The sequence below is a fragment of the Burkholderia sp. RF2-non_BP3 genome (assembly GCF_001522185.1).
GTDB lineage: Bacteria > Pseudomonadota > Gammaproteobacteria > Burkholderiales > Burkholderiaceae > Burkholderia > Burkholderia diffusa.
In genome coordinates, this window is record NZ_LOSU01000023.1 from 56,203 (window position 1) to 113,307 (window position 57,105).

Below are 57,105 nucleotides of genomic sequence, written 5' to 3' on the forward strand. Positions count from 1 at the left end.
ACGCGGGCGGCGTCGGCGCGCTGCAGCGATACACGTGGAAAGGCGCGTTGCCGTACCGGCTGACCTTCGACATGCGCGTGCTGCGCGTCGAGCGGCCGCATGTGCTCGAAGGCCGCGCAAGCGGCGCGATCGAAGGCGACGGCCGCTGGTCGTTCGCCGGCGACGGCGCGCGCACCGTCGTGCGCTACGACTGGCACATCCGCACGCGCGAGCGCTGGATGAACTGGCTGGAGCCGATCGCGCGCCCGCTGTTCGCGTGGAATCACGACGTCGTGATGCGCGAAGGCGCGAAAGGCCTCGCGCGGCTGCTCGGCGCGACGGTCGAGACCGACGGCCGGACGTTTCAGCCGGTCGCGGGCTGTCCGGACATGTGACGATCCCGTGGCCGCGGTTTGCGCCATTGGCACGTCCGCGCAGCCTTGTTCATCCGATGCCGAACGACCGCGGGAACTCGGTGCTCGCCCCGTGTCCAATTGGGGCATGGGTCGGGATATCCCGTATCTCGTCCGCGCCCGGCGTGCGGGATCGATGTTTATGTGATTGTTTTTAATGAAATTTTTCAATCAATCCCCGTTTTTCCATCGTTCCGCCCCGCACGAAAAAACCTCCGGCTCCCCTTCTTGAATTTGTCAAAACCCGTCCATATAATTAGCACTCGCTGCACGAGAGTGCTAACAATTCTCTGCCGGGCGACACGCCGGGCAGATTCCCTAAGCGTTCTTCAATCTCAGTCAAGAGAGGAGTGAATATGAACCTTCGTCCTTTGCACGATCGCGTGATCGTCAAGCGCCTGGATCAGGAAACCAAGACCGCCTCGGGCATCGTGATCCCCGACGCAGCAGCTGAGAAGCCGGATCAAGGCGAAGTCCTGGCCATCGGCCCGGGCAAGCGCGACGACAAGGGCGCGCCGATCGCGCTCGACGTGAAGGTCGGCGATCGCGTGCTGTTCGGCAAGTACGCTGGCCAGACCGTCAAGGTCGACGGCCAGGAGCTGCTGGTCATGCGCGAAGAAGACATCATGGCCGTGGTCAACGCCAAGTAAGCGTCCACTGACGGCACATATTCTCAAGAATTCAAGGAGTTAGAAGATGGCAGCTAAAGACGTCGTATTCGGCGATTCCGCCCGTTCGAAGATGGTCGAAGGCGTGAACATTCTCGCCAACGCAGTCAAGGTCACGCTGGGTCCGAAGGGCCGCAACGTCGTGCTCGAGCGCAGCTTCGGCGGCCCGACGGTCACCAAGGACGGTGTGTCGGTCGCGAAGGAAATCGAGCTGAAGGACAAGCTCCAGAACATGGGCGCGCAAATGGTCAAGGAAGTGGCTTCCAAGACCAGCGACAACGCAGGCGACGGCACGACGACGGCTACTGTCCTCGCGCAATCGATCGTCCGCGAAGGCATGAAGTACGTCGCATCGGGCATGAACCCGATGGACCTGAAGCGCGGCATCGACAAGGCAGTCGCAGCGGCTGTCGACGAGCTGAAGAAGATCAGCAAGCCGTGCACGACGAACAAGGAAATCGCACAGGTCGGCTCGATCTCGGCGAACAGCGACACGTCGATCGGCGATCGCATCGCTGAAGCGATGGACAAGGTCGGCAAGGAAGGCGTGATCACCGTCGAAGACGGCAAGTCGCTCGCCGACGAACTCGACGTCGTCGAAGGCATGCAGTTCGACCGCGGCTACCTGTCGCCGTACTTCATCAACAACCCGGACAAGCAAGTCGCCGTCCTCGACAACCCGTTCGTGCTGCTGCACGACAAGAAGGTGTCGAACATCCGTGATCTGCTGCCGGTGCTCGAGCAAGTCGCAAAGGCTGGCCGTCCGCTGCTGATCATCGCGGAAGACGTCGAAGGCGAAGCGCTCGCAACGCTGGTCGTCAACAACATCCGCGGCATCCTGAAGACCGTTGCGGTCAAGGCGCCGGGCTTCGGCGATCGCCGCAAGGCCATGCTGGAAGACATCGCGATCCTGACCGGCGGTCAAGTCGTCGCGGAAGAAACCGGCCTGACGCTCGAGAAGGCAACGCTGGCAGAACTGGGCCAGGCGAAGCGCATCGAAGTGGGCAAGGAAAACACGACGATCATCGACGGCGCAGGCGAAGCCGTGAACATCGAAGCGCGCGTCAAGCAAGTTCGCACGCAAATCGAAGAAGCGACGTCGGACTACGACCGTGAAAAGCTGCAAGAGCGCGTGGCCAAGCTGGCCGGCGGCGTGGCAGTGATCAAGGTCGGTGCTGCGACCGAAGTCGAAATGAAGGAAAAGAAGGCACGTGTCGAAGACGCACTGCACGCAACGCGCGCAGCTGTGGAAGAAGGCATCGTGGCAGGCGGCGGCGTTGCGCTGATCCGCGCTCGCACCGCGATCGCAGGCCTGACCGGCGCGAACGCCGACCAGAACGCCGGCATCAAGATCGTGCTGCGCGCAATGGAAGAGCCGCTGCGCCAGATCGTCACGAACGGTGGCGAAGAAGCCAGCGTCGTGGTGGCGGCAGTTGCTGCAGGCACGGGCAACTATGGCTACAACGCAGCAACGGGCGAGTACGTCGACATGGTTGAAGCCGGCGTCGTCGACCCGACCAAGGTCACGCGCACCGCACTGCAGAACGCAGCTTCGGTTGCAGGCCTGCTGCTGACGACGGACGCAGCTGTCGCAGAACTGCCGAAGGAAGACGCACCGATGCCGGGCGGCATGCCGGGCGGCATGGGCGGCATGGGCATGGACATGTAATCGACTTCGGTCGATGGCGTCCGGAGCGCGCAGCGATGCGCGTTCCAGCCAAAGAAAAAGACCCGCAGCGATGCGGGTCTTTTTTTATGCGCGCGAAAACGGACGGACACGGGACGGACATGCCGCCCCGAAGCGAGCGCAGGGCCGCGCAACGGCGGCGCAGGGCCGCCGCGCGGGCGTCAATGCCGGGCGATTCGCGGCGAGTTTTTGCTGCTTTCCGTCACCGGGCGCCCGCCTTCCTCGTCGTTGCTGCGCGCCCAGAAGAACCGGTCGGGCAGGTACGCGCCCATGCCGGGCCGGAACGCGTCGCGGACGGCCTGGTACAGGTATTCCTGCGCCTCGCGCACCGCTTCGGGCGGCTCCTGGCCGTTCGCGAGCAGTGCCGCGATCGCCGCGCCGAGCGTGTCGGTGATGCCCATCAGCCGGTGCGGCGAGCGATCCCACATGTCTTCGCGAAGCTGGCCTTCCTCGCCGTACAGCGTGTTGACGAGCCGGTGCGAGCCCGTTTCCGACGACAGGATGTATTCGCAGCCCTGTGACAGCAGGTGCGACACGGCCGCGTCGAGATTCGGCGCCTCGGCATCGCCGTCCGGCTGCGCGAGCGCGATCAGCGTCGCGTGGTCGGCGACCAGCAGCGTCGTCTGCGGCGCGAGCAGGTCGGCGATCGATTCGCGCAGGTCGTCGGCGGCGAGCACGTGCTCGTCGTCGAGCGTGAAGTCCGGTGCGAGCACGAGCGGCACGCCGTCGTAGTCGGCGACCACTTCCGCGATCGCGCTCACGACTTCCGCGCGCGTCGCGGCGCCGATCTTGAACGCGGCGACCGGCATGTCCTCGAGGAGCATGCGCGCCTGGGCGGCGACGACATCGGGATCGAGACCGGTCACTTCGTCGCAGGCGGCGGAGTCGCGCACGGTGTAGCCCGTCAGGACGGACACGCCGTGACAGCCCATGCTCGCCAGGGTCATCAGATCGGCTTGGAGGCCGGAGCCGCCGGTGGGATCGGACAGGCCGAAGGTGAGGACGATCGGAGGGGCGTTGCTGGACATGTAAAAATGGGGCAAGAAAAAAACGGGGAAGCGACAGATCTGCGGACGGCGAGGCGAATCGGGCGTTTGGGCCCCGTGTTGCCCGGCAGGCCGCACTTTTCAGCCATTATGCGGCGGAATCCGGCCCGCACGACGGAATTTTTAGCGCAGCGCAACGTAGTCGTCGGACTCCAGTGCGATTGCTAGGCAGTCCGGCCCCGACACGGTACCATCATGGCTCCCGAATTTACCGACTTTTCCCCGACGCGGCTTAAGATGGAATACAAGAGCTGGATGTGCCTGATTTGTGGCTGGATTTATGACGAAGAAGCCGGGCTGCCCGAAGAGGGCATCGCCCCGGGCACGCGCTGGGAAGACGTCCCGATCAACTGGACGTGCCCCGAATGCGGCGCTCGCAAGGAAGACTTCGAGATGGTCCAGATCTGACCGGACCCTTGGCCCACGGACACACCGCTTCGGCCTCGCGGTTGCCCGGCGCTCGCGCGCCGCGGCCGGCGCGAGCGACTTGACGATGACAGGCGATGACAGGCGCGCGTGTCCATGACGTCCGATCCGGCGAACGTTTCCCACCCTGACGCACTGCCCAACCCGCGCGGCGGGGCCGTGCGTGCGGCCGACGCATGGCTCGCGGCGGCCGCCGATGCATTCGAGCAGCGGGACGATGCGGCCGCGCCGCTGTCGGCCGCCGCGGCCGTGCTGGCGGAGGCCGGCTGGCTGCCGGCCGCCCGTTTCGCCGGGCAACTGGCCGCCGCGGTGCCGCTGGTCGCCGCCGAACCGGCTTCCGCTGCCTGGCGTCTCGCGCTGAGCGATTTCCGCGCGGCGGTCGAGCGCCACAATCTGCGCGAGCTGGCCTGCTCGCCCATCCTGTTCGAACATTTTCGGGCGCTGCGTGCGCAAAGCGCTGCCGACCTGCACGCGAGCGTGCCGCTCGACGTGCTGGCGCTCGTCGGGCGCGCGACACCGCCGGCGACGCTGCGCGCGCTGCCCGACGCATTCGCCAGCCGGGCGCGGGCCCGATACGAGCAGGCGCTGCTCGGCGTGCTGCGCGCGCCACACGGCACGCCGGACGCGGCGCTCGACGAACTCGACACGATCCTGACCGCGCTGGCCGACGGCGCGCCGTACGATTTCTGGCGGCTCGCCGCCGCGTGCCTGCGCGCGCTGCGCGCCAGCGCCGCGCCCGAACTGAAGCGTTTCCTCGCACGCACCAACCTGCTGCTCGGCGAGCACGCGCAGGGCAGGCGCAGTGCGCCGCCGGCGCTCGTGCGCGAGACGGTGGCGCTGCTGTGGCGCGATTTCGCGCTGTTCGGCGCAGCCGCGGAAGACGTCGCGCTCGTCGACGTGCTGCACGACTATGGGCTGACCGTGGACTGGCACGTCGCCGGCACGCCCGCGTCCGAGGCGCTGTGGGAGGCCGACGCCGCGCGCGCCGAGCGTGATGCGGTCGCGGCGGCGCCCACCCGCATGCTCGGTGTCGTGACCGTCAACGCCCATGCGTATGAGGATTTCCTGCAGACGGCCGACGCATCGATGGCCGATCTGGCCGTCGATCCGGCAGCGGCCGATGCGGGGGCCGCATGGCGCGCATCCGCGGCCGCCTATCGGGTCGGTACGGCCGCATGCGCGCTCGGGCTCGGTCATGCGGCGCTGCTGGCCGACACGCTCGGGCTGGCATGGCGCCGTGCCGCGCACGGCATGCCGCTCGCCGAAGGCGGGCTCGACGCACACGCCCGCGCGTCCGACATGCTGCGCGCCGCGCTGCTGAAGATCGCCGCGGGGGTGGCGCCGCCGGATCTGACCGCGGCGTCCGGGGCGCTCGGCGCGGCGCTCGGCCGGACCTGATGCGCAACGGGGCGCGACCGCGGCGGCAGCCCTTGTCGCACGGGCCGGCAACACGCTGCCGACAGCACCCGCGCGCGTGTTAGAGTGCCGTGTGATCCGCGCGCGTCGTTGCCAGCGTCGCGCGGCGTTGCTTGTTGATCGCGGCCCGGTCAGGTCGCGGCGTCTTTGCTAAAATTCAAACCATGTCAAAGCCTTCCGATCGCATCAATCTCACCAACCAGTTCCTGATCGCCATGCCGAACATGGCGGATCCGACGTTTTCGGGAACGGTGGTCTATCTTTGCGATCACAGCGAGCGCGGCGCGCTCGGCCTCGTCATCAATCGTCCCACCGACATCGACCTCGAATCGTTGTTCAACCGCATCGACCTGAAGCTCGACATCGAGCCGCTGCTGCACATCCCCGTGTACTTCGGCGGTCCGGTCCAGACCGAGCGCGGCTTCGTGCTGCACGAGCCGGTCGAGGGCGCGAACTACAACTCGTCCATGTCGGTCGAGGGCGGGCTCGAGATGACGACGTCGAAGGATGTGCTCGAGGCGGTCGCGACGGGCACCGGCCCGAAACGCTTCCTGCTGACGCTCGGCCATGCAGGCTGGGGCGCCGGTCAGCTCGAGGAAGAAATTTCCCGCAACGGCTGGCTGACCGTGGCCGCCGATCCCCGCATCGTGTTCGACACGCCGGCCGAGGAGCGCTTCGAAGCCGCGCTTGGCCTGCTCGGCGTCAGCTCGTCGATGCTGTCCGGCGAAGCAGGGCACGCATGAGTGGCGCGAGCGCGCGCGATGCGACGCTCCTGGCGTTCGACTATGGCGAGAAGCGGATCGGCGTCGCGATCGGCAATGCGCTGACGCGCTCGGCCCGCGCCCTCGTCGTGATCCCCAACCTGAACCGCGAGCACCGCTTCAAGGCGGTCGGCGAATTGCTGGCCGAATGGCGGCCGGACGCGCTCGTCGTCGGCCTGCCGATGCATCCGGACGGCACGCCGCACGAGATGACGCAGCAGGCGAAGCGCTTCGGCAACCAGCTGAACGGCCGCTTCGGGCTGCCCGTCACGTGGGTCGACGAACGCTATTCGTCGGTCGAGGCCGAGGCCGGGCTGCGCGAGCGCAACGTGCGCGGGCGCGCACGTGCCGAGATGCTCGACGCCGAGGCCGCGCGCGTGATCCTTCAACAGTATCTCGATCAATTGTCCGACCATGAGCACCATTGACGCCGACGCGCTCTACCGCGTCCTGCTCGACCAGATCCGCGACGCATACGGCACGGCCTTCGCCGAGCCGGGCGGCCCGCGGCTCGCCGGCATTCACAGCGGCGGCGCCTGGCTTGCCGAACGCCTCGCGCGCGATCTCGGCGCGCCGGGGTTCGGCGTCGTGAACGTCGCGCTGCATCGCGACGACTACGCGAAGAAGGGGCTGCACAGCCAGGCGAGCCCGACGTCGCTGCCGTTCGATGTCGACGGCGCGCGCATCGTACTCGTCGACGACGTGCTGTACACCGGCCGCACCGTGCGCGCCGCGCTCAACGAACTGTTCGACTACGGCCGTCCGGCCGCGGTCGAGCTCGCGGTGCTCGCCGATCGCGGCGGCCGCGAGCTGCCGGTTGCAGCGCGCTTCGCGGGCGGCACGCTCGACGTGCCGGCCGATGCGACGCTCGTGCTCGCGCGCGACGAGGCCGCGCAGCTGACGCTGCGCATCGAGGCGCACGGCGCCTGACCGAACCGCGAAACCGTATCCCGGGCCGCCGGTTCGTGCCGCGGCCCGTTTGCATAGTTGGAATCACGCACACCATGACCACCGACACCACTGGCCGCACCGGCAATCCCGCTGCGGCCGCGAGCCCCGAGCGGTTCCGCTACGGTTTCCTGAAGGGCAACCCGCAGCTCACGAAAAACGGCGAGCTGAAACACCTGCTGTCGATCGAGGGGCTGCCGCGCTCGATCGTCAATCACATTCTCGATACGGCCGAGCAGTTCGTCAGCGTGACGGACCGCGAGGTGAAGAAGGTGCCGCTCCTGCGCGGCAAGTCGGTGTTCAACCTGTTCTTCGAGAACTCGACGCGCACGCGCACGACCTTCGAGATCGCCGCGACGCGCCTGTCGGCCGACGTGCTGAACCTGAACATCAACGCGTCGTCGACGAGCAAGGGTGAATCGCTGCTCGACACGATCAACAACCTGTCGGCGATGCATGCCGACCTGTTCGTCGTGCGCCACGCATCGAGCGGCGCGCCGTACCTGATCGCCGAGCACTGCGCGCCGCACGTGCACGTGATCAACGCCGGCGACGGCCGTCATGCGCACCCGACGCAGGGCCTGCTCGACATGTACACGATCCGTCACTACAAGCGCGACTTCACGAAGCTGCGCGTGGCGATCGTCGGCGACATCCTGCATTCGCGCGTCGCGCGCTCGGACATCCACGCGCTCACCACGCTCGGCGTGCCGGAAGTGCGCGCGATCGGCCCGCGCACGCTGCTGCCGGGCGGCCTCGAGCAGATGGGCGTGAAGGTGTTCCACAACCTCGACGAAGGACTGAAGGGCGTCGACGTGATCATCATGCTGCGCCTGCAGAACGAGCGGATGAGCGGCGCGCTGCTGCCGTCCGCGCAGGAATACTTCAAGACCTGGGGCCTGACGCCCGAGCGCCTCGCGCTCGCCGCGCCCGACGCGATCGTGATGCACCCGGGCCCGATGAACCGCGGCGTCGAGATCGACTCGCAGGTCGCCGACGGTCCGCAGTCGGTGATCCTCAACCAGGTCACGTTCGGCATCGCCGTGCGGATGGCGGTGATGGGCATCGTCGCCGGCAACAGCGACTGAGCCCGCCTTCGCGCATCCTTATTCACGCAATCAACGCATTCACAGACAGCGCATGAAGATTCATATCCAAGGCGGCACGCTGATCGACCCGGTCGCCGGCACCGAACGGCAGGCCGACGTATTCGTCGCGGACGGCAAGATCGCCGCGCTCGGCACGGCGCCGGCCGGTTTCAACGCGGAGAAGACGATCGACGCGACGGGCCTGATCGTCGCCCCCGGTCTCGTCGACCTGTGCGCGCGGCTGCGCGAGCCGGGCTACGAGCACAAGGCGACGCTCGCGTCCGAGATGGCCGCGGCCGTCGCCGGCGGCGTCACGACCCTCGTATGCCCGCCGGACACCGACCCCGTGCTCGACGAGCCGGGCCTCGTCGAGATGCTCAAGTTCCGCGCCCGCAACCTCCACCAGGCGAACGTCCATCCGCTCGGCGCGCTCACCGTCGGCCTCAAGGGCGAAGTGATCACCGAGATGGTCGCGCTGACCGAGTCGGGCTGCGTCGGCTTCACGCACGCGAACGTGCCGGTGCGCGACACGCAGGTGCTGCTGCGTGCGCTGCAGTACGCGAGCACTTACGGCTACACGACGTGGCTGCGTCCGCTCGACGCGTTCATCGGCCGTGGCGGTGTCGCCGCGAGCGGCGCGCTCGCGTCGCGGCTCGGGCTGTCCGGCGTGCCGGTCGCGGCCGAGACGATCGCGCTGCACACGATCTTCGAACTGATGCGCGTGACGGGCGCGCGCGTGCACCTCGCGCGCCTGTCGTCGGCGGCCGGCCTCGCGCTCGTGCGTGCGGCGAAGGCCGAGGGGCTGCCCGTGACGTGCGACGTCGGCGTGAACCACCTGCACCTGATCGACGTCGACATCGGCTACTTCGATTCGCAATTCCGGCTCGACCCGCCGCTGCGCGGCGAGCGCGATCGCGAAGCGATCCGCGCGGCGCTCGCCGACGGTACGATCGACGCGATCTGTTCCGATCACACGCCGGTCGATGACGACGAGAAGCTGCTGCCGTTCGCGGAAGCGACGCCGGGCGCGACGGGGCTCGAACTGCTGCTGTCGCTCACGGTGAAGTGGGCCGATGAAACGAACACGCCGCTCGCGCAGGCGCTGCGTCGCATCACGGCGGCGCCGGCCGACGTGCTGCAGTTGCCGGCAGGCCGTCTGGCCGAAGGCAGTGCGGCCGACCTGTGCGTGTTCGACCCGCGCGCGCACTGGCGCGTCGAGCCCCGCGCGCTGAAGAGCCAGGGTCACAACTCGCCGTTCCTCGGCTACGAACTGCCGGCCTGCGTGCGCACGACGCTCGTGGCGGGGCAGGTCGCGTTCGAGCGCCACTGAACCACGCCGGATCCTCGCCATGACCGCTCTTCGCAAGCTGCGTCTCGTCTTTCACCTGTTGCGCGGCATGGCGATCGTCGCGCTGCGCTTTTCGCATGTCACGCCCGCGCGCCGCGCCGAGATGACGCGCCGCTGGTCGCTCAAGATGCTGCGGATCTGCGGGATGCGCCTCGTCGTCCACAACGACGGCGCGCGGCTCGACGCGAGCGCGCTCGTGGTCGGCAATCACGTGTCGTGGCTCGACATCTACGCGATCAACGCGTGGCGGCCGACGCCGTTCGTGTCGAAGGCCGAGGTGCGGCAGTGGCCGGTCGTCGGCTGGCTCGCCGAGAAGCTCGACACCGTGTTCCTGCAGCGCGAGAAGCGTACCGAGGCGATGCGGATCATGCACGAGATGGCCGAGCGCCTGCGCAACGGCGGGCTGATGTGCGTGTTTCCGGAAGGCACGACGTCGGACGGGCAGTCGCTGCTGCCGTTCCATGCGAACCTGTTCCAGGCGTCGGTATCGGCCGGCTGCTCGGTGCAGCCGATCTGCCTGATGTACGAGGACGCGCAGCGGCGGCAGTCGGTCGCGCCGGCGTATACGGGCGAGCTGTCGCTCGGGATGTCGCTCGACATGGTGCTGCGCGGCGGCCCGCTGGTTGCGCACCTGTACGTGTGCGAGCCGATCGCGCCGGGCGGTGACCGCCGCACGACTTCGGCGGCGGCGCGCGACGCGATCGCGGCTGCGCTCGAAGCGATGCAGGCGAAGGTCGGCAAGCCATCGCCCGAGTCGCTGGCCGAGCTCGAGCGGCACGCGTATCCGGCAATTGAAGTCGGCGGCGGTGCGGCAGGCGATGCGGCTGCCGAGGAACCGGTGCCGGGGCGCGAGGGTTGATGCTTCATTCCGCCCGCGCGTCTCGCGTGCGGGCTACTCGCCGCCCGGCGTGCGGCACGCTTCGCACTGCACCTGCGTGACCGTGCGCTGCGCCGGGTCGGCCGTCAGTCGTACGGCCGACAATTGATTTCCCCATACGCACCCCGAATCGAGCGCGACGACGTTGTCGCGCAGCATCAGGCCGAGCGCGGCCCAATGGCCGAATACGACCGTCACGTTTTCCGTGCGGCGGGCCGGTACGTCGAACCACGGCAGGTAGCCGGGCGGTGCGGTGTCGGGGCCGCCGTTCGCCTTGAACTCCATCGCGCCGTCGGGCGTGCAGAACCGCAGGCGCGTGAACGCGTTGAATGCGACGCGCATCCGGTCGCGTTTTTTAAGGTTCGGACTCCATTGGTTCGGCTCGTTGCCGTACAGGCCTTGCAGGGTGTCGCGCCAGTCGGGTGCGCGCAGCGCGCGTTGCAGCTCGTCCGCGAGTTCCAGTGCGAGCGTGGTGTCCCATTGCGGCAACACGCCTGCGTGGACGAGCAGCATGTCGTTTTCGAAATGGGCGAACGGGCGGTGGCGCACCCAGTCGAGCAGTGCGTCGGCGTCGGGCGCGTCGAGGATTTCGCCAATCGTGTCGCCCGGGCGTTCGGTGCGGATGCCGGCTGACACCGCGAGCAGATGGAGGTCGTGGTTGCCGAGCACGACGGTCGCGCGCGGGCCGAGGTCGACCAGCGCGCGCAGCGCGGCGAGGGAGTCGGGCCCGCGGTTGACGATGTCGCCCGCGATCCAGAGCGGGGTGTCGGCGGGGGCTGAAAGCTTTTCGGAGAGCGACTGGAAAGCTGAATGACAGCCTTGGATGTCGCCGATGGCGATGGGGGTAGGCGGCATGAGAGGCAGTTGTTACAGGTTTTGATACCGAATGGAAAAGGCACGACGGCGGAAGCGCGCATATGCACAACATTGTGCCAGTTTAACGTATTGATTTAAAACATCATTTCATTCGTGCTGCCGAGTGCGGATCACTGTTTCAAGTTGTTAGCAGCATGGCTTTTGCGGAGGCTTGCTTCCTATAATTGCCGCTTCCTCGACAAAATTAGCATTTCATGACTTTGACGGTCACGGTGAGAAGTTAGAATTCCCGCCTTGAGCGACGCGTATGTTGATGCCGTCGCTGTTCGAAATGATGGCGGCTCGTGCTTGAGGCCTGCCGCGTATGACTAGAGGGAGCCTCATGATCCTGGTGACGGGTGGCGCGGGTTTTATCGGTGCCAATTTTGTACTCGACTGGCTGCGTCAATCCGACGAGGCCGTGCTTAACGTCGACAAGTTGACCTACGCCGGCAACCGTCGCACGCTGCAGTCGCTGGACGGGAACCCGAAACACGTGTTCGTACGCGCCGACATTTGCGATCGCGCTGCGCTGGATGCGCTGTTCGCGCAACACAAGCCGCGCGCAGTCGTGCATTTCGCTGCGGAAAGCCACGTCGATCGCTCGATTCACGGGCCGGCGGATTTTGTTCAGACAAATGTGGTCGGCACGTTCACGCTGCTTGAAGCCGCCCGGACATACTGGAGCGGCTTGGGCGAAGCAGAGAAATCGGCCTTTCGTTTTCTGCACGTGTCGACGGATGAAGTGTTCGGCTCGTTGTCGGCGACCGATCCGCAGTTCTCGGAAACCACGCCGTATGCACCGAACAGCCCGTATTCGGCAACGAAGGCCGGCTCCGATCATCTCGTGCGCGCCTATCATCATACGTACGGCCTGCCCACGCTCACCACAAACTGCTCGAACAACTACGGCCCGTACCAGTTCCCCGAGAAACTCATTCCGCTGATGATCGCCAACGCGCTCGCCGGCAAGCCGTTGCCCGTGTACGGCGACGGCCAGAACGTGCGCGACTGGTTGTACGTCGGCGACCACTGCAGCGCGATTCGTGAAGTGCTCGCGCGCGGCGTGCCCGGCGAGACGTACAACGTCGGCGGGTGGAACGAGAAGAAGAACCTCGAGGTCGTGCATACGTTGTGCGATTTGCTCGACCAGGCGCGCCCGAAGGCGACCGGTTCGTATCGCGATCTGATCACCTATGTGACGGACCGTCCCGGCCACGATCGCCGTTATGCGATCGATGCGCGCAAGCTCGAGCGCGAACTCGGCTGGAAGCCCGCCGAGACGTTCGAAACCGGTCTCGCGAAGACGGTGCGCTGGTATCTCGACAACCAGGTGTGGGTCGATGAGGTAGCCTCGGGCGAATACCTCAAGTGGGTTGAAACCAACTACGCAGAACGCGCTTGAGGAGTCGATCGATGGCACGTAAGGGCATCATTCTCGCCGGCGGTTCCGGCACACGTCTGTATCCGATCACGCACGTCGTATCGAAGCAGCTCCTGCCGGTGTATGACAAGCCGATGATCTATTACCCGCTATCGACGCTGATGGTCGCGGGGATTCGCGACGTCCTGATCATTTCGACGCCGCAGGACACCCCGCGCTTCGAGTCGATGCTCGGCGACGGCAGTCAGTGGGGCATGAACATCGAGTATGCGGTACAGCCGTCGCCGGACGGTCTTGCGCAGGCGTTCATCATCGGTCGGGATTTCGTCGACAACGATCCGTCGGCGCTCATCCTCGGCGATAACATCTTTTACGGGCACGATCTCGCGAAGCAACTCGAGCGCGCATATGCGGCAGAGGCAGGGGCTACGGTGTTTGCCTATCACGTGCACGATCCCGAGCGTTATGGCGTCGTCGAATTCGATGCGTCGTTCCGTGCATTGTCGATCGAGGAGAAGCCTGTGAAGCCGCGTTCGAACTATGCGGTCACGGGGCTGTATTTCTACGACAACCGCGTGTGCGACATCGCAGCCGACATCAAGCCGTCGGCGCGAGGCGAACTGGAAATCACCGACATCAATTCGCGATATCTCGCGGATGGTGCGCTGAATGTCGAGATCATGGGACGCGGCTATGCATGGCTCGATACGGGTACCCACGATTCGCTGATCGAAGCGGCGAGCTTTATCGCGACGCTGCAGAAGCGGCAGGGCCTGGTCGTAGCGTGCCCAGAAGAGATTGCGTACCGCAGGCACTGGATCGACGCGGAGCAGGTGCTGAAGCTGGCACAGCCGCTGTCGAAGAACGCCTACGGGCAGTACCTCCGGAACCTTCTCACGAATCAGGTCGCATGGCTATCCAAGTAACGGCAACGGCGCTACCCGAAGTCAAGGTCATCGAACCGAAGGTATTCGGCGACGCGCGCGGTTATTTCTACGAGAGTTTCAATGCGCGCGAGTTTGCCGAGCAGGTGGAGCCGGGCATTGTGTTCGTGCAGGACAATCACTCGCGTTCGTCGAAGGGCGTGCTGCGCGGACTGCACTATCAGGTCCGGCATGCACAGGGCAAGCTTGTGCGCGTGGTGGAAGGCGAGGTGTTCGATGTTGCGGTCGACATCCGCAAGCACTCGCCGAATTTCGGCAAATGGGTCGGCCTCGTGCTGTCGGCCGAAAACCACCGGCAGCTGTGGATTCCTCCCGGCTTTGCGCATGGTTTCGTCGTCCTGTCCGATGCCGCGCAGTTTCTGTACAAGACGACCGACTACTGGTTCCCCGAGCATGAGCGATGCATCGTTTGGGACGACCCGGAAATCGGGATCGAGTGGCCGATCGATGCGGCACCGATACTGGCGCCGAAGGATGCGGCCGGCAAGCGTCTGAGCGAGGCCGAAGTCTATGCGTGAGGGCGGCGTGCATCCTGAATCGACGATCCTCGTGACCGGCGTGAACGGCCAGGTCGGATTTGAATTGCTGCGGGCGCTGCAGGGGCTCGGGCGTGTGGTTCCGTGCGACAGATCAATGCTGGACCTGACCGATCTGGATCGTGTGCGTGCGTTTGTCCGAGAGGTGAAACCATCGCTGATCGTGAACCCGGCCGCCTATACGGCGGTGGACAAGGCCGAGACCGACGTTGACGCCGCGCGGCGATTGAATGCAGACGTGCCGCGCGTCTTCGCCGAGGAGATGGCGCGTACCGGCGGCGCGTTGATTCATTATTCGACCGACTACGTGTTCGATGGCACGAAGCCGGGCGCGTATACGGAAACCGACGTGACGAATCCCGTAAACGCTTACGGCGCGACGAAGCTTGAAGGCGAGCAGGCGATCGCGGCAACGGGGTGCGCGCATCTCGTGCTACGGACGAGTTGGGTATATGGTCGCCGCGGCAAGAACTTCCTGCTGACGATGCTGAAGCTCGGCCGCGAGCGGCCGGAACTGCGGGTCGTCGCGGATCAGATCGGCGCGCCGACGTGGGCGCGGACGATCGCCGTGGCTACCTCGCACATCGTCGCGCAGCAAACCGTCGCGGAGGATGTCGCCGCGTGGTGGGCGGCGCGTTCCGGCATCTATCACCTGACTTCGTCCGGCGAGACGTCGTGGCACGGCTTCGCGCAAGCCATTTTGGGCACGGCGATGGGCGAACTCGCGCCGAAGGTATTGCCGATTTCCGCGAGCGAGTATCCGGTTCCGGCGAAGCGGCCCGCGAACTCGCGAATGGCGCTGGAAAAGCTGGCGCAGACGTTCGGCGTGAGGATGCCGGCATGGGACGACGCGCTGCGGCTCTGCCTGGGCGAGTAGGGTGCGTCGGCTATAATTCCGTCCCAACTAAGTTGGCCTAAACGGCTGATATTTTTTGCTGACGGACCGTTGAATCAGACGGCGAAAGGCAGTGAAAGCCTTCCTTTCGCGGTTGAAAAACCAAATCTGGAGTGAAAGTGATATTGATCCCCGTCATCCTGTCTGGTGGCGCAGGCACGCGACTTTGGCCGGTCTCCCGTGAAGGACACCCCAAACCGTTCATGAAGCTTGCGGACGGCGAGAGCCTGCTCTCGAAAACCTATCGCCGGGCGGCAGCCGTGGTCGGCAATGAGGCGGGGGCGCAGCGCCGGGAAATTCTCACGGTCACCAATCGCGACTACTACTTCATGAGCAAGGACGAGTTCGCGGGCGTGAAGCTCGGCGAATCCGTGTCCGGCGCATTCATGCTCGAACCCGCAGGTCGCAACACGGCACCCGCAGTTGCAATGGCTGCCCATCACGTCGCGGAAAAGTACGGGCGCGATGCGCTGATGCTGATTCTCGCGGCCGATCATCTGGTTCAGGATCAACAGGGTTTTTCCGCTGCGGTTGCGAATGCCGTCGAACTGGCGAACCAGGACAAGCTGGTGACGTTCGGCATCGTGCCGACGCGTCCGGACACCGGCTTCGGTTACATCGAGGCAGGGGAGGCGATCGGCGCGGGTCGGGCCGCCCTGCGCTTCGTCGAAAAGCCGGATGCCGACAAGGCGGCCGAATATCTTGCTGCGGGCAACTATCTGTGGAATTCCGGGATGTTCTGCTTCAAGGCAGGCGTCATTCTGGACGAAATGGCCCGCCATGCCCCGGACGTTGCCAAGGCAGCCGAGGCATGCTGGTCGTCGCTGAAGGAGAGCAACGCGTCGGCGCAGATGCTCGAGATTCCTTCGGAGTCTTTCGCGAAAATGCCCGATATCTCGATCGACTACGCGGTAATGGAGCGTTCGACGAACGTGACGGTCGTGCCGTCCAGTTTCGGGTGGAGCGATATCGGCTCGTGGGGTGCGGTCCGCGACCTGGTTTCGCCTGACGCGGACAGTAACCGCGCGATCGGCGACGCGATCTTCATCGACAGCCGGAATACCTATGTGCAGAGCCAGGACCGTGTGGTCGCGGCCGTGGGTGTGGCTGACCTGATGATCATCGATACGCCGGATGCGCTGCTGGTCGCGCATCCCGATTGCGCGCAGGACGTGAAGCAGGTCGTGGCTCGCCTCAAGAAGCAGAATCACGAAGCATACAAGTTGCATCGCACCGTGAGTCGCCCGTGGGGGACTTACACCGTGCTGGAAGAAGGGCCTCGCTTCAAGATCAAGCGCATCGAGGTCAAGCCGGGCGCCAGCCTGAGTCTGCAGATGCATCATCATCGCAGCGAGCACTGGATCGTCGTGTCCGGCATGGCCAAGGTCGTGAACGGGGATCGGGAAATCTTCGTGCGTACCAATGAGTCGACTTACATTCCGGCAGGCCACAAGCATCGGCTCGAGAACCCGGGTGTGCTGGATCTCGTGATGATCGAGGTGCAAAGCGGCGAGTATCTCGGGGAAGACGACATCGTTCGTTTTCAGGACGTTTACGGGCGGGCGTGATGCTAGGGATGTTGAAAGTCCTCTGGGACTATCGCGGTTTCATTCTGGGTAGCGTCAAGCGGGAGTTCCAGTCCAAATACCGCAATTCCCTGCTCGGCGCGGCGTGGACCGTGCTCAACCCGCTTGCGATGATCGTCGTCTATACGGTGATCTTTTCGCGAGTCATGCACGCCCGTTTGCCCGGGGTCGACAGCACATTTGCGTACAGCATCCACTTGTGTGCCGGTGTGTTGCCTTGGGGGATGTTCGTTGAAATCGTCAGCAACGGCCAGAACACTTTCGTCAACAACGCGAACCTCCTCAAGAAGCTGAGTTTTCCGCGACTGTGTCTGCCGATCATTGTCGTGATCAATGCGCTGGTCAATTTCGCGATCGTGTTCGGGCTGTTTACGGTGTTCCTGGTGATTACGGGCAACTTCCCTGGTCTGGCCTATTTCGCCGTCATTCCCGTGCTGACACTGATGACGTTGTTCGCCATCGGACTGGGCATCACGCTCGGGGTGTTGAACGTGTTCTTTCGCGACGTGGGGCAGTTCTTCGGGATCGTGCTGAATTTCTGGTTCTGGCTGACGCCGGTGGTGTACGCAGCCAATATTTTGTCCAAGTCCGCACAAGAGGCTTTGCGCTTCAATCCGATGGCGCCGGTGATCGAAGCCTTCCAGGTGATGATGGTGCAACACGTATGGCCGGACTGGTCGATGCTGCTGTATCCGCTCGTATTGAGCATCGGGCTGTGTCTCGCCGGCTTCAGTTTGTTCCGCAAGCATGCGGGTGAAATGGTGGATGAACTCTGATGGGCACCATTACCGTTACCAATCTTGGCAAGGCGTACAAGCAGTATCCGACGCGGTGGTCGCGTCTTCTCGAGTGGCTGGATCCGCGTCGCAAGCCTCATCACACGCTGCACTGGGTGCAGCGTGACGTCAGTTTCTCGGTTCGCTCCGGCGAGGCGCTGGGTATTGTCGGCATCAACGGTGCCGGCAAAAGCACGCTGTTGAAAATGATCGTCGGCACCACGCAGCCGACCGTCGGCAGCGTGACGCGGACTGGCCAGATTGCCGCATTGCTCGAACTGGGAATGGGCTTCCACCCTGACTTCACCGGGCGCCAGAACGTGATGATGGCGGGGCAACTGCTCGGTTACAGCGTCGAGGAGATTGTCGCGTTGATGCCGGCAATCGAGGCGTTCGCCGAAATCGGCGAATACATCGACCAGCCGGTGCGCGTGTATTCGAGCGGGATGCAGGTGCGTCTCGCGTTCAGTGTCGCGACGGCCCGCCGTCCGGACATCCTGATCGTCGACGAGGCGCTCTCGGTCGGTGACGCCTATTTCCAGCACAAGAGTTTCGATCGCATCCGGGAGTTTCGGAAGCAGGGCACGACGTTGCTTATCGTCGCGCACGACAAGGCCGCGATTCAGGCCATCTGCGATCGCGCAATACTGCTGAATGCCGGGCGGCTGGAGATGGAAGGCACGCCCGAGGCGGTCATGGATTACTACAACGCGATGTTGGCGGACCACCAGGACCAGGACGTTCGTCAGGAAGTGCTCGAGAGCGGCAAGGTCCAGACGATTTCAGGTACGGGCGAAGTCACGATCGACAAGGTCACGCTGCTGAATCGAGATGGCAGGCCGATCGATGTCGCTCAGGTCGGACAGCCGGTGACGTTGCGGATATCCGCCGAATGTCGCGCGTCCGTGCAGGATCTGGTCATGGGCTTCATGATCAAGGACAGGCTGGGGCAGACGGTCTTCGGTACCAACACGCACAATCTCAAGTCCGACATCGGCGATGTAGCCGCGGGCGCGAATGCGACGGTCGATTTTGAGTTCCCCGCGAATATCGGCCCGGGCAGTTATTCGGTTGCCGTGGCGTTGCATACGGGCAGTACGCACATGCAGAACAATTTCGAGTGGAGGGATCACGCCCTCACATTCAATATGGTGAACGGCAACGTGAGCGAATTCGTCGGACTGACTTGGGTGCCGACGCAGGCGAGGGTGGTGTCGTGAGTGACAATTTCTACCGGGCCTTTGAAGAGCGCTATTACGCGCCCCGGGACCTCATCAAAAGCATTCGCAGACAATATCTGCCGTTCGTCGAGCCGCTGGCATCGATTTATCCGGGCGGGTGCACATTCGATCTCGGCTGTGGTCGCGGCGAGTGGCTGGAACTGATGTCCGAACAAGGTTTGACGCCTTTCGGCGTGGACCTGGACGCCGGCATGCTGCAAGCCTGCGAAGAGCGTGGCCTGCCCGCGACGCAGGGCGATGCGGTGGCCTATCTGAAGACGCTGGAATCCGACAGCCAGGTCGTCGTGTCGGCTTTCCACGTTGTCGAGCACATTACCTTCGAGCAGTTGCAGACTGTCGTGTCGGAGGCGTTGCGGGTGTTGCGGCCTGGCGGATTGCTGATCCTCGAGACGCCGAATCCGGAAAATATCGCTGTCGCGACGAACAACTTCCATCTCGATCCGACGCATCAGAAGCCGATTCCGTCGCTGTTGTTGTCTTTCGTGGTCGAGCACGGTGGATTCGAAACGGTGAAGACGCTCCGGTTGCAGGAGTCGCCGGCGTTGCGTAATCCTGATCATGCGGTGTCTCTGCTGGACGTGATACGGGGTGCGAGTCCCGACTACGCCGTCGTCGCTCAGAAGACTGCCGATCCGGAAACCAGGTCGAAGTTCGCACAGGTGTTCGCTGCTGAGTATGGTTTGTCGCTGGAGCAACTGGCGGATCGTTACGATGTACAAACCGAATCCGTGCGGATGCGGATGGAAAAGGCCGAGGCGGGCGTCGAGCGGTTGGACGAACTGGCTCGTGTGATCAGCGGGCAACTGCATCTGACCCAGGAGCGGCTTCAGTCCGTCGAAGCAGATCTTGATGCAGGGCAACGGCAGGTTATCGAAGACCGGCTCAAGCTTGCAGAGGAGCGGTGTCGGCATGCGGAGGAGTTGCGCCAGCATGCGGAGAACCAGCTTGGCGCCGTGGAGGCGCGGGCGCAACAAGCCGAAGCTCAGGCCCGGCATGCAAATGAAGTATTGCATGCCGTGCTGCACAGCACGTCCTGGCGCGTGTCGAAGCCGGTGCGCATGGTCGGCGTGCCGCTGCGCAGGCTGACGTCTGCAATCCGCGAAGGCAGGTTGATGTCAGGGGTCAAGACGCGAATCAAGGGCGTACTCAGAGTCGGAGCGGCTGAACTCGCAAAGCGTCCGGCATTGAAGCGTGCGGCCCTTCGGTTGGTGAGAATGAGTCCGGCCCTGGACCGTCGATTGCGCGCGGTCGTGACACAGTCGGCGAGCGTTGCGGTCAGCTCTCCTCTGTCTCAACGAGCGTTGCCGGAGTCGGTCCGTGAAGTGCTCGACGAGCTCCGGGCTGCCGCGCGCGCGTCCGAATCCCGGTGACGATGCTCGTAATCGAATAGATGGAACTGCTGTGCACGCGAAGAACGGCGTGCCGGCAACAATGCTAAGTGCTGCTTTGGAAAGAATATCCCCCATGCATAAACCCCAGCCCGCTAACGCGATCAGACCTCGAATCCTGGTGGTTGGCGACATCATGCTTGACCGCTACGTCATTGGTGGCGTCTCTCGCATTTCTCCTGAGGCACCGGTTCCGGTTCTGGCTGTCGGTCGCGAAGAGAATCGGCCAGGCGGTGCTGCGAACGTTGCGGCCAACGTCAGTGCCATGGGAGGGGACGCAACATTGCTGGCGGTGGTCGGCCACGACAGCGCGTCAATCGAGCTTCAGAAGTGCTTGCAGGGGTACGGCGTACGGACGATGTTCGTGTCCGACCCAGAGGGCGGCACGACGCAAAAGACCCGCTTGATGGCGGGTGCGCAACAGATCGCGCGCGTCGATCGCGACGTGCGGCCGACGGTGCGGACTCAGGCGCTACTACTCGAAGAGTTCAGGCGAGTCGCGTCCGATCATGACCTGGTCGTGTTTTCCGACTATGCGAAGGGTACGCTGGACCACCTGCCGGAATTTCTCGCGGTGGCAGCGGCTTTGAATGTTCCGACGCTGGTCGATCCGAAGCGGACCGATCCTGCGTTCTATCGTGGTGCAACGTTGCTCAAACCAAACAATTCCGAGTTCATCGGACTGTTCGGCGACTACGCATCCGAGGATGAACTGCTGGAGCGGGCACATCACGCATTGAATGAGCTGGGCTTGCGGCATCTCGTCGTGACCCGCGGCGCGAAGGGCATGGTCTACGTGAGCACGGACGGCCATCAGGGCAGTATCCCCACGCACGCACGTGATGTCTTCGATGTATCGGGAGCCGGGGATACCGTACTCTCGGCACTGGCACTGGCGCTGGCCCGCGGTACTCCGGTATCCGAGGCGGTGCATGTCGCCAATGTGGCAGCAGGCATCGCGGTCTCCCATTCCGGCACTTACGTGGTCTCGGCGGATGAGGTTCGCGATCAACTGTATCCGTCGCGCCAGCGTGCCCTCAAGCTGGTGGATGAGGACACCCTCTGCAAGCTGCTGCAGGCGCATCGGCAACGAGGGGAAGTCGTCGTGTTCACCAACGGCTGCTTCGACACCCTGCACCCTGGCCATATCCGCTTCCTCAACGAAGCGCGTGCGCAGGGCGACATTCTGGTCGTGGGGCTCAATTCCGATGCTTCGGTACGCGCATTGAACGGTTCCGGGCATTCAGTCCATTCCTTTGGCGATCGCGCCGAAGTGCTGGCCGGCTTGGCAGCAGTGGATTATGTGGTGGAGTTCGATGCGCCGACGCCGTTGAAACTGATTGAATCGCTTGAACCCGACGTTCTCGTGAAGGGCGGCGATTACCAAGTGCATGACATCGTGGGTAATGACGTCGTAAGCGCCCGGGGTGGGCGCGTGGCCGCACTCGCATTCCATGATGGCTACCCGACCACGCGCGTCGCTCCGAAGCTCAGCGCGGTGCGTGATCAATGACCGTGCTTGCCGTGGAAATGGAGTGGAGCCCGCGCGGGTTGTGCGAAGCCGGCATGTCGCGATGTGCAGTCCAGGGCTATGACTCCGGTCTGGGCCTGTTTCACCGGTGGCCCGGTTATTCAGATCGTCCGCAGAACGAACTGCTTCGTCACCTGACGGTGCAATGCGGACGGTTCGACGTGATGAGCCGCACGCGTCGAAGAGGCTGGTTGGAGGGCGGTTCAGTGATTGAGCGAAGCTGGAGCAAGGATCAGCGCCGCTGTTACCACTCGACGTTGCCCTTTGGATGCGTCTCTTCCGTCAGCGCGCCCCGACGCGCTGTTGCGCCGGATCGTTCCGGGGTCACGACGGCCTCGTGGGCGTCGGTAGGTCAAGTAAAGTAGGACAACCATGCGAATCGTTATTGACATGCAGGGAGCGCAAACCGAGAGCCGCTTCCGTGGCATCGGACGCTATTCCCTTTCCCTGGCGCTTGCCATTGCACGCAATGCGGGACACCATGAAATCTACCTGGCCCTCAGCGGACTGTTCCCCGAGACCATCGGGCCGATTCGTCAGGCGTTTCGAGGGTTGGTGCCGCAGGAGCGAATTCGCGTCTGGCAGGCGCCGGGGCCGATGCGCTGGGTCGACCCGCAAAATGCGTCGCGTCGTGCCGTCGCCGAACGGGTGCGCGAGGCGTTTCTGGAAACGCTCGATCCCGATATCGTGCTGGTTACCAGTCTGTTCGAGGGATTGGGGGACGATGCGGTCATCAGCATCGGGGCATTGGGCGACCCGCTGCCGACCGCGGTCATACTTTACGACCTGATTCCGCTGATTAACCCGGATGAGCAATACCGGACGAACCCCATTTATCGTGACTACTACGCAGACCGCATTGAAAACCTGAAGCGGGCGCGGCATCTCCTTGCGATTTCGGAGAGTGCCCGGCAGGAGGCGCTGGGTGCGTTGCCTTTTTCGCCCGAGAAAGTGACCAACGTGTCGGGCGCCTGCGACGAGATGTTTACCCGTGTCGTGCCCGATGCAGACCTCTTGGCGACCCTGAAGCAGCGCCTGGGGGTAACCAGGCCTTTCATCATGTACACGGGGGGAGCCGATGCGCGCAAGAACCTCCCGCGGCTGATCGAGGCGTTCGCCGCCTTGCCCGATACGTCGCGCAACCACCATCAGTTGCTGTTTGTCGGTCGAATGCCGCAGTCGGAAGTGAGTGCGCTTCGTGCACATGCACAACGCGTCGGTCTCCGTGCCGACGAGTTGTTGTTCAGCGACTACATCTCCGATGAAGAGCTGCTGGCATTGTTCAGCACATGCCGCCTGTTTGTCTTCCCTTCCCTGCACGAAGGATTCGGCTTGCCGCCGCTTGAAGCGATGGCATGCGGCGCCGTGGTGATCGCTGCCGATGCAGCCAGCCTTCCGGAGGTCATGGGTAGCCCCGAGGCGCTCTTCGATCCGCAGTCGGTCCCGGCCATCAGCGGCAAGATGCATCAAGCGCTGACCGACGACGGCCTGCGCGCGCGGTTGCTGGAGAACGCCAGAACACAGGCGCAGGCATTCTCGTGGGATCGCAGCGCCAAGCTCGTGTTGCGGGCCATCGCTCCCTTCGAGCGACCCCGTGAGTCACGGACGGCGCGAGCCGTGACCTTTGAGCGCACCACCCTGTTCGAGCCGAAGATCAAGAAGATCCTGCTGCTCAAACTGGATCACATGGGTGATCTGCTGCTGGCAGTGCCGGCTATCTCTCGTCTGCGCGCACGATATCCGAAGGCCAGCATCGATGTCGTGGTGGGTAGCTGGAATCAGGCGTTGGCTCAAACCCTGCCGTTTTTCGACCGAGTGCTGACGCTCGACTACTTCAAGCGCAAATCGTCGTTGCAGGCAGAGCTGTCCGATGGTTCGTTGGTCGAATTCGTGAAGCAGCTGGGTTTCTACGACCTGGCTATCGATTTGAGGCGACAGCCCGATACACGGTTCGTCCTGGCACAAGTCGAGGCGGGGCTCAAGGTCGGTTACGGCAGCCTCAATCCAGCCGTCGATACCAAGCTCGACATCGCGCTGCCCACGTATCAGGACCTGCCGTTCGTGGAAACGCCGCTGAATCGCATTTCGATCAGCGAGCAGATGCTGGCTTTGGTCGATGCACTTCCGGCTCATCCGTCCGACTACGTGGTCTTGCCTCCGCTTGCGGCCCCTTTGCAACAGCATAATCGTGCGGTTGCGCTGTTTCCCTATGCCGGTGGCGATGCGAAGGAATGGCCTGTTGAGCGATTCCACGAACTGGCACGCCGGCTGGCCGCGGATGCCACGGTGGAACACGTCAGCGTTTTCTTTGCCAGCGACAAGGAAGCCCGGCGTTTCAGCTTTGACGGCCTTGAAAAGGTGGTGATTCATGCAGGACTCAGCATCCCCGAACTGATGCAGCATCTCGCCGGTCACCAGTTGTGCGTCGCCAACAATTCCGGCGGCGCGCACATGGCGGCCTATCTGGGCGTGACAGCGCTTGGGGTCTATGGTGGCCTGGAAACCGCGCACGAATGGGCACCGGTATTCGGCAACAGCTATGTCTTGCATAATGAGGCCGCATGCTCGCCCTGCCACATTCCTTCGCGACGCGATTGTCCGCACAACTTCTTCTGTCTCGACGACATCACGGTGGACGAGGTGTATGCCCGCTGCCGGGAACTGCTTGCCCAGAACGGCGCGACGCCTCCGGCGACACAGTCGCGTCCGAGCATCAAGTCGACGCGCAAGAAGCTGTTCCAGGCAATCGCACCTCTGGTGCGTCAATGCAGCGAAGATGAACTGAGTCAAGTTGCGCAGGGCATAGCGTTCAGCTTGCCCACGCGAACGCGCCGTGCGCTGTTCGTCGACGTATCGGAGCTCGTCAGCCATGACGCACGGACCGGAATTCAACGGGTCGTACGGAGTATTCTGAGCGAACTGCTCAAGGACCCACCGAAGGATTTCGAGGTGTGGCCTGTCTACGCGACGCATGACCGAACGGGTTACTTTTACGCGAAACGCTTGCGGTCGCGCTTCATGGGGCAGGGTGACCCTGGCACGGTGCAGGAAGATCCCATCGATTTCCAGGCGGGCGACATCTTTTTGGGGCTGGATCTAAACCCGTACGGTACCGGCGTTCAGGAAGCGTTTCTCGATGAAATGTCGCGTCAGGGCGTTCGCATCCAGTTTGTGGTGTACGACCTGTTGTGCGTGCAGATGCCCAGCTACTTCGCGCCGGGGAGCGAGAAACTGTTCGGGGAATGGCTGAATACGATTTCCCGTTATGACGGTGTCGTGTGCGGCTCCCGGACAGTGGCGGATGAATTCAAACAGTGGCTGCGGGAGCATCAGCCTCAGCGCCAGGGCGCGCTTGAGGTGGGCTGGTTCCATTACGGCGCGGATGTGCAGAATTCTCACCCGAGCACCGGCATGCCGAGCGACGCGCCCCGTATACTCGAGGCACTGCGCGCGGCTCCCAGCTTTTTGATGGTGGGGACGGTCGAGCCGCGTAAAGGGCATGCCCAGGCATTGGCGGCTTTCGAGCAGCTCTGGCAGGAAGGTACGGCGGTCAATCTCGTGATCGTCGGCAAAGCCGGGTGGCTGGTCGAAAAGCTGGTTGCGCGTCTGCGAGCCCATCCCGAGCTCGGAAAACGACTATTCTGGCTGGAGAGCATCAGCGATGAATACCTGGAGCAGGTCTACGGCGCATGTTGCTGTTTGCTCGCGGCTTCGGAGGGAGAAGGCTTCGGGTTGCCGCTGATCGAGGCGGGTCGCAAGCATCTGCCCATATTGGCTCGAGATTTACCGGTGTTCCGCGAGGTAGCGCAGGACCATGCGCATTACTTCCATGGCACCAGCGGCGAAGCGTTGGCGCAAGCCGTGGCGCACTGGCTTACGCTGTATCGGCAAGGCGCACAACCGAAGTCCGAGGGGATGCCCACGCTGACGTGGCAAGCTTCAGTCCAGCAATTGCTGGACAGCGTATTACCGACGCGCCAGGTCATCAAACCCGTTATCCGCATGGAAGTTTCGGCGGAGACCGAGTGAGATTGCCGTCAATCATCCGATAAAGATTTTGCAAGAGAACTTAAGATGAATTCTCAAACTATGAAAGTTTCCATCATTACCGGCATCACTGGCCAAGACGGTGCCTATCTCGCCCAGCTCCTGCTCGAGAAGGGCTATCAGGTATATGGCACCTATCGCCGCACCAGCTCGGTGAACTTCTGGCGTATCGAAGAGCTCGGCATCGCCAAGCACCCGAACCTGCATCTCATCGAATACGACTTGACGGACCTGTCGGCGAGCATTCGCCTGCTGCAGACGACCGGCGCCACGGAGGTCTACAACCTCGCCGCGCAAAGTTTTGTCGGCGTGTCCTTCGACCAGCCGGTCACCACAGCGGAAATCACCGGCATCGGTCCGCTGAACCTGCTCGAGGCGATCCGCATCGTCAATCCGAAGATCCGCTTCTACCAGGCGAGCACGTCCGAAATGTTCGGCAAGGTGCAGGCAATTCCCCAGATCGAATCGACGCCGTTCTATCCGCGCAGCCCGTATGGCGTTGCCAAGCTGTATGCGCACTGGATTACGGTGAACTACCGCGAAAGCTACGATATCTTCGGCTGCAGCGGGATCCTGTTCAATCACGAATCCCCGCTGCGCGGCCGCGAGTTCGTCACGCGCAAGATCACGGACTCCGTCGCGAAGATCAAGCTGGGTCAGCTCGATGTGCTCGAACTGGGCAACATGGACGCGAAGCGCGATTGGGGTTTCGCGAAGGAATACGTGGAAGGGATGTGGCGCATGCTGCAGGTCGATGAGCCGGACACGTACGTGCTCGCCACGAATCGCACGGAAACCGTCCGCGATTTCGTCCGCATGGCGTTCAAGGCGACCGGTGTCGACCTCGAGTTCAAGGGCAGCGACGTGGATGAAGTCGGTGTCGACGTCGCGACCGGCAAGACGGTGGTGCGCGTCAATCCGAAGTTCCATCGCCCGGCCGAAGTCGACCTGCTGATCGGCAACCCGGAGAAGGCGAAGCAGAAACTGGGCTGGGAGCCGACGACGACGCTCGAGCAGCTGTGCGCAATGATGGTCGAAGCGGATTTGCGTCGCAATGAACTCGGCTTCTCGTTCTGACGCGCCGCGGGCTCTGGTGACAGGGCTCGGCGGCTTTACCGGCGACTTTCTGGCGCAGTCGTTGCGGGCGGCCGGCTATCGCGTGTTCGGTACGACGCACGGTTCCGAAGTGACGGGGCCCGATATGTATCGAGTGGACCTGTGCGACCGCGCGGCGCTCGCACAGGTCGTCGCCGACGTCCGGCCGGACGTGGTCGCGCATCTTGCCGCGATTGCATTCGTCGCGCACGGTGACGCCGATGCGATATATCGCACCAACGTGGTCGGCACGCGCAACCTGCTCGACGCGCTCGCGAATCTGGATAGTCGTCCGAAGGCGGTTCTGCTGGCAAGCAGTGCCAACATCTACGGCAACGCAGCGGTTGAAGTTATCGACGAGTCGGTCGAGCCCAACCCGGCGAACGACTACGCGGTGAGCAAGCTGGCGATGGAGTACATGGCGCGCCTGTGGTGCGACAAGCTGCCAATCGTTGTCGCGCGTCCGTTCAACTATACGGGCGTCGGTCAGTCGTCGCAGTTCCTGCTGCCGAAGATCGTCAGTCATTTCCAGCGTGGCGAACGCGTGATCGAACTCGGCAATATCGACGTCGAGCGCGATTTTTCCGACGTGCGTCGCGTCGTGGATGCCTATCGGCGCCTGCTGCAACTCGCACCGGCCGGTGGGGTATTCAACGTGTGCTCCGGCCGTGCGGTGTCGCTGAAGGCCGTGATCGCGATGATGGAGCAGATTGCCGGTTACACGATCGAAGTGCGCGTCAATCCGGCATTCGTGCGCGCGAATGAAGTGCGCCGGTTGCAGGGCGACGGTACGCGGCTGCAGGCGGCCGTTGGTCCGCTCGAGGACATTCCGTTGGAAAGTACGCTGCGCTGGATGTTTGGCGGAGGGCGTGGGTGAAGGTCGGTTTCGGCACGACGGCCCTCGCGCGAAGCCGCGCGCACGGCGGCGTCGACGGCATTGGTTCGTATACGCGTGAATTGGGACAGGCGCTGATCGCGCGCGGCGGGATCGGCCTGGTTCCGGCCGGTTTTGGCGCGACCGTTGGCGACGACGTATTTCCGGGCGCCAGGCCGCCGGTCAATCTCGGTCGGCATGAAGTCGCGACGGTGCTGGGCGCCGTGACGCCGTGGACCTCCATCGACGAGAAGGCGCTGCGCGCGGAACGCGTGGACGTGTTTCATGCGACGGATCACCTGATTCCGAAGCTGTCCTCGACGCCGGTCATCGCGACGTTGATGGATGCGATTCCGCTGTCGCATCCGGAGTGGACGACGATCCGGTTGGCGGCGCTGCGTCGTTGGCTGCTGCGTCGGTCGGGTGCATGGGCCGATCATGTGATCACGATCTCCGACTACTCCAAGCAGGAAATCGTTGAGCATTTCGGCATCGCGCCGGAGCGGATTTCGGTGGTGCCGCTGGGTGTCCACCCTCGCTTCTTCGAACGGATCGATCAGGCCGAGCGTGAGGCGGTATTGACGCGTCTCGGCTTGCCGGCGCAGTTCTTCCTGTGCGTCGGAACCCTGCAGCCGCGGAAGAACCTCGAGCGTGTGGTTGACGCCCATGCGAGCTTGCCGGCCGGCTTGCGCCGCGATATCCCGCTGGTGATCGTCGGCCGGGCAGGGTGGGGCTGCGAGCAACTCGTTGCGCGCTTGCGCGCGGACGAGAGCGGTTGCGTTCGCTGGCTCGAGTATCTGCCTGACCATGACGTGCGCGCGCTGCTTCAGTCGGCAACTGCGCTTGTGTTCGCGTCGCTGTGCGAGGGTTTTGGACTGCCCGTCGTGGAAGCTTTTGCGTCGGGGCTGCCGGTCGTGGCTTCCAGCACGACGTCCGTTCCGGAAGTCGCGGGCGACGCGGCTATCCTGGTCGATCCTTTCCGTACTGGCGATATTGCCGACGGCATGAGAATGATCGTCGAGCAGCCCGGCCGGGCCGACATGCTTCGCGCGGCCGGGCTGACCCGGGCGCGAGCGCTGAACTGGCCGGCCTGCGCGGAGAAGACGCTGGCCGTCTATGAAGCCGTCCTGGGCGGAACACGTCGTCAATGAATCAATTCGCTTCGAGGAGCACCGCGTGAAGTTGGGGGTGGACATCACCTGGATGGTGGGCAACTACCGCGGCATGGGGCGCTTCGCCCGTCAACTGGTGGCGCCGATCGGCGAGTCGGTGCTGGGCTTCGCGCCAAGCGGGGTGAGCACCGACGACTGGCCGTGCGTCAGCGAAGGGCGTGGTTTCTTCCCGTGGTGGGAGCAGGTCGAGTTGCCGCGATTGTGCCGCGAGCACAAGCCGGACTATCTGCTGTGCCCATACAACACCGGGCCGCTGCGCGCCACGGGCAACACGCCGCTGATAGCGGTCATCTACGATCTGATCTACATGCAGCCGTGGAGCGTGCTGCCGCCGGCGCGGTCGCTATATCAGACCGCCGGGCGCGTGTACCGTCGGCATGTGGTGCCGCGGCTGGCGCGCCGGGCCGACATCGTGCTGACCATCTCGCGTTTTACGCAGCGGGAGCTGGTCGAGACGCTCGGGCTGAACGAGGCGGACGTGCGCGTCATCCCTTGCATGATTTCGGACGACTGGTTCGATGCGCCGGTGAGTGCGGCGGCGCGCCGGCCGTATCTGTTCACGGTCGCGGGCGAGGTGCCGAGCAAGAACGTCGAGCGCCTCCTGCAAGCGTTCGCGGTCGCGCGCCCGTCGCTCGGCGATGACGCCACGCTGAGGATCGCCGGGATCAAGTCTGAACATCACGCGCATTTTCTCGGCAGGGCTGCGGCGCTCGGGCTTGCGGGTTCGGTCGAGTTGCTCGGCTACATTTCGCGGGACGAACTGCGCGAGCAGTACCGGCACGCGCGCGCGTTCATCTTTGCTTCGCTGTTCGAAGGGTTTGGCATTCCGCTGCTGGAGGCGATGGCGTCGGGTACCCCCGTTGCGTGCAGCAATACGACGTCGATGCCCGAGGTGGTCGGCGACTGTGGTCTGCAGTTCGATCCTTTTTCGGTGGACGACATGGCGGAGCAGATTCGCAGAGTATGGACCGACGGCGCACGCTTCGACGTCGCGATTGGCGACGGTGTGGCCCGCGCACGGTCCTTCTCGGAGTCTGCCGTGCGTCCGTTGATTCAGGACTTCTGGGCGCATCTGCCATGAACCAGGACAAGAAGAAGCTGCTGGTGCTGACGCCGCGGTTTCCGTATCCGGTGATTGGCGGCGACAAGCTGCGGATCTACCATCTTTGCCGTGTGCTGTCCCGTCATTACTCGCTGACGCTGCTGAGCATGTGCGAGACCGACGAGGAGATGCACGCCGCGTTGCCGGACGATGGCGTATTCGACCGGGTCGAACGGGTCTATCTGTCCCGCCGGCGATCGTACCTGAATACACTGCTTGCATTGCCCACGCGCACGCCGCTACAGGTCGCGTACTACCGGAGCCGCGCGTTTGCTGCGGCGGTGGCGCGATTGCTGCCGTCACACGACGGTGCCTTCGTGCATCTCGTGCGTTGTGCCGAGTATGTGCGCAAGTCGGACAAGCCGCGCATCCTGGAAATGACCGACGCGATTTCGCTCAACTACAGCCGGGTGAAGCAGCTGAAGAACGCGCGCGGACTGAAGTCGCGCGTGTTCGGTATCGAGGCGAAGCGCTTGCTCGACTACGAGCGCACGATCGTCGAGGATTTCGATCTGTCGGTGCTGGTGTCCCGGACCGATCGCGATTACCTGTTTCCGGGTGAGTCGGGCAAGAAGGTGATGGTGTGCTCGAACGGTGTGGACCTGTCGAGCCTGCCGTACTCGCCGCGCAGCATGGCGAGCAGGACCCTGATTTTCATCGGAGACATGCGCACGGTCCAGAACCAGGACATGTGCCACTATTTCGCGGAGGCCGTGCTGCCGTTGCTGCGCGAGCATGCCGACTATCGCTTCCGGATCGTCGGGTCCATCGCACCCACGCTGGCAGAACGATTTCGCGCGTATGACGGCGTCGACGTGACCGGCCGGGTCGAGTCGGTTGCGCAGGCCGCATCCGACGGCGCGATCGGCGTCTGCCCGATGCGCATCGGCGCAGGTGTGCAGAACAAGATTCTCGAATACATGGCGCTTGGGCTGCCTGTGGTCACCACATCGCTGGGCCACGAGGGTTTGGGTGCGGAACGCGGCCGCGATCTGCTGATCGCGGATACGCCGGAGGAATTCGTTGATCGCATCGAGCAACTGGTTGCAGACGAGTCCGCTGCGATCGAGATGACGGCGCGAGCGCGAGCCTTCGTCGAGCACGAGCACGGGTGGGAGCGGATGCTCGCGCCGCTCGTCGACGAGGTCGGTACACTGCTGGCCTGAGCGGCGGCGTCTCCAGCACTCGTAGACTCAGTGGTCGCGGGTGCGGGGCACGCGGCTTGGTTGCTGCCGATCGGTAAGGTTACAATGTCCGCGCATCGATGCGGCACCATCGGCACGCGTGGCCAATGACCTTCGGTCGGGCTTGCGCGTTGGCGACGCCGCCGTCGTGCAACCCGACGAGCCGCGCCGCGTCACGCGGCGCTTTCATCCGCTTCGGAACCCGAACATCATCTTGTCTTTCCATCTGGTTGCATCTGGCCGCGCACGTCTTGATGCGCTGCCGAATGCTTGTCGCGCGGCGCCGATTGAAAACAGTGCCGGCGATCGACATGCTTTCCGTTTTCGAGATCCCGACGTGTTCGTGTCTGCCTCCCTTTCCGTTCTCGAGTGCCGGTCCAGTGTGCGTCGGCCCGCGCTGTCCGTCGGCGCGGCAGGCGGGCTCACCCCGCCTCGCCAAGTCGTCAGCCGACAAAGCCGGAGGGTGCGATGACCCATCTCGTCGTCACCGGCGCCAACGGCTTCGTCGGTCGAGCGCTTTGCCGCCGCGCGTTACAGGCCGGTTATACCGTTACCGCACTGGTGCGGCGACCGGGCGGCTGCATCGACGGCGTGCGTGAATGGGTGCACGGCATCGCCGATTTCGATCGCCTGGATGAGGCGTGGCCGGCCGATCTTGCTGCCGATTGCGTGATTCATCTTGCTGCCCGTGTGCACGTGATGCGCGACGAGTCGCCCGATCCCGACGCTGCGTTCGATGCTACCAATGTCGTCGGAACCATGCGTCTCGCCGAGGCGGCGCGCAATCACGGCGTACGCCGCATCGTGTTCGCGAGCAGCATCAAGGCGGCCGGCGAAGGCGATGACGGTGTGCCGCTTTCGGAAGTGTCCGAACCCGATCCGCAGGATGCATACGGTCGCTCGAAGCTGCGTGCGGAGCGACAGCTCGCGCAGTTCGGCGCGTCGGCGGGGCTCGACGTCGTCGTCGTTCGTCCTCCGCTCGTGTATGGCCCGGCGGTCCGCGCCAACTTCCTGAGGATGATGGATGCGGTCGCGCGAGGAATACCGTTGCCGCTCGGTGCCGTCTCGGCGTGCCGCAGCATCGTCTACGTCGAAAACCTCGCGGATGCGCTGCTGCATTGTGCAATCGACCCCCGTGCGGCAGGCGAATGCTTTCATGTCGCCGACGACGAAGCGCCGTCGGTCGCGGGTCTGCTGCGTCTCGTAGGCGACACGCTGGGCAAGCCGGCACGGCTGATCGCGGTGCCGCCGATGCTGCTGCGTATGATCGGGACGTTGACGGGCCGCCGTGCGGTCGTCGACCGCCTGACCGGTAGCCTGCAGCTTGACACTGGCCGGATCACGCGCGTGCTCGGCTGGCATCCGCCCTATACCACCCGCCAGGGCCTCGAAGCGACCGCCGCATGGTATCGTTCGCGCGATACACAACAATAGTCGACATGCATCTCCCGATCTCCACATGGCCTTCCGCGGTCGTGGTGGCGCTGGCCGCCGCCATTGCATCGACGGCCATCCTGCGCATGCTTCTGGCGACCGGCCTCGCCTGGCGCCTCGCTACCGATATTCCGAACGATCGTTCGCTGCATACGCTGCCGACGCCGCGCGTCGGCGGGTGGGGTATCGTCCCGGTCTGCGTTGTCGCGCTGCTGGCGCTTGCGCCGGCGTTGTGGCTGATTGCCGCCGCCGCGGCGGGGCTGGCCGCGATGTCGCAGATCGACGACCGGCGCGGGTTGCCGGCCCGTGTGCGGTTCTCCGCTCACCTCGCGGCAGTGGTTGCGCTGATCGTCGTCTATCCGGCCGATGCGCCATGGTGGCTGCTCGTCGGTGTCGGCTTCGTGATGGTCTGGCTGACGAACCTGTACAACTTCATGGACGGGGCCGACGGCCTCGCGGGCGGCATGGCGCTGTTCGGCTTCGGCGCGTACGCGATCGCTGCACTGACCGGCGCGACACCGTCGCCGGATCTGGTCGTGGCGAGCTCGGCTGTCGCCGGCGCTGCGTTCGGATTCCTGCTGCTCAATTTCCATCCGGCCCGGTTGTTTCTAGGCGATGCGGGCTCGATTCCGTTGGGATTCCTGGCCGGTGCGCTCGGTTATTGGGGCTGGCGGGCCGGCGTCTGGCCGATCTGGTTTCCGGCACAAGTGTTCGCCCCCTTTATTGCCGATTCATCTGTAACACTTTTGAGACGTCTGTTACGTGGCGAAAAGTTCTGGCAGGCGCACCGGGAGCATTATTATCAAAGAATGGTTCGAGCGGGCGTAGGACATCGCCGGACCGCTCTTTATTGGTACCTCATCATGCTCGCAGGCATAATCGTTGCCGTGTGGGCAATGGGCCGCCCGGAACTGCAGCAATGGCTGTCGTTCTTCGTGTGGTACGGCGTCCTGGCATGCATCGGACTGGTGATCGACATGCGTTGGCGCCGGTTTCAGTCGGCCGCCGAAAATAACTCTTGAGGTTTCCCGCCGATGTTGCGATCCAAAGCATCATGGCTTTCGCTGAGCGCTTTTCTGTTTGACCTGACGGCGGTTACCGCCGCGTGGTTGTTCGCTTATCTCGTCCGATTCAACGGGAGTGTTCCGTCCGATTTCATGGGCGGCGCGCTGACGGCGCTCGTCTGGGTGCTGCCCGTCTACGCGCTGATGTTCCACGTATTCGGCCTGTACCGCGGCCTGTGGGTGTTCGCGAGCCTTCCCGACCTGATGCGGATCTCGAAGGCGGTAATCGGCGGCGGTGTGATCGTGATGATCGGCGCCGTGATGTTCCAGCCGTACCCGATCATCCCGCGCTCGGTGCTGCTCGTGTCGCCGCTGATGCTGTTTCTTGCGATGGGCGGCGCCCGTGCGCTCTACCGGGCGACGAAGGAGTTCTACCTGTACGGTGGCTTGGTCGGACAGGGCAAGCCCGTGCTGGTTCTCGGTGCCGGCACGGCCGGCGCGAGCCTCGCGCGCGAATTGTCGCGCTCGGGCGAATGGCGCCTCGTTGGCCTGCTCGACGACGACGTCACGAAGCATGGGCGCGAGATCTACGGCTACAAGGTGCTCGGCTCGTTCAACGACCTGAAGCACTGGACCGATGCGATGAAGGTCGAATACGCGATCATCGCGATTCCGTCTGCGTCCGTCGAAACGCAGCGCCGCGTCGCGACGCTATGCGTGCGCGCAGGCGTGAAGGCGATGGTGCTGCCGTCGCTGACCGCGTTGATGCCGGGGCAGGGGTTCCTGTCCCAGGTGCGCAATATCGACCTCGAGGACTTGCTTGGCCGAGATGCCGTGACGATCGACACGCCGCACGTCGAAGCGCTGCTGCGTGGCCGCGTCGTGATGGTGACGGGCGCGGGCGGTTCGATCGGCTCCGAGCTGTGCCGGCAAATCCTCCGTTTTGCGCCGGCACAGCTCGTCGCATTCGATTTGTCCGAATACGCGATGTACCGGCTCGCCGAGGAGTTGCGGGAGCGCTTCCCCGACCAGCCCGTCCTGCCGATCATCGGCGACGCGAAGGATTCGCTGCTGCTCGACCAGGTGATGTCGCGTTATGCGCCGCACATCGTGTTCCATGCGGCCGCATACAAGCACGTGCCGCTGATGGAGGAGCACAATGCGTGGCAGGCGCTGCGCAACAACGTGCTCGGCACGTATCGTGTCGCGCGCGCGGCGATTCGCCACGGCGTCCGTCATTTCGTGCTGATTTCGACCGACAAGGCCGTCAATCCGACCAACGTCATGGGGGCGAGCAAGCGTCTTGCCGAGATGGCGTGCCAGGCTCTGCAGCAGACAAGCGGCGGTACGCAGTTCGAGACCGTGCGGTTCGGCAACGTTCTTGGCAGTGCAGGCAGCGTGATTCCGAAGTTCCAGCAGCAGATCGCGAAGGGCGGGCCGGTGACGGTCACGCACCCGGAGATCACGCGCTTCTTCATGACGATTCCGGAGGCGTCGCAACTCGTGCTGCAGGCGTCGAGCATGGGCCATGGCGGCGAGATCTTCATTCTCGACATGGGCGAGCCGGTCAAGATCGTCGATCTCGCACGCGACCTGATTCGTCTCTACGGCTTCTCGGAGGGGCAGATCCGGATCGAGTTCACGGGGTTGCGGCCTGGCGAAAAGCTGTACGAGGAACTGCTCGCGGACGATGAGACGACGACCCGCACGCCGCATCCCAAGCTGCGGATCGCACGTGCGCGCGAAGTGCCGGATCACTTGCTCGACGAATTACTGCCGTGGCTGATGCAGAATCGCGTGCTCAGCGACGATGAAGTCCGGCGCGATCTGCGACGTTGGGTGCCGGAATACCAGTCGACGGCTGCGCCTGTGCTGCAGAGTGTGCCGGACGCGCGGGCGGTGTCGAACGAGTGAGCATCAGTGCCGCGTGCGTGTGTCGGACACGCCGAGAAAAAAGAGCGCCCTTGAGGCGCTTTTTTTGTGTTCCGCTGATCTGGCCGCGGGGCGGATCGACCGATGCATTTGCGCGGCGTCAGCGTCCCCATCCGGGTGCGGACCAGCCCATCCTGGCCTACCTGCGGCCACCGGTTGCATTCATTTGACTACCGGCCGATTCCTTCCTATGTTTTCCTCAAGGTAGCCGTCCGATTGCCGTAAAGAACAAAGGTGAAAAGCCAAATACGAGATCAACGGTCCATACCAATCCGATGAAAGCGGAACATATTGCAAGGGGAATGAGCGCGGCACTCATGGTGTTCGCGCTCGCGGGGTGTGGCGGCGACGAGAGTCCGACGGCGTCGACCGTCACCGCCACTGCGCAGGTCGGCAAATTGTCGGCCCTGCGCGCCACGGGTAACGTGGTGAGTGCAGCGCCGATGAGTGCGACGGCGCCGGTCCATGTTGTGCTCATACTCAAGCCGAACGACCAAGCCGCACTGCATCGCTTCGTGCAGGACGCGCGAACGCCCGGCAGCGCCAGCTTCGGCGCGGTGCTGACCTCCGCGCAGATTGCCGCGCGCTACGCGCCCACCGCCGACCAGGTCGCCACGGTGAAGGCCTATTTGGGAAGTAAGGGCTTCACGAACATCAACGTTGCCGGCAACAACATGATCGTCGAAGCCGATGCGCCGGCCGGCGTGATATCCGGCGTGTTCAAGACGACGCTGGTGCCCGTCGCGATGGCCGACGGCAGCCGCGCGCATATCAACACCGCCCCCGAGACGGTGCCGGACGCACTCGGCGGCGTCGTTCAAGCGGTTCTGGGGCTCGATACCGCGACGCGCCTGCATCCGCACTTCGTGCGCGCGTCCGTGGCCGCCCGTGCGCCAACCGCAAACACGTCGCCGACGACCAACGCAATCATGGTGGGCCACAACCCGACGCAGTTTCCGGTCATCTATTCCGTCGGCAGCGCGCCGACGGCCGGCAACACCACGGTGGGCATCATCGCGGAAGGGAACCTGACGCAACCCGTCATCGACCTGACGACGTTCGAAACCAACAACCGGTTGCCCGCCGTACCCGTTTCGGTGATCAACGCCGGCACGCCGAGCGCCGACACGAGCGCGAACGTCGAATGGTCGCTCGACAGCCAGACCATCGTCGGGATGTCCGGCGGCGTCAAGCAAATCAACTTCTATGTTGCGCCGTCCTTCGCATGGAGCGACATGGCACTCGCGATCAATCGCGCCGTGTCGGACAACACCGCGCGGGTCGTCAACATGTCGATCGGCGGATGCGAGAACTGGGCGCCGACCGCCTCGATGGACGTGCTGTTCGAAATGGCCGTCGCACAGGGGCAGACCTTTTCGGTCAGCACGGGCGATTCGGGTAGCGTTGCGTACGGCTGCAGCGGCACGTCGGTGCAATATCCGGCCAGCTCGCCCTACGTCGTGGCCGTCGGCGGCACCAGCCTCTATACGAACGGGAACGGCAGCTATGGCGGCGAGATGGCCTGGGACTCCGGCGGTGGCGGCAGCAGCGGCTTCGAGCCGATTCCGACCTGGCAGTCGAACGTACCGCAGCTCAAGGGACGGGCGTTCCGGGGCCTGCCGGATCTCGCGTTCGACGCCGATCCCAACAGCGGCGCGCAGATCATCGTGGGCGGACAACTCGAAACGCTGGGTGGTACGAGCCTGTCCGCGCCGTTGTTTGCTGCGACCTGGGCGCGTCTCTTGTCCGGCAGCTGCGCGACGAACCCCGGCTTCGCGGCACCGACGATATACAGTGCACAAGCCACGACACCGTCGATCTTTCGCGACATCACCTACGGCAGTAACGGCGCATACAGTGCCGGTTCGGGCTGGGACTTCGTGACCGGCTGGGGCTCGCCGATCGTCACCACGCTGCAATCGTCGATATGCGCGCCAACGACACCGATCTATGGCGGCACCATCGCTGAAGGGACGACGCTCAAGCCGGGACAAACCGTGTACTCGGCGTCCCAAAACCATCGACTGGTCATGCAGAATGACGGCAACCTCGTGCTTTACAACGCGACCAGTGGTGCTGCGGTATGGAATTCGGGGACCAACGGAAACACCGGCGCCTATGCCGTGTTTCAGACCGACGGCAATTTCGTCATCTACGGCACGAGCGGCAAGCCTTTGTGGTTCTCGTCGACCAATGGCACCTTGTATGGCCAGAGTCTTGTCATTCAGGACGACGGCAACATGGTGATCTACCGGTTGTCGGTGCCGGTATTTGCCACGGCGACTTCCGCGATGGGCCTGGCGAGTTCCTCGAGCGGTCCCGCGGTCTGGAAGGGCGGCGTCACGCTTGGTAGCGGGCAGAGTTTTGCATCGGGCAACGGCGCAAACGTGCTCGTCATGCAGGGCGACGGGAATCTGGTGCTGCTACGCCAGGGCGTTCCGGTGTGGAATTCGGGTACCTACAATCACCCGGGGGCCTACGCGACGATGCAAACGGACGGCAACCTGGTGGTCTACAGTTCAGCGGGGGCACCGCTCTGGTATTCCAGCACCGGTGGAAATCCGGGGGCAGTTACCTACATTCAGGACGACGGTAACGTCGTGATCTATACGCAAGTGCCGGGCTGGAGCTCGAATTCCGCGGGAAGCTAGTCGACCGTTCGTCGAGCCGCCGCCGTGCCGTCATGATCCTGCCGGCAACGGCGGCTGGTCCGACATCGGGGCGCGGCACGCGTTGCCGCGTGAACCGGCAGCGTGCCGGCCGCCTCCCCCCTCAATGCCCCCGCTTCTCCTTCCTCACCACCATCCACCGCGGCGCCCTGAACCTGACGATGCTGATATACAGCCACACATAGGTCAGCGCGAACAGCACCACAAAAACGAACAGGTGCACCGTGTGTCGCCAGAACAGCGTCGCCGGAATCACGGCAACGAGGCACAGCAGCCACAGATAAGGTGAGGTGAGCGAATTCCGCCGCGTGAGGTCATGCGCATGTTTCGTCCCGACGGCCCATCGCATCAGCCGCTTGTACACGAGCATGTGCAGGTGCACACCGTCCGGAATCCCCGGCGACATCCCGCGAATGAACTTCTTCCGGTAGATCGAGAAGCACGTCTCGAAGATCGGATACATGAACAGCAGCACCGGATACCACGCCGACACTTCGCGATTGCGCATCACCAGCATGATCGCGAGCTCGGCGAGCATGAAGCCGATGAAATACGCGCCGCCGTCGCCGAGGAAGATCAGGCCGGCCGGGAAATTCCACAGGAAGAAGCCGAGCACGGCGCCCATCATGATGATCGACGCGGACATCACGACCGGGTCGTTGACGTGGAATGCGACGTAGGCGAGCGACGCGAACATCATGAAGCTGACCATCGACGCGAGACCGTTGAAGCCGTCGATGATGTTGATCGCGTTGGCCAGCGCGGCGACCGCGAGCACCGTGATGAACGCCGAAATGGCCACGTAGTGGAGCAGGAAGTCGAGCGGCGGCACGCTGATGCGCGTGACCGCGATGTTCAGCAGCCAGAACGCCAGCGCGGCCGCGCCCATCGTGCACAGCAGCCGCGCGCGCGGCGACACGCGCTTGGTCAGGTCCTCGACGAGTCCGGAGAGGAACGCCGGCATCCCGCAGGCCACGATGCCGAGAATGCTGCCGGCGATCGCCGGATAGCGCCGGGTCAGGAGCAGCGCGGCAATGACGACGCCGGCGAGGATCCCGATGCCCCCGACGCGCGGCACGGGCCGCACGTGGAATTTCTGCACGCCGGCCAGATCGCTGTCGATCGAGAATTTCTCGTGCAGATGCGCATAGCGCACGATGAACAGCGTGACGAGCAGGGAGACGATGAAGCCGGACGCGAAGCTGAGCATGGGATCGCTCGAAAAATGGACAGCGGATTATACAAAACCGCGGGGGTTCCCCTCCTGCCATTTCCAGTGGTCGGCGCACATCTCCTCGATCCCGAGCGTCGCGCGCCAGCCGATGAGGTCGGCGGCGGCCTGCGGATTCGCGTAGCACTCGGCGATGTCGCCCGGGCGGCGCGCGACGAGTTCGTACGGCACCGGGCGGCCCGACGCCTTCTCGAACGCGCGCACGACTTCCAGCACGCTATAGCCCTGGCCCGTGCCGAGGTTCACGACGAAGCTCGCATCGCGCTTCGCGAGCGCGTCGAGCGCGGCGATGTGCCCCTTCGCGAGATCGACGACGTGGATGTAGTCGCGCACGCCGGTGCCGTCCGGCGTCGGGTAGTCGGAGCCGAATACGCGCAGCTTCTCGAGCTTGCCGACCGCGACCTGCGCGACGTACGGCATCAGGTTGTTCGGGATGCCGGCCGGATCCTCGCCGATCAGCCCGCTCGCATGTGCGCCGACCGGGTTGAAGTAGCGCAGCGTCGCGATGCGCCACGACGGGGCCGATACCTCGAGATCGCGCAGAATCTGCTCGGCGATCAGCTTCGACTGGCCGTACGGGTTGGTCGCGGACAGCGGGAACGATTCGTCGATCGGCGAGCGCTCCGGCACGCCGTACACGGTGGCGGACGAACTGAACACGAATTGCTTGACGTTGCGCTCGCGCATGATCTTGAGCACGGAGAGCAGTCCGCCGAGGTTGTTCTGGTAATACTCGAGCGGCTTCGCGACCGATTCGCCGACCGCCTTGAGCGCCGCGAAATGGATCGTGCCCGTGATCGGATGTGCGTCGAACACTTTCGCGAGCGCGGCTTCGTCGCACACGTCGACCTGGTGGAACGCGGGCGTCCTGCCCGTGATTCGCTCGATGCGCCGGACGGACTCGGCCTTGCTGTTGACGAGGTTGTCGACGATCACGACATCGTAGCCGTTGTCGAGCAGCTCGACGGCCGTGTGCGAGCCGATGTAGCCCGCACCGCCGGTAACGAGGATGGTGCCTTTAGCGGTCATGCTGATGCGCTCCTTCAGAGTGTGATGCCGGTCAATGTATGAATGGTCTGCCGGTAACGTTCGACGACCTGCTGCTCGTCGAATTCAGCGGCGACCTTGCGGCGACCGCGCGCGCCCATCGCATCGCGCCCGGCGGTCCCGAGTTCGATCATGCGGATCAACTGCTCGGCGAGGCTCGCGCTGTCGCGCACGCGGCACAGGAAGCCGGTTTCGCCGTCGGCCACGACGTCGCGGCAGCCCGGCACGTCGGTCGCCACGATCGGGCGGCCCATCGCGGACGCTTCCATCAGCGTGCGCGGCACGCCCTCGCGGTACGACGGCAGCACGACGCAATCGGCCGCCGCGATGTGCGGGCGCACGTCGTGCGCCTCGCCGAGATACTCGACGACGCCTTCGCCGACCCACGCGTCGACGTCCGCGCGGCCGATCGCGCTCGGATTGTCGACGCCGAGCGGCCCGAGCAGCTGGAAGCGCGCATCCGGGTAGCGGGCCCGCACGACGCGCGCGGCCTCGACGTATTCGCGCACGCCCTTGTCCCACAGCAGCCGGCCGATCAGGATGAACACCGGGCCACGGCAGGCGGGCAGCGGCGCCGGCGCGAACTGTTCGAGGTCGACGCCTTCGCCGTGCAGCAGCCGCGCGCGGTCGGGGTGCGCAAGCAGCTGCTCGTCGGTGAAGGTCGCGAGATCGTCGCGGTTCAGGAACCAGACTTCACGCGGAAAGCGGAACGCGAACCGGTACAGGCGCTTCGCGACGCTGGCCGCGCGGCTTTTCTGGATGAACACGTAGCCGAGGCCGGTGGTGACCGCGATCGACGGCACGCGCGCGAGCCACGCCGCGATCGACCCGTAGATGTTCGGCTTGATCGTGTAATGGAACACGAGATCGGGCTTGAGCGCGCGGTAATGGCGCACGAGCGCGGCAAGCGTGCCGAGATCCTCGCGCGGGCTCGTGCCTTTCGACGCGACGGCGAGCGCGACATAGCGGCAGCCCATCTGCTCGAGCAGGGGCACCGTGCGGTCGTGCGGCGCGATCACGATGACCTCGGCGCCGCGCGCGACGAGCGCACGGATCAGCCCGTGGCGGTACGTGTAGATCGCCCAGGCCGTGTTGCAGACGAGCGCGATGCGCAGCGAGGGGGTAGCGGACATGAAAAAAAAGAAAAAATAAAGCGTCGAAAATGCCGGATGAGGACTACGCGGTCGGGCGCGCCGCGAACAGCGTCCGCTTGATCCGCTGCAACGTGCGGTACGGCGTCACGAAATGCAGCAGGTTCTTGGCGAGGCCGGCCCAGTCGTACGGGTTCAGAACGTTGAAGTGTCGCAGCAGCAGCGATAGCGTCGATATCAGCTGGCGGCGGCGCTTGGTCGCGCTGATCCCGCCCTCGTTGAGCTCGTAGTAGAGGCCGAGCTCGGGCAGGTTCGCGCAATCGTAGCGTTGCATTAACCGTAAAAAAAGATCGAGATCCTCGGCCGCTCGGTACTTCGCCCGATAGTTGCCGACTTCGCGCACCGCGTCGATGCGCAACATGACCGACGGATGCACGAGCGGCGAGCGCAGGAAGCGCGTGCGGCGCAGCGTGCGCGGATCGGCGGGCGGCGTCAGCATGAAGCGCGGCTCGCCGGCGCGCGACACGACCTGGGTCCACATGCCGACGCAGGCCACGCGCGGGTGGGCGTCGAGATACGCGCGCTCTTTCGCGAGGCGCTGCGGCGCGGCGAGGTCGCCGGCGTCGATGCGGGCCGCATAGCGGAAGCCGCGCGCCGCGAGCGCGTCGATGCCGGCCTCGAGCGCGCGCTCGATGCCGCCGTTTTGCGGCATGCGCAGCACCTCGACCGCGAGGCCGGGCAGGTCGGGCGCCGCGATCGGCGGCGTGCTGCCGTCGTCGACGATCAGCACGTGCACCGGCGCGTCCTCGCGAAACGACGCGAGGGTGCGCACGACGTCGTCGTGGCCGTTGTAGGCCGGCATCAGCACGGCCACGTCGTCGAGCGGGGGCGGGCAATCGGGAGACGTCATGGGCGCAGCTTGATACGAATGTAATAAAAATTAACGGCGGCGGCGGCAACATAGCCGGCCGCCAGCCCGACGAGCGCGCCGTACAGGCCGAGCGGGGGGATGGCGAACACGTTGACGAGCGCGGCGATCGCGAGCGCGAGCACCCATTTCGCCAGCAACACGAATTTTGCTTGATATTTGAGAACGATAAGATTGCCTATCGCCTCGATGCCGGCCGGCACGGACAGCCAGACGGCCCAGCGGAAGATGTCGACCGACGCCTCGTAGCCGCGGCCGAACACCTTGCCGACGATGAGCGGCGCGGCCGCATCCAGCACCAGCGCGCCGGCCGTCATCAGGCCGGCGGTCATCGCGATCAGCCGGACGATGTTGCGGCGCAGCCGCGCGACGTCCTGCACGCGGTATACGAACGCGGGCGCGATGGTCTGCGCGAGCATCAGTGCGAGCGTGATCCAGTTCTCGTTGAGCTGCTGGGCCGCCGAATAGCGGCCGAGGTCGGCGAACGACACGTGACGCTCGAGCATCAGGCGGTCGAGCTTCAGGAACAGATACATGCAGATCAGGCCGAGCCAGAACACGGTGCCGGCGGTGGCGAAGTGCCCGAACAGCGGTTTGTCGAACGTCCAGCCGAGCGTGCCGCCGTTACGATGGCGGTAGTAGAGCAGCAGCGCGAAGCCGATCGCGGCGGCCTCCAGCGCCCACAGCCATGCGAAGCGGGCGGGGCCGGCGGCCGCGCGGACCAGCAGCCAGACGCACAGCGCCTTCGCCAGCGCGGTGACCATGCTGGTCACGAGCTGCGGCTTGCTGTAGGTCATGCTCTGCAGCCACGCGTTGATCACGCCGACGAACGGCTCGCGGAACACCATCGTGACCGCGAGGCCCGCGAGCATCGCGCCGACGAGCGGATCGAACGCGCCGGCGCCGATCGCGACCCAGGTCGCGACGAGCGCGGCGGCGGACACGCCGATGCGCAGCGCGAAGGCGCTGCCGAGCACCGCGCCGAGTTGTGCGGGCGGGCGCTGGACGATGGTCGGAACCAGGATTTCGGCGCCGCACACCCAGGTGAGCGGTGCCAGTACGAGGAGAAGCGTATTCGCATACTGCCATTTGCCGAACACGTCCGGCCCGAAATAGCGGGCCAGAAGACCGCTGATCGCGATCGCGACGCCGATCTGCGTGAGCCGTTCGAGCCCCAGCCAGACGAGGTTCGCGACGGCCTTCGCGACGTCCGGGTTGCCGAATCGCTTCAGCATGCGGGGCAGCCGCACGCGCGCGAGGCGGCCGGCAGGGCGCCCGGGGGCGGCAGGGTGGCGGCGGCGGAACGGCTAGGCATTAAAATGGACGGAATCCGCGTCATCAAAACCCGCGATTATAAGTTGGATCGGGGCCGCTCCAGCCGTCCCGTTCCTTGCAGCGCCGGGCCCGCATGTATGATGCCGGGCATGCGCGAAAGGCGGCCAGATTATTTTCCATGCACGCAACCGAGAGAGAATCGATGATCTCCCAATCCATCTTCAAGGCATATGACATTCGCGGTGTGGTCGGCAAGACGCTCGACGCCGACACGGCGCGCGGGATCGGCCGGGCATTCGGCAGCGAAGTGCGCGCACAGGGCGGCGACGCGGTCGTCGTCGCGCGCGACGGCCGCCTGTCGGGGCCCGAGCTCGTCGGCGCACTCGCCGATGGCCTGCGTGCGGCGGGCGTCGACGTCGTCGACGTCGGCATGGTGCCCACGCCGGTCGGCTATTTCGCGGCGAGCGTGCCGCTTGCGCTGAAGGGCGGCGAGCGTCGCGTCGATTCGTGCATCGTCGTCACGGGCAGCCACAACCCGCCCGACTACAACGGCTTCAAGATGGTGCTGCGCGGCGCGGCGATCTACGGCGAGCAGATCCAGGCGCTGTACCGCCGCATCGTCGACGAGCGCTACGAGACGGGCAGCGGCTCGTACGAGGCATTCGACGTCGCCGACCAGTACATCGAGCGCATCGTCGGCGACGTGAAGCTCGCGCGCCCGCTGAAGCTCGTCGTCGACGCCGGCAACGGCGTCGCGGGCCCGCTCGCGACGCGCCTGTTCAAGGCGCTCGGCTGCGAACTCGTCGAGCGCTTCACCGACATCGACGGCACGTTCCCGAACCACCACCCCGATCCCGCGCACCCGGAAAACCTGCAGGACGTGATCCAGGCGCTGAAGGACACCGATGCCGAGCTCGGCTTCGCGTTCGACGGCGACGGCGACCGCCTGGGCGTCGTCACGAAGGACGGCCAGATCATCTTCCCGGACCGCCAGCTGATGCTGTTCGCGGAGGAAGTGCTGTCGCGCAACCCGGGCGCGCAGATCATCTACGACGTGAAGTGCACGCGCCATCTCGCGCAGTGGGTGAAGGCGAAGGGCGGCGAGCCGCTGATGTGGAAGACGGGCCATTCGCTCGTGAAGGCGAAGCTGCGCGAGACGGGCGCACCGCTCGCGGGCGAGATGAGCGGCCACGTGTTCTTCAAGGATCGCTGGTACGGTTTCGACGACGGTCTCTACACGGGCGCGCGCCTGCTCGAGATTCTCGCGAAGGCGGCCGATCCGAGCGCGCTGCTGAACGCGCTGCCGGACGCGATGAGCACGCCCGAACTGCAGCTCTGGCTCGACGAAGGCGAGAACTTCCGCTTGATCGAGAAGCTGCAGAAAGAGGCGAAATTCGACGGCGCGGACGAGGTCGTGACGATCGACGGCCTGCGCGTCGAATACCCGGACGGCTTCGGCCTCGCGCGCTCGTCGAACACGACGCCGGTCGTCGTGATGCGGTTCGAATCCGAGACCGAGGAAGGCCTCAAGCGCATCCAGGACGACTTCCGCCGCGTGCTGACGGCCGCGAAGCCGGACGTCAAGCTGCCGTTCTGAACCCCGGCGGCCTGCGGGCCGCCGCCGGCGCGACGATGGTCGAACGATCGTCGCGCCATCCCCGAAAAGCGGCGCACGCCGACGGCGTGCGGCCGCTTTTTGCCTGTGTGGTCCCCCGGGCGCGATAAAATCGCGTCTTTATGCCTGTCGCCGGCCGTCCGCCGGCGTTTTTTCAGCGTGCAAAAGATCCTGATCGTGCGCGTGTCGTCGCTGGGCGACGTCGTGCACAACATGCCGGTGATCGCCGATATCCGGCGTCGCCACCCCGACGCGCAGATCGACTGGCTCGTCGAGGAGAGCTTCGTCGACCTCGTGCGGCTCGTCGACGGCGTGCGCGACGTGCTGCCGTTCTCGCTGCGCCGCTGGCGCAAGAAGCCGTTCTCGGGTGCGACGTGGCGCGAGATCCGCGCGTTCCGCAAGCGCCTCGCGGCCGAGCAGTACGACCTCGTGATCGACTGCCAGGGGCTCATCAAGACGGCGTGGGTCGCGAGCTGGGCGCGCGGCCCGCTCGCGGGCCTCGGCAACCGCACCGACGGCGCGGGCTACGAATGGCCGGTGCGCTTCTTCTATCGCAAGCGCGTGCCGATCGCGCCGCGCACGCACGTGGTCGAGCGTTCGCGCCAGCTGGTCGCGGCCGCGCTGGGCGACCCGGCGCCGACGCCGGCCGATCCGGTCGACTTCGGCCTCGATACGCGTGCGGCGGCGCTCGCGGTCGCGGCGCTCGGCCTGAACCTGCCGGTGCCGTACGTGGTGTTCGTGCATGCGACGTCGCGCGCCGACAAGCAGTGGCCCGACGCTGCCTGGATCGAGCTCGGCCAGGCGCTCGTGCGGCGCGGCGCGTCGCTTGTGCTGCCGTGGGGCAACGACGCGGAGCGCGCGACCAGCGAGCGGCTCGCGAAGGAGTTCGGCGCGGCGGCGATCGTGCCGCCGAAACTGTCGCTGCCGGCGGTCGTCGGCCTGATCGACGGCGCGGCCGCGACGGTCGGGGTTGATACAGGTCTGGTTCACATCGCGGCCGCGCTGAAGCGTCCGACGGTCGAACTGTACAATTTCGCGACGGCCTGGCGCACCGGCGGTTACTGGTCGCCGAACGTCGTCAACCTCGGCACGGCGGGGCAGCCGCCGTCGATCTCGCAGGTGAAGGCGGTGCTCGCGGGCTTCGGTCTGCTGTGATGCCCGTCATGCCTGCCCTGCCCGTCACGCACGCGAACCGATCATGAGCGAATCCCAGATCATCGAAGTCCCGTCCGCCGACTGGAGCGGACACAACCTGTCGGTGCCGCGCGAGCAGCTGCTCGCCGCGGTCGAGGAAGGCAAGGTGCTGTATTTCCCGCACCTGCGCTTCGCGATCGAAGGCGGCGAGGAAGCGCTGCTCGATCCGGCGCTCGCCGATCCGAAACGCAAGAACATCAGCCTCGCGCCGAACGGCGGTGCGCTCGCCGGCGTGCTCGGCGACAGCGTCACGCAGTCGGCCGTGCGCGCGCTGGTCGCGCGCTTCCAGCAGCAGGCCGGCACGCTCGTCGACGGCCTCTTTCCCGAATACCGCGGCAAGCTGCGCGTCGCGCCGACGAGCCTGCGGCTGATGCAGGTCGAGACGCGCCAGACGTCCTGGCGCAAGGACGACAGCCGGCTGCACGTCGACGCGTTCCCGTCGCGGCCGAACTACGGCGAGCGGATCCTGCGCGTGTTCACGAACGTGAACCCGGCCGGCCAGCCGCGCGTGTGGCGTGTCGGCGAGCCGTTCGAGGACGTCGCGAAGCGTTTCCTGCCGAAGATCCGGCCGCAGTTCCCGGGTTCGGCGTGGCTGCTGAACCTGCTGCACGTGACGAAGTCGCCGCGCAGCGCGTACGACCACCTGATGCTGAACCTGCACGACAGCATGAAGGCCGATCTCGACTACCAGAAGACCTGCCCGCAGCAGACGATGCCGTTTCCGCCGGGCAGCGTGTGGATATGTTTCTCGGACCAGACTTCGCACGCTGTGATGTCCGGCCAGTTCATGCTCGAGCAGACCTTCTTCCTGCCGGTCGACGCGATGGTGCGTCGCGAATGCGCGCCGCTCGGGATTCTCGAGCGCCTGCAGGGCAGGGCGCTGGTTTGAGCGCGCACCGCATCCTTCACGGTTTCGGAGCCCGCGCATGCTGAGGGCGATCTATCGCGCGCTGTGGTGGCTCGTCGCGCCGATCGCGGTCATCCGGCTCTATGTGCGTTCGCGCAAGGAGCGCGGCTATCGCGAGCACATCGGCGAGCGCTTCGGTCACGTCGCGGGCCGGTCGCCGGACGATCGCACGCCGCTGATCTGGGTGCATGCGGTGTCGGTCGGCGAGACGCGCGCCGCGCAGCCGCTGATCGACGCGCTGATGCATGCGCGTCCCGACGCGCGCATTCTGCTCACGCACATGACGCCGAGCGGTCGCGCGACCGGCGAGCAGATCTTCGGCGATCGCGTGTTGCGCTGCTATCTGCCGTACGACATGCCGGGCGCGGTGCGGCGCTTCCTGCGCGTATGGCGGCCGACGCTGGGTCTCGTGATGGAAACCGAGGTGTGGCCGACGCTGATCGACGAGTGCCGCCGCGCGGACGTGCCGCTCGTGCTGACCAACGCGCGGATGTCCGCGCGCTCGCATCGACGTGCGGCGAAGTTCGGCGCGGCGACGCGCGACGTGTTCGGTGGCTTCTCGCGCGTGCTCGCGCAGAGCCCGGCCGACGCCGAGCGGCTGACGTCGCTCGGCGCACGCAACGTGACCGTGCTCGGCAACCTGAAGTTCGACATGACGACGCCGCCTGAGCTGGCGGCGCGCGGCCATGCATGGCGCGACGCGATCGGCACGCGGCCGGTGTGGGTCGCCGCCAGCACGCGCGAGAACGAGGAGGCGCTGGTGCTGCAGGCGTTCGCCGCGATGAAGACGCCCGGCGCGCTCCTCATTCTTGTGCCGCGTCATCCGCAGCGCTTCGCCGAAGTCGAGGCGCTGGTTGCGCGCAACGGCTTCAAGTGTGTGCGGCGTTCGGTGTGGGGTGCGGACGCGGCGGCGCTCGCCGCGGGTCGGCCCGCCGCGGCCGAGCCGTTGCCGGCCGACGTGACGGTGCTGCTCGGCGATTCGATGGGTGAGCTCGGCGCGTACTACGCGGCCGCCGACGTCGCGTTCATCGGCGGCAGCCTGCTGCCGCTCGGCGGGCAGAACCTGATCGAGGCCTGTGCGGTCGGCGTGCCGGTGCTGATCGGGCCGCACGTGTTCAACTTCACGCAGGCGACTGCCGATGCGGTCGCGGCCGGCGCGGCGATGCAGGTCGCGGATCCGCTCGATCTCGCGCACGTGCTCGACGCGCTGTTCGCCGACAAGGCACGGCGCATCGCGATGGGCGCGGCGGGCGCCGCGTTCGCGTCGCGCCATCGCGGCGCGACGGCGCGCTCGGTGGACGTGCTGGCGGCGCTGCTGCCGCCGGTCGAGCGCGGCGGGCGTGCGATGCACGGCGCAGCCGGCGCATCCGACGACTAAGCGGGCGGCGCAAGGCCGTTTCCCCCCGGGTAGACGTGGCGGCATGCTGCCGCCGCGTCGCTCACACCGTCAACAATCCCTTCTTCTCGATGAACGCAATCACGTCCGCGACGCCGTCGAGCGCCTTCAGGTTCGTCATCACGTAAGGCCGCTCGCCGCGCATCTTCTTCGTGTCCGACGCCATCACGTCGAGGTTCGCGCCGACGAGCGGCGCGAGATCCGTCTTGTTGATCACGAGCAGGTCGGACTTCGTGATGCCGGGGCCGCCCTTGCGCGGAATCTTCTCGCCGCCCGCGACGTCGATCACGTAGATCGTCAGGTCCGACAGCTCGGGGCTGAACGTCGCCGCGAGATTGTCGCCACCCGATTCGATGAACACGATGTCGGCGTCGGGAAAGCGCGACAGCATCCGGTCGACGGCCTCGAGGTTGATCGATGCATCCTCGCGGATCGCCGTATGCGGGCAGCCGCCCGTCTCGACGCCCATGATGCGTTCCTCGGGCAGCGCGCCCGCGACCGTCAGCAGGCGCTGGTCTTCTTTCGTGTAGATGTCGTTCGTGATCGCGACGAGGTCGTAGCGCTCGCGCATCGCCTTGCACAGCATTTCGAGCAGCGTGGTCTTGCCGGAGCCGACCGGGCCGCCGATGCCGACGCGCAGCGGCGGCAGTTTCTTGGTGCGGCGGGCGGAGGAGAGAGCGGGTGCGTTCATGGCGTGGGTGGGATTCAGGAGCGGAACAACCGCGAATACTGGGTTTCGTGCCGCGCGGACAGGATGCCGAGCTGCGGCGCGAACGTGTTGATGGCGTCGGGCGGCGTCGCGAGCGCGCGGCGCACGGCCGCGTCGATCGCGCCGCGCAGCGCGACGATGATGCGCTGGCCGGCGAGCTGGCCGAGCGGCACGGCTTTCAGCGCGGCCGACGTCTGGTTCTCGACCCAGCCGAATGCGTAGGCGGCGAGCGTCGCGTCGGCGCCGGCATCGTGCGCGGCGGCCGCGTAGGCGAACGCCGTCGGCAGCGCGATCGGCGAGATCGACGCGAGCGTCGCGCGGCGCGCGGCATCACCCCATTCGAGCGACGCGCAGAGTTGCGCGAGCGACCAGCCCATCTGCTCGGTTTCGCGGCGCAGCTCCGACGATTCGCGGCTCGCGACGAACCACGCGTTCTCGCGTGCGAGCGCATCGGCGTCGTGCGCTTGCCAGCGCGCGAGCTGGTGCGCGAGGAACGGCAGCTCGCCGTGCGCGAGCACGTCGGTCAGCCCGCTCGCGATCCAGTCGCGCGCGGTGTCGGCGTCACGGATCAGGTTTGCGTCGAGCGCGGCTTCGAGCCCCTGCGAATAGCTGAACGCGCCGATCGGCAGCGCGGGCGACGCGAGATGCAGCAGCGCGACGAGCTCAGTGGTGGTCATGACCGTGGTGGCCGTGCGCGCAACCCGGACCATGCTGATGATCGTGATCGTGATCGTGATCGTGATCGTGATCGTGCGAGTGCGAGTGGCTGTGATGCTCGCCGAATACCTGCTGCGCGAGTGCGTAGTCCTCGGCGAACGTCGCGTCGTGTCCATGCTTGTGGCCGCCGCCGTATGCGCCGGCTTCCGGCTGGAACGGTGCGCTGGTTTCTTCGACCTGCGTGCCGAGCCGGCGCAGCATGTCCGCGAGCACGGGATCGGCTTCGAGCTTCAGGTAGCCGTCGCCGATCTCGACCGGCGTGTGACGGTTGCCGAGGTGATACGCGGCGCGCATCAGCGTGAGCGGATCGGCCGCACGCACGAGCAGCACGGTCTCGGGCGCCGCGGCGACGCGCACGAGCGCGCCGTCGTCGGCGACGAGCACGTCGCCGTCGCGCAGCACGGTGCCGCGCGGCAGCAGGACCGCAACGTCCTCGCCGGTGTCGAGCGTCGCCGCGAGGCGGCTCTTGCAGCGGGCGTCATAGGCGAGCGTGAGCGTCGGCGCGCGCGCGACGAGCGACGCGGCGAGCTTCACGTTCGGGGCAATGCGTTTGTCGAGGGTGCGCATGGAACGAAAAACCGGAAATCAGAACAGGAAATAGCGCTGGGCCATCGGCAGCACCGTCGCCGGCTCGCAGGTGAGCAGCTGGCCGTCGGCGATCACGTCGTAGGTTTCGGGATCGACGCTGATCGACGGGCGCCATGCGTTGTGGATCATGTCGGCCTTCGTCACGTTGCGGCAGTTGCGCACGGGCACGACGCGCTTCGCGAGCCCGTAGCGTTCGGCGATGCCCGCATCGGCGGCCATCTGCGACACGAAGGTCAGCGACGTGCGCGCGAGCGCACCGCCGCGCGTGGCGAACATCTCGCGGTAGTGAACGGGCTGCGGCGTCGGAATCGACGCGTTCGGATCGCCCATCTGCGCCATGGCGATCATCCCGCCCTTGAGGATCATCGACGGCTTGATCCCGAAGAACGCCGGCTCCCACAGCACGAGGTCGGCCCACTTGCCGGGTTCGATCGAACCGACTTCGTGCGCGATGCCGTGCGTGAGCGCCGGGTTGATCGTGTACTTCGCGACGTAGCGTTTCGCGCGGAAGTTGTCGTTGCGTGCGCCGTCCTCGGGCAGCGCGCCGCGCTGCACCTTCATCTTGTGCGCGGTCTGCCAGGTGCGGATGATCACTTCGCCGACGCGGCCCATCGCCTGCGAGTCGGACGACAGCATCGACAGCGCGCCGAGATCGTGCAGGATGTCCTCGGCCGCGATCGTCTCGCGGCGGATCCGCGATTCGGCGAACGCGAGATCCTCGGCGATCGACGGATCGAGGTGGTGACACACCATCAGCATGTCGAGATGTTCGTCGAGCGTGTTGATCGTGTACGGGCGGGTCGGGTTGGTCGACGACGGCAGCACGTTCGCCTCGCCGCACACCTTCAGGATGTCGGGCGCGTGGCCGCCGCCCGCGCCTTCGGTGTGGTACGTGTGGATCGTGCGGCCCTTGAACGCGGCGACCGTCGATTCGACGAAGCCGCCTTCGTTCAGCGTGTCGGTGTGGATCGCGACCTGGGTGTCGGTGTCGTCGGCGACCGACAGGCAGTTGTCGATCGCGGCGGGCGTCGTGCCCCAGTCTTCATGCAGCTTCAGGCCGATCGCGCCGGCCGCGATCTGCTCGACGAGCGGCTGCGGCAGGCTCGCGTTGCCCTTGCCGAGGAAGCCGAGGTTGATCGGCCAGCCGTCGGCGGCCTGCAGCATCCGCTCCATGTGCCATGGGCCCGGCGTGCAGGTCGTCGCGTTGGTGCCGGTGGCCGGCCCCGTGCCGCCGCCGAGCATCGTCGTGACGCCCGATGCAAGCGCCTCGTCGATCTGCTGCGGGCTGATGAAGTGGATGTGCGTGTCGATGCCGCCGGCCGTCACAATCAGCCCTTCGCCGGCGATCACTTCGGTCGCCGCGCCGATCGCGATCGTCACGCCCGGCTGGATGTCCGGGTTGCCCGCCTTGCCGATCGCGGCGATGCGGCCGTGCTTGATCGCGATGTCGGCCTTCACGATGCCCCAGTGATCGAGGATCACCGCATTCGTGATGATCGTGTCGGGCACGTCGGCGGCCACCCGCTGCGACTGACCCATCCCGTCGCGGATCACCTTCCCGCCGCCGAATTTCACTTCCTCGCCGTAGGTGGTGAAGTCGCGTTCGATCTCGATCAGCAGTTCGGTATCGGCGAGCCGCACGCGGTCGCCCGTCGTCGGCCCGAACATTTCCGCGTATGCGCGGCGGCTCAAGCGTAGTGTCATGTGCTGTTCCTGAAGAGCGGGGCGCGGCTTACAGCGGCCCCATCACCTTGCCCTGAAAACCGTAGACGGCGCGTTCGCCGGCCAGCTCGACGAGCTCGACGGTGCGCGTCTGGCCCGGCTCGAAGCGCACGGCCGTGCCGGCCGCGATGTTGAGCCGGAAGCCGCGCGCGGCCGCGCGGTCGAACGACAGCGCGTCGTTGACTTCGAAGAAGTGGTAATGCGAGCCGACCTGCACCGGGCGGTCGCCGGTGTTCGCGACGACGAGCGAGACCGTCGCGCGGCCCGCGTTCAGTTCGTGCTCGCCGTCGTCGGTGAGGATTTCGCCGGGGATCATGCGTGCTACCTCGGTCACGGAATCGGGTGGTGGACGGTGACGAGCTTGGTGCCGTCGGGGAAGGTTGCCTCGACCTGGATGTCGGGAATCATCTCCGGCACGCCTTCCATCACGTCGTCGCGCGTGAGCAGCGTCGTGCCGTAGTGCATCACCTCGGCGACGGTCTTGCCGTCGCGCGCGGCTTCCATCAGCGCGGCGGTGATGAACGCGACCGCTTCCGGATAGTTGAGCTTCAGCCCGCGCGCGCGGCGGCGCTCGGCCAGCAGCGCCGCCGTGAAGATCAGCAGCTTGTCCTTTTCTCGGGGAGTCAGTTTCATGAAGGCAGTCGTTCAGGAAAACGTAATTTTTATCGGTGCGCGGGGTTCCGGCCGGGGCGCGGGTCATCGTAGCACCGCGCCGTTTTTCGTGCGTCGTGTAGCCGTTATGTAAGCAGCAAGGCGCGTGCCATGTCGATGGAACGCGCCTCGATGCGCGATCGTGGTGCGCGATGCATGAATCGTGGGCAGGGTGGGCGGCGCGACTGCGCCGAAACGGTGCGTGGCGGGCCGCGCGCTCAGGTCTGCCAGAGGCGCAGCGGCCGTGCGTCGACACCGTGCACGAGCGGCCGCAGGTAAAGCCAGCAGTCGGCGAAGTGACGCTGCAGCGCTTCCATCGACGTCGATACCGCGCGCACCAGCACGACGCCCGGCGTCACGCAGGTCGCGCCCGCGCGCAGTGCGTCGTCGAACGGCATCCGCGCGGCGAGCGCTTCGGCGAGCGCGACATCGCACGCGGCGCCGGCCGCCCACAGCGTGCCGTACACGGGAAAGCCGCCAAGGCCCTGCAGCGCGCCGCGCAGCGGATCGTGCGCGTCGAGCAGCGCGCGCTCGGTCCAGAGCGGCCGTCCGTCGGCGTCGACGAGTGCCGAACCCGACGCGATGCGGCCGGCCGACCACGTTTCGCCGGCCGCCTGACGGCCGAGCTGCGTCGCGTCCCAGCCGATCGCGCTCGCGCCGGCGCCGAGCGTCACGGTGAAGTCGAGCGCGGCGTGGGCCGCGTCGAAGAACAGGTTGTTCTGCGGCAGCCAGTCGAGCTTCGCGTGCTCGCCGACCGTGATGCCGATGCGCTGCGTCGCGTCGAGGCCGTTCGACTTGTACCACTTGGTCGCGCCGGGTGTCGTCAGCACCGCGTGCGTGCCATCGCCGAGCGTGATGTCGATGTCGAGCCGGTCGCCGCCCGCGACGCCGCCCGGCGGGTGAACGATGACCGCGTGGCAGATCGCGTCGCCTTCCGGATACAGCGGCCGCTGGACGCGCAGCGGGCCGTCGTGCAGCCGGTGGACGAGCGTCGTGCGCGCGCCGTGCCGCTCGAAGCCGAGTTCGAGACGGCCGCGCCACGACTTGGCAACGGCGGGACGGGACAGCGGGGCGTGGGAATCGAGGGCGGACATCGGCGGGAAGCTGGAGACGGGCGCGGTGATCGGAGATGCTACCGCAACACTATACGCCTGGGTGTTCGGGATGCCGAACGAGGCGACGGGGAGGGGCGGCGGCGCGGCGGCGATGCCGACGTTCGTCCGGCATGCGTCGATCGCCGGCGCCTCGCGGCAACGTCATCGCGTGCCGTATTCCTCGCTACACCGCGATCAGCTCGCGCACGCCGTGGGTTTCCATGTCGCGCGCCTCGCCGCCCGCGATGACCTCGCCGCGGCTCATCACCCAGTAATGGTCCGCGATCGAGCGCGCGAAGTCGTAATACTGCTCGACGAGCAGCACGGTCATCCGCGATTCGTCGACGAGCTGGCGCAGCGTGCGGCCGATGTCCTGGATGATCGACGGCTGGATGCCCTCGGTCGGCTCGTCGAGGATCAGCAGTTGCGGCTCGCTCATCAGCGCGCGGCCGATCGCGAGCTGCTGCTGCTGGCCGCCCGACAGGTCGCCGCCGCGCCGTGCGCGCATGTCCTTCAGCACCGGGAACAGGTCGTAGATGCGGTCGGGCACTTTCGACGGCGCCTTGCGGCTCGCCGCGCCGACGAGCAGGTTCTCCTCGACGGTGAGGCGCGGAAAGATGTCGCGGCCCTGCGGCACGTACGCGAGGCCGGCCGCGACGCGCGCATACGGCGGCAGTGCGCCGAGCGCCGTGCCGCGCCACGACACGCTGCCGCTCTTCGCGGCGACGACGCCCATCAGGCAGCGCAGCAGCGTGCTCTTGCCGACGCCGTTGCGGCCGAGCAGCACGGTGAGCTTGCCGTCGTCGGCGGCCAGCGTGACGTTGCGCAGGATATGGCTGCCGCCGTAATACTGGTTCAGTGCATCGATCTTCAGCATTGGATTACCGTCCGAGGTAGGACTCGATCACCGCGTCGTCGCGCTTGACCTGGTCGAGCGTGCCTTGCGCGAGCACCGCGCCTTCGGCCATCACCGTCACGCGGCCCGTGTCGCCCGCGAGCGCCGCGACGAATTCCATGTCGTGCTCTACGACCATCATCGAGCAGGTGCCGCGCAGCGTGTTCAGCAGCTTCGCGAGTTCCATCGTCTCGTGGTCGGTCATGCCGGCGGCCGGCTCGTCGAGCAGCAGCAGAGCCGGGCGCTGCATCAGCAGCATGCCGATCTCGAGCCGCTGCTTCTGCCCGTGCGACAACTCGCCGGCCGCGCGATACGCGTCGCTTTCGAGGCCGATCAGCGCGAGCGTCTCCTCGATCTTCGCCTGCGCGGCGCGGTCGAGCCGCGCGCGCAGCGACGCGAGCCAGCCCTTGTCGGTCTGCATCGCCAGTTCGAGGTTTTCCCACACCGGATGCTGTTCGAACACGGTCGGCTTCTGGAACTTGCGGCCGATCCCCGCACGCGCGATCTCGGGTTCGTTCATCCGCGCGAGGTCGATGGTCTGGCCGAGAAACACCTTGCCCGCATCGGGGCGGGTCTTGCCGGTGATCACGTCCATCATCGTCGTCTTGCCCGCGCCGTTCGGGCCGATCACGCAGCGCAGTTCGCCCGCGTCGATCGCGAGCGACAGCTTGTTCAGCGCGCGGAAGCCGTCGAAGCTCACCTCGATGTCCTCGAGGTAGAGGATCGTGCCGTGCGACGTGTCGATGCCGGGCGGCACCACGCGGCCCATCGATGCGGTGCCGCTGACGGTCAGCAGCTCGTCCTCGGCCGGTGGCGTGAACTGGTAGAGGGCCGTGCCGTTCATGCGCGTTTCCCCTTTGCGAGCAGTGTGTCGACGAGGCCCATGATGCCGCGCGGCAGCAAGAGCGGCACGAGCACGAAGATCAGCCCGAGAAAGAACAGCCAGTATTCGGCGAAATACGCGGTGAAGAGGCTCTTCGCGCCGTTCACCGCGAACGCGCCGACGATCGGCCCGATCAGCGTGCCGCGCCCGCCCACCGCGACCCAGATCGCCATTTCGATCGAGTTGCCGGGCGACATCTCGCCGGGGTTGATGATGCCGACCTGCGGCACGTACAAAGCGCCCGCGATTCCACACAGCACGGCCGACAGCGTCCATACGAACAGCTTGTACGCGAGCGGGCTGTAGCCGAGGAACATCAGCCGCGTCTCGCCGTCGCGCACCGCGGTGACCACGCGCCCGAGCTTGCTGGTGACGATCGCGCGCGCGGCGATGAACGCGAGCACGAGCGTCGCGAAGGTCAGCAGCAACAGCACCGTGCGCGTGCCGGGCGACGTGATCGGAAACCCGGCGATGCGCTTGAAGTCGGTGAAGCCGTTGTTGCCGCCGAAGCCCGTCTCGTTGCGAAAGAACAGCAGCATCGCGGCGAACGTCAGCGCCTGCGTGATGATCGACAGGTACACGCCCTTCACGCGCGAGCGGAACGTGAAGAAGCCGAACACCCAAGCGAGCACGGCCGGCACGAGCACGACCAGCGCGAGCGCCCAGGCGAGATGCTGCGTGCCGCTCCAGTACCAGGGCAGCTGATGCCAGTCGAGGAACACCATGAAGTCGGGCAGGTCGCTGCCGTACTTGCCGTCGCGGCCGATCTCGCGCATCAGGTACATGCCGATCGCATAACCGCCGAGCGCGAAGAAGAGGCCATGGCCGAGGCTCAGGATTCCGCAGTAACCCCACA

Annotated in this window: 52 protein-coding genes (2 of these 52 cut by a window edge); 34 read left to right on the plus strand and 18 right to left on the minus strand. The window is 65.5% G+C overall.

What is annotated here, in order from left to right:
• The 3 genes from WS45_RS08360 to groL all read left to right on the plus strand — a co-directional run.
• Positions 1–374: the 3' portion of an SRPBCC family protein gene (locus WS45_RS08360; RefSeq protein WP_059530407.1), read on the plus strand. 136 nt of this gene lie to the left of the window's left edge; only the last 374 of its 510 coding nucleotides appear in the window; its start codon lies beyond the left edge, outside the window; the stop codon is at positions 372–374.
• Positions 375–748: 374 nt separating this feature from the next.
• On the plus strand, positions 749–1,042 hold the full coding sequence (gene groES, locus WS45_RS08365) for a co-chaperone GroES (RefSeq protein WP_004186661.1): 294 nt from the start codon (positions 749–751) through the stop codon (positions 1,040–1,042).
• 46 nt (positions 1,043–1,088) lie between these two features.
• Positions 1,089–2,729 carry a chaperonin GroEL gene (gene groL, locus WS45_RS08370; protein WP_059530405.1) on the plus strand — a complete coding sequence of 547 codons (1,641 nt, stop codon included), beginning with the start codon at positions 1,089–1,091 and terminating at the stop codon, positions 2,727–2,729.
• Positions 2,730–2,908: 179 nt separating this feature from the next.
• On the opposite strand, the gene WS45_RS08375 is transcribed toward groL, so the two are convergent.
• Positions 2,909–3,775 (minus strand): hydroxymethylpyrimidine/phosphomethylpyrimidine kinase, encoded by an 867-nt coding sequence (locus WS45_RS08375; protein WP_059690731.1) that lies wholly within the window; start codon positions 3,773–3,775, stop codon positions 2,909–2,911.
• A 255-nt stretch (positions 3,776–4,030) separates the two neighbouring features.
• Between WS45_RS08375 and WS45_RS08380 the strand changes: the two genes are divergently transcribed.
• The 8 genes from WS45_RS08380 to WS45_RS08415 all read left to right on the plus strand — a co-directional run bounded on the left by WS45_RS08380 (position 4,031) and on the right by WS45_RS08415 (position 10,639).
• Positions 4,031–4,201, plus strand: a complete 171-nt coding sequence (locus WS45_RS08380; protein WP_004186709.1) for a rubredoxin — start codon at positions 4,031–4,033, stop codon at positions 4,199–4,201.
• Between the two features lie 114 nt (positions 4,202–4,315).
• Positions 4,316–5,617, plus strand: coding sequence for a hypothetical protein (locus WS45_RS08385; RefSeq protein ID WP_059530404.1), 1,302 nt, complete (start codon positions 4,316–4,318; stop codon positions 5,615–5,617).
• A 182-nt stretch (positions 5,618–5,799) separates the two neighbouring features.
• Positions 5,800–6,378, plus strand: coding sequence for a YqgE/AlgH family protein (locus tag WS45_RS08390; protein ID WP_006751106.1), 579 nt, complete (start codon positions 5,800–5,802; stop codon positions 6,376–6,378).
• Positions 6,375–6,824: a Holliday junction resolvase RuvX gene (ruvX, locus tag WS45_RS08395; protein ID WP_059530402.1), complete on the plus strand. Its 450-nt coding sequence runs from the start codon at positions 6,375–6,377 to the stop codon at positions 6,822–6,824. Before WS45_RS08390 ends, ruvX begins: the two co-directional genes overlap by 4 nt.
• Positions 6,811–7,326, plus strand: a complete 516-nt coding sequence (gene pyrR / locus WS45_RS08400; RefSeq protein ID WP_059690733.1) for a bifunctional pyr operon transcriptional regulator/uracil phosphoribosyltransferase PyrR — start codon at positions 6,811–6,813, stop codon at positions 7,324–7,326. The genes ruvX and pyrR overlap by 14 nt, the downstream gene beginning before the upstream one ends.
• Positions 7,327–7,400: 74 nt before the next feature.
• A complete protein-coding gene (locus WS45_RS08405) occupies positions 7,401–8,432 on the plus strand; it encodes an aspartate carbamoyltransferase catalytic subunit (protein WP_044846292.1) in 1,032 nt (343 codons plus the stop codon).
• A 52-nt stretch (positions 8,433–8,484) separates the two neighbouring features.
• Positions 8,485–9,762 carry a dihydroorotase gene (locus tag WS45_RS08410; protein ID WP_059690734.1) on the plus strand — a complete coding sequence of 426 codons (1,278 nt, stop codon included), beginning with the start codon at positions 8,485–8,487 and terminating at the stop codon, positions 9,760–9,762.
• A 19-nt stretch (positions 9,763–9,781) separates the two neighbouring features.
• A complete protein-coding gene (locus WS45_RS08415; protein WP_059530392.1) occupies positions 9,782–10,639 on the plus strand; it encodes a lysophospholipid acyltransferase family protein in 858 nt (285 codons plus the stop codon).
• A gap of 33 nt (positions 10,640–10,672) precedes the next feature.
• Here the strand turns inward: WS45_RS08415 and WS45_RS08420 are convergent, their stop codons facing one another.
• Positions 10,673–11,512: a symmetrical bis(5'-nucleosyl)-tetraphosphatase gene (locus WS45_RS08420; protein ID WP_059699360.1), complete on the minus strand. Its 840-nt coding sequence runs from the start codon at positions 11,510–11,512 to the stop codon at positions 10,673–10,675.
• 343 nt (positions 11,513–11,855) lie between these two features.
• Between WS45_RS08420 and rfbB the strand changes: the two genes are divergently transcribed.
• The 15 genes from rfbB to WS45_RS08495 all read left to right on the plus strand — a co-directional run bounded on the left by rfbB (position 11,856) and on the right by WS45_RS08495 (position 31,249).
• Positions 11,856–12,917 (plus strand): dTDP-glucose 4,6-dehydratase, encoded by a 1,062-nt coding sequence (gene rfbB, locus WS45_RS08425; protein ID WP_059699363.1) that lies wholly within the window; start codon positions 11,856–11,858, stop codon positions 12,915–12,917.
• A gap of 11 nt (positions 12,918–12,928) precedes the next feature.
• Positions 12,929–13,822 (plus strand): glucose-1-phosphate thymidylyltransferase RfbA, encoded by an 894-nt coding sequence (gene rfbA / locus WS45_RS08430; protein ID WP_059699364.1) that lies wholly within the window; start codon positions 12,929–12,931, stop codon positions 13,820–13,822.
• Positions 13,807–14,358 (plus strand): dTDP-4-dehydrorhamnose 3,5-epimerase, encoded by a 552-nt coding sequence (rfbC, locus tag WS45_RS08435; protein WP_059530380.1) that lies wholly within the window; start codon positions 13,807–13,809, stop codon positions 14,356–14,358. Before rfbA ends, rfbC begins: the two co-directional genes overlap by 16 nt.
• On the plus strand, positions 14,351–15,253 hold the full coding sequence (gene rfbD / locus WS45_RS08440; protein WP_059699366.1) for a dTDP-4-dehydrorhamnose reductase: 903 nt from the start codon (positions 14,351–14,353) through the stop codon (positions 15,251–15,253). Before rfbC ends, rfbD begins: the two co-directional genes overlap by 8 nt.
• Positions 15,254–15,393: 140 nt before the next feature.
• The gene (locus tag WS45_RS08445) at positions 15,394–16,839 is read left to right on the plus strand and encodes a mannose-1-phosphate guanylyltransferase/mannose-6-phosphate isomerase (RefSeq protein WP_059699515.1); all 1,446 of its coding nucleotides are present in this window, start codon (positions 15,394–15,396) and stop codon (positions 16,837–16,839) included.
• Entirely contained in the window at positions 16,839–17,633 is a 795-nt protein-coding gene (locus tag WS45_RS08450) for an ABC transporter permease (RefSeq protein WP_059699368.1), read from the plus strand. The genes WS45_RS08445 and WS45_RS08450 overlap by 1 nt, the downstream gene beginning before the upstream one ends.
• On the plus strand, positions 17,633–18,853 hold the full coding sequence (locus WS45_RS08455; RefSeq protein ID WP_059530369.1) for an ABC transporter ATP-binding protein: 1,221 nt from the start codon (positions 17,633–17,635) through the stop codon (positions 18,851–18,853). The genes WS45_RS08450 and WS45_RS08455 overlap by 1 nt, the downstream gene beginning before the upstream one ends.
• Complete coding sequence (locus tag WS45_RS08460; RefSeq protein ID WP_059699516.1) at positions 18,850–20,244, plus strand: class I SAM-dependent methyltransferase; 1,395 nt, start codon at positions 18,850–18,852, stop codon at positions 20,242–20,244. Before WS45_RS08455 ends, WS45_RS08460 begins: the two co-directional genes overlap by 4 nt.
• 94 nt (positions 20,245–20,338) lie before the next feature.
• A complete protein-coding gene (locus WS45_RS08465) occupies positions 20,339–21,775 on the plus strand; it encodes a PfkB family carbohydrate kinase (protein WP_059530366.1) in 1,437 nt (478 codons plus the stop codon).
• 390 nt (positions 21,776–22,165) lie between these two features.
• Positions 22,166–25,822 (plus strand): glycosyltransferase, encoded by a 3,657-nt coding sequence (locus tag WS45_RS08470; protein WP_059699370.1) that lies wholly within the window; start codon positions 22,166–22,168, stop codon positions 25,820–25,822.
• 60 nt (positions 25,823–25,882) lie between these two features.
• Positions 25,883–26,917 carry a GDP-mannose 4,6-dehydratase gene (gene gmd, locus WS45_RS08475; protein WP_059530360.1) on the plus strand — a complete coding sequence of 345 codons (1,035 nt, stop codon included), beginning with the start codon at positions 25,883–25,885 and terminating at the stop codon, positions 26,915–26,917.
• Complete coding sequence (locus tag WS45_RS08480; RefSeq protein ID WP_059699372.1) at positions 26,895–27,812, plus strand: NAD-dependent epimerase/dehydratase family protein; 918 nt, start codon at positions 26,895–26,897, stop codon at positions 27,810–27,812. The genes gmd and WS45_RS08480 overlap by 23 nt, the downstream gene beginning before the upstream one ends.
• Positions 27,809–28,960 carry a glycosyltransferase family 4 protein gene (locus tag WS45_RS08485; RefSeq protein ID WP_059699374.1) on the plus strand — a complete coding sequence of 384 codons (1,152 nt, stop codon included), beginning with the start codon at positions 27,809–27,811 and terminating at the stop codon, positions 28,958–28,960. The genes WS45_RS08480 and WS45_RS08485 overlap by 4 nt, the downstream gene beginning before the upstream one ends.
• On the plus strand, positions 28,926–30,062 hold the full coding sequence (locus WS45_RS08490; RefSeq protein ID WP_257127661.1) for a glycosyltransferase family 4 protein: 1,137 nt from the start codon (positions 28,926–28,928) through the stop codon (positions 30,060–30,062). The genes WS45_RS08485 and WS45_RS08490 overlap by 35 nt, the downstream gene beginning before the upstream one ends.
• Positions 29,945–31,249, plus strand: coding sequence for a glycosyltransferase family 4 protein (locus WS45_RS08495; RefSeq protein ID WP_257140321.1), 1,305 nt, complete (start codon positions 29,945–29,947; stop codon positions 31,247–31,249). Before WS45_RS08490 ends, WS45_RS08495 begins: the two co-directional genes overlap by 118 nt.
• Positions 31,250–31,328: 79 nt before the next feature.
• Here the strand turns inward: WS45_RS08495 and WS45_RS34845 are convergent, their stop codons facing one another.
• On the minus strand, positions 31,329–31,580 hold the full coding sequence (locus WS45_RS34845; protein WP_156437091.1) for a hypothetical protein: 252 nt from the start codon (positions 31,578–31,580) through the stop codon (positions 31,329–31,331).
• 155 nt (positions 31,581–31,735) lie between these two features.
• Here WS45_RS34845 and WS45_RS08500 point away from each other — a divergent pair, with 155 nt between their 5' ends.
• The 4 genes from WS45_RS08500 (at position 31,736) to WS45_RS08515 (ending at position 38,288) form a co-directional block, all read left to right on the plus strand.
• On the plus strand, positions 31,736–32,701 hold the full coding sequence (locus tag WS45_RS08500) for a UDP-glucose 4-epimerase family protein (protein WP_059699377.1): 966 nt from the start codon (positions 31,736–31,738) through the stop codon (positions 32,699–32,701).
• A gap of 5 nt (positions 32,702–32,706) precedes the next feature.
• A complete protein-coding gene (locus WS45_RS08505) occupies positions 32,707–33,723 on the plus strand; it encodes an MraY family glycosyltransferase (RefSeq protein WP_059699379.1) in 1,017 nt (338 codons plus the stop codon).
• Between the two features lie 12 nt (positions 33,724–33,735).
• Positions 33,736–35,619, plus strand: coding sequence for a polysaccharide biosynthesis protein (locus WS45_RS08510; protein WP_059699382.1), 1,884 nt, complete (start codon positions 33,736–33,738; stop codon positions 35,617–35,619).
• Positions 35,620–35,954: 335 nt separating this feature from the next.
• Positions 35,955–38,288, plus strand: coding sequence for a protease pro-enzyme activation domain-containing protein (locus WS45_RS08515; RefSeq protein ID WP_059699518.1), 2,334 nt, complete (start codon positions 35,955–35,957; stop codon positions 38,286–38,288).
• 121 nt (positions 38,289–38,409) lie between these two features.
• On the opposite strand, the gene WS45_RS08520 is transcribed toward WS45_RS08515, so the two are convergent.
• Genes WS45_RS08520 through WS45_RS08540 form a run of 5 tightly spaced genes read right to left on the minus strand, consistent with a single transcriptional unit; the run spans position 38,410 to position 43,838 of the window.
• On the minus strand, positions 38,410–39,516 hold the full coding sequence (locus WS45_RS08520) for an MraY family glycosyltransferase (RefSeq protein ID WP_059699383.1): 1,107 nt from the start codon (positions 39,514–39,516) through the stop codon (positions 38,410–38,412).
• Between the two features lie 27 nt (positions 39,517–39,543).
• Positions 39,544–40,566, minus strand: a complete 1,023-nt coding sequence (gene galE, locus WS45_RS08525) for a UDP-glucose 4-epimerase GalE (RefSeq protein WP_059699385.1) — start codon at positions 40,564–40,566, stop codon at positions 39,544–39,546.
• Positions 40,567–40,580: 14 nt separating this feature from the next.
• Entirely contained in the window at positions 40,581–41,717 is a 1,137-nt protein-coding gene (locus WS45_RS08530) for a glycosyltransferase family 4 protein (RefSeq protein ID WP_059699387.1), read from the minus strand.
• Between the two features lie 43 nt (positions 41,718–41,760).
• Entirely contained in the window at positions 41,761–42,585 is an 825-nt protein-coding gene (locus WS45_RS08535; protein WP_059699389.1) for a glycosyltransferase, read from the minus strand.
• Entirely contained in the window at positions 42,582–43,838 is a 1,257-nt protein-coding gene (locus tag WS45_RS08540; protein WP_059530322.1) for a lipopolysaccharide biosynthesis protein, read from the minus strand. The genes WS45_RS08535 and WS45_RS08540 overlap by 4 nt, the downstream gene beginning before the upstream one ends.
• 242 nt (positions 43,839–44,080) lie before the next feature.
• On the opposite strand from WS45_RS08540, the gene WS45_RS08545 reads away from it, so the two are divergent.
• The 4 genes from WS45_RS08545 to waaA all read left to right on the plus strand — a co-directional run bounded on the left by WS45_RS08545 (position 44,081) and on the right by waaA (position 48,972).
• Positions 44,081–45,475 carry a phosphomannomutase/phosphoglucomutase gene (locus tag WS45_RS08545; protein WP_059690756.1) on the plus strand — a complete coding sequence of 465 codons (1,395 nt, stop codon included), beginning with the start codon at positions 44,081–44,083 and terminating at the stop codon, positions 45,473–45,475.
• A gap of 177 nt (positions 45,476–45,652) precedes the next feature.
• Positions 45,653–46,648, plus strand: a complete 996-nt coding sequence (gene waaC, locus WS45_RS08550; protein WP_059530317.1) for a lipopolysaccharide heptosyltransferase I — start codon at positions 45,653–45,655, stop codon at positions 46,646–46,648.
• Positions 46,649–46,691: 43 nt separating this feature from the next.
• Positions 46,692–47,576: a Kdo hydroxylase family protein gene (locus WS45_RS08555; RefSeq protein WP_059530314.1), complete on the plus strand. Its 885-nt coding sequence runs from the start codon at positions 46,692–46,694 to the stop codon at positions 47,574–47,576.
• A 37-nt stretch (positions 47,577–47,613) separates the two neighbouring features.
• Positions 47,614–48,972, plus strand: a complete 1,359-nt coding sequence (waaA, locus tag WS45_RS08560; protein ID WP_059699391.1) for a lipid IV(A) 3-deoxy-D-manno-octulosonic acid transferase — start codon at positions 47,614–47,616, stop codon at positions 48,970–48,972.
• Between the two features lie 61 nt (positions 48,973–49,033).
• Here waaA and ureG read toward each other — a convergent pair whose 3' ends face one another.
• The 10 genes from ureG to urtC form a co-directional block, all read right to left on the minus strand.
• Entirely contained in the window at positions 49,034–49,681 is a 648-nt protein-coding gene (ureG, locus tag WS45_RS08565) for an urease accessory protein UreG (protein ID WP_059530309.1), read from the minus strand.
• Positions 49,682–49,695: 14 nt separating this feature from the next.
• Positions 49,696–50,376: an urease accessory protein UreF gene (locus WS45_RS08570; RefSeq protein WP_059699393.1), complete on the minus strand. Its 681-nt coding sequence runs from the start codon at positions 50,374–50,376 to the stop codon at positions 49,696–49,698.
• Positions 50,363–50,983 (minus strand): urease accessory protein UreE, encoded by a 621-nt coding sequence (gene ureE, locus WS45_RS08575; RefSeq protein ID WP_059699395.1) that lies wholly within the window; start codon positions 50,981–50,983, stop codon positions 50,363–50,365. Before ureE ends, WS45_RS08570 begins: the two co-directional genes overlap by 14 nt.
• Positions 50,984–51,001: 18 nt before the next feature.
• Complete coding sequence (gene ureC / locus WS45_RS08580) at positions 51,002–52,708, minus strand: urease subunit alpha (RefSeq protein ID WP_059699397.1); 1,707 nt, start codon at positions 52,706–52,708, stop codon at positions 51,002–51,004.
• A gap of 28 nt (positions 52,709–52,736) precedes the next feature.
• A complete protein-coding gene (locus WS45_RS08585; RefSeq protein WP_059448107.1) occupies positions 52,737–53,042 on the minus strand; it encodes an urease subunit beta in 306 nt (101 codons plus the stop codon).
• Between the two features lie 14 nt (positions 53,043–53,056).
• Positions 53,057–53,359 carry an urease subunit gamma gene (gene ureA, locus WS45_RS08590; protein WP_006048588.1) on the minus strand — a complete coding sequence of 101 codons (303 nt, stop codon included), beginning with the start codon at positions 53,357–53,359 and terminating at the stop codon, positions 53,057–53,059.
• A gap of 236 nt (positions 53,360–53,595) precedes the next feature.
• Entirely contained in the window at positions 53,596–54,471 is an 876-nt protein-coding gene (locus tag WS45_RS08595; RefSeq protein ID WP_059699400.1) for an urease accessory protein UreD, read from the minus strand.
• Between the two features lie 184 nt (positions 54,472–54,655).
• Positions 54,656–55,348, minus strand: coding sequence for an urea ABC transporter ATP-binding subunit UrtE (urtE, locus tag WS45_RS08600; protein ID WP_059690763.1), 693 nt, complete (start codon positions 55,346–55,348; stop codon positions 54,656–54,658).
• Positions 55,349–55,352: 4 nt separating this feature from the next.
• Entirely contained in the window at positions 55,353–56,210 is an 858-nt protein-coding gene (gene urtD / locus WS45_RS08605) for an urea ABC transporter ATP-binding protein UrtD (protein WP_059530295.1), read from the minus strand.
• A protein-coding gene (urtC, locus tag WS45_RS08610) for an urea ABC transporter permease subunit UrtC (protein WP_059530292.1) crosses the window boundary here: on the minus strand, positions 56,207–57,105 show its 3' portion. The gene runs 289 nt beyond the window's last position; the window shows 899 of its 1,188 coding nt (coding positions 290–1,188); its start codon lies beyond the right edge, outside the window; its stop codon occupies positions 56,207–56,209. Before urtC ends, urtD begins: the two co-directional genes overlap by 4 nt.

Coding starts and splice junctions, on each gene's coding strand:
- groES (WP_004186661.1), top strand. CDS start 749: ATGAACCTTCGTCCTTTGCACGATCGCGTGATCGTCAAGCGCCTGGAT.
- groL (WP_059530405.1), top strand. CDS start 1,089: ATGGCAGCTAAAGACGTCGTATTCGGCGATTCCGCCCGTTCGAAGATG.
- WS45_RS08375 (WP_059690731.1), bottom strand. CDS start 3,775: ATGTCCAGCAACGCCCCTCCGATCGTCCTCACCTTCGGCCTGTCCGAT.
- WS45_RS08380 (WP_004186709.1), top strand. CDS start 4,031: ATGGAATACAAGAGCTGGATGTGCCTGATTTGTGGCTGGATTTATGAC.
- WS45_RS08385 (WP_059530404.1), top strand. CDS start 4,316: ATGACGTCCGATCCGGCGAACGTTTCCCACCCTGACGCACTGCCCAAC.
- WS45_RS08390 (WP_006751106.1), top strand. CDS start 5,800: ATGTCAAAGCCTTCCGATCGCATCAATCTCACCAACCAGTTCCTGATC.
- ruvX (WP_059530402.1), top strand. CDS start 6,375: ATGAGTGGCGCGAGCGCGCGCGATGCGACGCTCCTGGCGTTCGACTAT.
- pyrR (WP_059690733.1), top strand. CDS start 6,811: ATGAGCACCATTGACGCCGACGCGCTCTACCGCGTCCTGCTCGACCAG.
- WS45_RS08405 (WP_044846292.1), top strand. CDS start 7,401: ATGACCACCGACACCACTGGCCGCACCGGCAATCCCGCTGCGGCCGCG.
- WS45_RS08410 (WP_059690734.1), top strand. CDS start 8,485: ATGAAGATTCATATCCAAGGCGGCACGCTGATCGACCCGGTCGCCGGC.
- WS45_RS08415 (WP_059530392.1), top strand. CDS start 9,782: ATGACCGCTCTTCGCAAGCTGCGTCTCGTCTTTCACCTGTTGCGCGGC.
- WS45_RS08420 (WP_059699360.1), bottom strand. CDS start 11,512: ATGCCGCCTACCCCCATCGCCATCGGCGACATCCAAGGCTGTCATTCA.
- rfbB (WP_059699363.1), top strand. CDS start 11,856: ATGATCCTGGTGACGGGTGGCGCGGGTTTTATCGGTGCCAATTTTGTA.
- rfbA (WP_059699364.1), top strand. CDS start 12,929: ATGGCACGTAAGGGCATCATTCTCGCCGGCGGTTCCGGCACACGTCTG.
- rfbC (WP_059530380.1), top strand. CDS start 13,807: ATGGCTATCCAAGTAACGGCAACGGCGCTACCCGAAGTCAAGGTCATC.
- rfbD (WP_059699366.1), top strand. CDS start 14,351: ATGCGTGAGGGCGGCGTGCATCCTGAATCGACGATCCTCGTGACCGGC.
- WS45_RS08450 (WP_059699368.1), top strand. CDS start 16,839: ATGCTAGGGATGTTGAAAGTCCTCTGGGACTATCGCGGTTTCATTCTG.
- WS45_RS08455 (WP_059530369.1), top strand. CDS start 17,633: ATGGGCACCATTACCGTTACCAATCTTGGCAAGGCGTACAAGCAGTAT.
- WS45_RS08465 (WP_059530366.1), top strand. CDS start 20,339: ATGCATAAACCCCAGCCCGCTAACGCGATCAGACCTCGAATCCTGGTG.
- WS45_RS08470 (WP_059699370.1), top strand. CDS start 22,166: ATGCGAATCGTTATTGACATGCAGGGAGCGCAAACCGAGAGCCGCTTC.
- gmd (WP_059530360.1), top strand. CDS start 25,883: ATGAAAGTTTCCATCATTACCGGCATCACTGGCCAAGACGGTGCCTAT.
- WS45_RS08480 (WP_059699372.1), top strand. CDS start 26,895: ATGAACTCGGCTTCTCGTTCTGACGCGCCGCGGGCTCTGGTGACAGGG.
- WS45_RS08490 (WP_257127661.1), top strand. CDS start 28,926: ATGAAGCCGTCCTGGGCGGAACACGTCGTCAATGAATCAATTCGCTTC.
- WS45_RS08495 (WP_257140321.1), top strand. CDS start 29,945: ATGGACCGACGGCGCACGCTTCGACGTCGCGATTGGCGACGGTGTGGC.
- WS45_RS34845 (WP_156437091.1), bottom strand. CDS start 31,580: ATGTCGATCGCCGGCACTGTTTTCAATCGGCGCCGCGCGACAAGCATT.
- WS45_RS08500 (WP_059699377.1), top strand. CDS start 31,736: ATGACCCATCTCGTCGTCACCGGCGCCAACGGCTTCGTCGGTCGAGCG.
- WS45_RS08505 (WP_059699379.1), top strand. CDS start 32,707: ATGCATCTCCCGATCTCCACATGGCCTTCCGCGGTCGTGGTGGCGCTG.
- WS45_RS08510 (WP_059699382.1), top strand. CDS start 33,736: ATGTTGCGATCCAAAGCATCATGGCTTTCGCTGAGCGCTTTTCTGTTT.
- WS45_RS08515 (WP_059699518.1), top strand. CDS start 35,955: ATGGTGTTCGCGCTCGCGGGGTGTGGCGGCGACGAGAGTCCGACGGCG.
- WS45_RS08520 (WP_059699383.1), bottom strand. CDS start 39,516: ATGCTCAGCTTCGCGTCCGGCTTCATCGTCTCCCTGCTCGTCACGCTG.
- galE (WP_059699385.1), bottom strand. CDS start 40,566: ATGACCGCTAAAGGCACCATCCTCGTTACCGGCGGTGCGGGCTACATC.
- WS45_RS08530 (WP_059699387.1), bottom strand. CDS start 41,717: ATGTCCGCTACCCCCTCGCTGCGCATCGCGCTCGTCTGCAACACGGCC.
- WS45_RS08535 (WP_059699389.1), bottom strand. CDS start 42,585: ATGACGTCTCCCGATTGCCCGCCCCCGCTCGACGACGTGGCCGTGCTG.
- WS45_RS08540 (WP_059530322.1), bottom strand. CDS start 43,838: ATGCTGAAGCGATTCGGCAACCCGGACGTCGCGAAGGCCGTCGCGAAC.
- WS45_RS08545 (WP_059690756.1), top strand. CDS start 44,081: ATGATCTCCCAATCCATCTTCAAGGCATATGACATTCGCGGTGTGGTC.
- WS45_RS08555 (WP_059530314.1), top strand. CDS start 46,692: ATGAGCGAATCCCAGATCATCGAAGTCCCGTCCGCCGACTGGAGCGGA.
- waaA (WP_059699391.1), top strand. CDS start 47,614: ATGCTGAGGGCGATCTATCGCGCGCTGTGGTGGCTCGTCGCGCCGATC.
- ureG (WP_059530309.1), bottom strand. CDS start 49,681: ATGAACGCACCCGCTCTCTCCTCCGCCCGCCGCACCAAGAAACTGCCG.
- WS45_RS08570 (WP_059699393.1), bottom strand. CDS start 50,376: ATGACCACCACTGAGCTCGTCGCGCTGCTGCATCTCGCGTCGCCCGCG.
- ureE (WP_059699395.1), bottom strand. CDS start 50,983: ATGCGCACCCTCGACAAACGCATTGCCCCGAACGTGAAGCTCGCCGCG.
- ureC (WP_059699397.1), bottom strand. CDS start 52,708: ATGACACTACGCTTGAGCCGCCGCGCATACGCGGAAATGTTCGGGCCG.
- WS45_RS08585 (WP_059448107.1), bottom strand. CDS start 53,042: ATGATCCCCGGCGAAATCCTCACCGACGACGGCGAGCACGAACTGAAC.
- ureA (WP_006048588.1), bottom strand. CDS start 53,359: ATGAAACTGACTCCCCGAGAAAAGGACAAGCTGCTGATCTTCACGGCG.
- WS45_RS08595 (WP_059699400.1), bottom strand. CDS start 54,471: ATGTCCGCCCTCGATTCCCACGCCCCGCTGTCCCGTCCCGCCGTTGCC.
- urtE (WP_059690763.1), bottom strand. CDS start 55,348: ATGCTGAAGATCGATGCACTGAACCAGTATTACGGCGGCAGCCATATC.
- urtD (WP_059530295.1), bottom strand. CDS start 56,210: ATGAACGGCACGGCCCTCTACCAGTTCACGCCACCGGCCGAGGACGAG.